Raw genomic sequence first — 57671 nt, 5'->3', positions numbered from 1 at the left:
TCGTCTACTTAAAAAGGAGGGCTCCTAGATGAAAGTAACAGCTAAAGAATGGTGCGCCATGTCAGACCACAACAAGCAACTACTTTTGAATGCAGTAGCTAAATAAAGGACGAGGTGGACTTCATGAAGTAATTAACAGACAAGGCTCACAAACAAATAACAAAAGCTATGTTAAAAGGGTATATGTGCTACTTACACGGCCCATTAAATAATGGTTGAAAGTGAGGAATATGGTAATGGCAACGAAAAAACCTAACTACTTTATTCGTAGCAAATACGCAGACGGACATTTACTACTGGAAGCGGTGCACGTTGAAACTGATATAGTTTTTCATAACTATCAAATTATTGCCGAAAATGAGCAAGATGCGAATCTCACAATAGAAGCCTACAAGCGTTTTATGTCTAAAAATGACAATGCTTTACGCTTTATGGCGTTGCATTTGGCGGATACTTTAGAAGTGGATTATAAAGGAAAATCTGCTAATGAAATAGCATTTTTAATAGTTGCTAAAATAAAAGAATCTGATATACGAGGGGAGCAATGATAATGAAATTACGGCAGTTCGTGGTAGAAAATTATCGTGTTTCGTTACATTACAAAGCTGGTATAGCAAAGGTGGCTTTAGAAAGTACGGATAACCACTTTGCGATGCATTGCTATTGTACACAAGTAGAAGATATGCGTGAAGCGTGTATTTTGTATCAGGCATATAGTCGATTCATAGAAAGTCATTATGTTTATGTTTTACTAAATTTTGCGATACGTGAGCATTATGCGGCGGAAATAGTTGGGTGTTATTTGGATGAACTAACTTCTGAAATCCAGACAGTAGTACAACAAATGAAAGAGGTGCAAGCGGATGAGGAACATTAAAAATATTGATTTTATCGAAGGTTCAAACATAGCCATTTTAGAGGAATATTGTACGGATCGTTGGAATGCACTAGCTGAACGTACTAACACAAAGTCATTCATTCGTATGACCGGTAGACAACCAGTGAACTATGAAGAAGTGCAAATGTGGGTGAAAGGATTGTCAGAAAGAAAAGAAGAAGCCGCAGCGTTGGCAGACGCTACAGCAAAATTGATTCATGCCCATTGATGAGCAGAAACAGTTTATCATACAGCTATGGTATATGACAATTAGAGGAGCCTTGCAGCACAATGTAAGGCTTTTTCTTTTGCTTTGAAAACTGCATCAAACAGCCAAAACAATATAAGGTGAGAATGGCGAGTTTGGTGTGGTTTTGAGAGCAAAAAGTTATTACATATATTTCATCTTCTAGGTTAGAATCAGGTGGGAGGCTTAGAAATGAAAGAAAAAACTTTGAATAATATTTTATTTATTAGTTTAGTGATAACATCTTTAGCAGCTTTATTAGTTGCGGTAGTTGTTTTCTTTAAAGCTGGGTTATGGGAGCCAACGATAGCTGCGGGATTCATAGGTTTTACTGGAGCAATTATCGGAGGATTTATAACTTGGCTAGGCGTGAAGGTAACAATAGAAAATTCTAATAGAATCCGTGAACTAGATGCTATTCCAAGTAAAATAGAAAAGATTAATAAATTTCACACTTCAATAAATGGTTTATTAAAAATAATGTTTGTGAATTCAAATGGTGCGAGTAGAGCTTTTTTGTCTGCTAATAATGTATTGAAATACATAGAGGAGCATGCATTGATTACCGAAACGATAACGATTAATGAAACTGTATACACAGAATTCATTGGGTTGGTGAGTTACGCACAAGTCGTCATGTACGAAAATACAGGTTCCAAAGATAGCTACGATACATATAGTAATTTTCAAGAAAGATTGAAATCAATGATAGATGATTTAAACAAAACATTAGAAAGAGAGGCAATAACTTTTACTCAATTTTATTTTAATTTCAAAAAGTAAACATCCTAGATAGGGTGTTTTTTAATTTTACAAAGCAACTAGCATAATGGGGTGATGCCATTGATAGTATGTAAATTAAAAACAGATTATAAAAAAATAATGAGTTGCAACAACAAAAATTATGGCCACTTCTTATTTTTTCATATTTGTCAGTAGCTAGTTCATAAAATAATTTAAAAGGGATATTGAATTTTTAATTGAAAAGTTAACTATATGACGTATTGTGTTAATATATTACGGGATAACTGAAAGGTGATATTAATATGATAAAGCTAAAAGATAATGATATAAGAGACGTTTTATTAAACGATTTATATACAAAACACTCCAATGATACTAATACTAAGATTGTTAACGAAATGGGCGTGTTACATGGTCAGTCAAGGGTCGATGTGGCAGTTATAAATGGAGTATTACATGGGTATGAAATTAAAAGTGAAAGTGACAACTTATTAAGACTACCAAGTCAAATCAAAGATTATAATTTGGTTTTTGAAAGAATGACTATCGTTGTTCAAAGGAAATATTTGGAGGAAGTTAGAAGTATGATTCCAAGATGGTGGGGCATTATCTTAGTCACTAGCCAAAATAATAACATTAATTTAAGAGTTTTAAGGAAAGGAAAGAAAAATCCAACCTTAGATCCTTTTGCTTTAAGTAGCTTATTGTGGAAGGATGAGGCGTTGGAGATTTTAAAAAAGCGAGACTTACAAAAAGGTTATTTAAGTAAGCCTCGAAAGGTTATATATCAAAAAATGTCAGAATCATTAAGCGTTGCAGAAATAAAATATTTTGTCAATGAGCAGTTAAAATCTAGGGAAGACTGGCGATATCTCGAGTAACAAGGGATAGGTGATGGTTAATCCCAGCAGTTACCCAAGTTTCTAAATTACCATTAGTGGCACGAGTTTGATGTGCACAATTTTCAATTTCCTTGTCACCGAATGAGAAAGTACTTCCACGATAACATTGATGCTGAATAATGTCCTGGCAAATAGAAGTCATTTGTAAAAAGCCATTATTTTTTACACCAACACCTCGGAAAATATAAAACTTATCAGAATAAGTATATCTAATTCCTGCAGCAACATTAATTAATCGAGGGTCTAAATCAACAAAATCAGGATGAGTGATATTGTAATCACTAAATGAAGGAAAACGGCCTAATGAAAGTGTTAATAATTTTTCATAAACACGCCATTCAGTTCTTGGTATACTCCCATTTTTCCCTGTTGGTATTTGTTGCAGCGTTTTAGGGTAAGCAGTACTAGCGAGTGTTAGTGTTCGCCATTCTGAGATTAATGGGAATTGAGCTAATAAAAGAATTAGATTACCAACATGAGCTTTTTCTTGTGTTGGTAATATTTGTTTGTAATCTAAAATGAGATCAACATCTTTTGGACTGATTTTATAGGTAGCCAATAAATCATTAATAGTTTTAGGTAAGGATGTTAAATCTGATAATTCTTCTTCTTGTAAACGTATACAGATACCCCTTTTATATTTAGCACTTACTCTGAGAATCGCATCATAAAATGATTGATATCGGTATAAACCTGTTACAGGAATCACAGGTACTCCATTTGACTCAATACTATCTATTACGAACTCCACTGGATGTTGACCTGATTGTACAGTTTCTTCAGAAGAATCAAGATTTTCATAAATTGTATCAACGTCTACAAATACGGGGCTATCTTGGTTCCATGTAGATTTTACTTGGCTACCTACATTTTGAAGATGCTGATCTAATGTTTTACTAAGTACCCCTTTTTTATGATCAAATGGTATAGGCTGAATTTCTAACAATGGTGTCATATACTTTTTTAATGTTGGGTCAAGCTTTTCTAATGCAGTTCTTTCGCCTCTTTTCCATTTTAGTATAGGTACATAATGTTTGTGATTGAACATATTAACAATCCTCCTAGATAATTGATTTGTATCTAAGAAGCTAATCTAAGGTGATTAGATAGTAATACGACTATAATCCTTAAAGGTTTCAAATTTTTGTAGATTATGTAGAAATATGTCCTGATCTGTTATCTTTGTCTCATAAATGAATTAGAAGATACATAGGTTTATCTTATGCTCCGATTGAATTTATGAAGCTAAATAAAAAGATTGAAGCAGTTAGCCCCAATCTTAATAACTCACACATTCCTATACACACGCTCGCCAAGTTTTAATTAGCCCCACTCAGCCCCAAAACAAAGCAATACTATGCAGTAATTTGCATTATACAAAGCGGAGTTAGTTTCTAAAAACATTGTTAAATCAATGGTTAATCAGTTTATCATGATTACCTTGCAACCATACCATAATAGGCTGGGTAAAATAAATAAGATTGGTTGAATGGGGTTTAGCTATGAGCTAGCCCCATTTTATATTTTTGAAATGAAGAATGAACCTTAGCATAAAATTGAAACTTATTTTACTTTGAAGCGTAAATAAGTTAGGTAAAATGTATGTTTCTTCAATTTTAATAAAGGGAGGAGGGGTATTATGATTTGGTCACTTCTCATGAATGATTTATTTATTTTTGTCAGTACAATGGAATACTTTTGGCTATTAGCATCTTTGGTTTTAACTGTATTAAGTGTTCATTTGCATCTGTATCTCGTCAATAAAATAACCGTTCAAGATGTGAAGGACGAGGAGTTTGAAGTTGACTATACTATCACGAATACTTGGACTCCACCTATGCTAACGTGGTTTGTACTGTGTATTAGAATGTCCGAAGACAATGAGGAAGAAAGTGTATCTCCTAGTTTGATTTAAACTTTAAAACTAGGAGGACAACCATTGTTAACATTTTTAGCACAACCTATTATTAACCTCATTCATTTCATCCATTCTTTTACAGGTAGCTACGCACTTAGTGTCATTGGCATTACGATTGCAGTCAGATTAATTCTTATGCCGTTATTTATTCGTTCAGCTAAGCACCAAAAGCACTCAAAAGAATTAATGACGACCATTAAGCCTGAATTAGATGTGCTTACAGACAAATATAAGAAAAGTCAAAGCGAATCTGAAAAAAGAATGGTACAGCAACAAATCCAAGAGCTAACTTCAGATTCATTGAAAAGCTCTTTACTAGGTTGTTTACCAATCATTATTCAATTACCGATATTATTTTCACTGTACTACGCAATTAAGCTAGATTCAGTGATTGCCAGTGAAAATTTCCTTTGGATGAATTTAGGGACGATGGATATTGGGATTTCGATGATTGCTTGTTTGATTTATTTCATTCAAAGTTGTATAGCCCTAGAGAAAAGTCAACCTTTAAATATGAAGATAATGGTATTTATTAATCCAATCATGATCCTCATTTTTAGTCTGTTCAATCCAGCGATTATCCCGATCTATTGGACTGTCAGTGCTTTATTGTTAATAGTTCAACAATTCATTATAAAAAAATGGTATAGATAAAATAAAAACCTTTCTTTCCGTTATTGGGAGGAGAGGGTTTTTATTTTCTCGAATAAACTTGTTGAGGCGCTTTACATCACTTCTATCTTGAAAAACCATAAGTATTCATCCTATAATAAAAAGGTTATAGTAAAAGACTAAAAAGGGGCATCCGTTATGGCGAACGAAGTAAGATCGCAAGTGAACATAAAGCTCATTTCTACTATTCGTCCAAGTGATGGGGAGTCCGAAAGTTATGAAATGTGGCTCAAAGGGCAGCTACTTGAAAAGGCAGGAAGCTTGTATTTGAAATATGATGAGGTGCAGGAGGATAAAACCGTCCGCACAACGATGAAGTTAGGTCATGAGAAGGCACTAATTATGCGTGCTGGAGCGGTTAATATGCGATTACCGCTGAACATAATCGAACAACAAAAAGGGCATTATGAAAGTGAGTTCGGTTCTATGCCCCTCGTGATTGATACGAAAAATATGACGTTTACAAAACTGGCAACAAGCGGAGATTTCCATGTACAGTACGATTTACTAATGGGTGGGCAATCCGTTGGCAACTATACATTAGATATTACATTTACGGAGGTACAATGATGAACGCAGTAGAACAAGTACAACAGGCTATTAAAGCAGCGATCGTGCAGGCTGTTGAAAAAGCTGGTCTCGTTGAGGCTGGCACAGAATTATCGATTCACCTAGAAACACCAAAGGATAAAGCAAATGGTGACTATGCAACAAACATTGCGATGCAATTAACGAAGTTAGCTAAAAAGCCACCACGTGCTATCGCCGAAGCTATTTTAGAAAATCTTGATACAACAGGCACAGATATTGAAAAGATTGATATTGCTGGCCCAGGCTTCATGAATATCACAGTGCGTAAAGATTTCCTAACAGAGGTAGTGACACAGGTGCTTGAGCAAGGTAAGGACTATGGCCGCTCAAATGCTGGCGCTGGGGAAAAGATTCAAGTAGAGTTCGTTTCAGCAAATCCTACTGGAGATCTTCACCTAGGACATGCTCGTGGCGCTTCTGTTGGTGATTCCTTATGTAATGTGTTGGATATGGCTGGTTACAGTGTCTCTCGTGAATATTATATTAATGATGCAGGTAATCAAATTAATAACTTAGCTTATTCATTAGAAGCGCGTTATAAACAAGCATTAGGAATGGAAGCTGAAATGCCAGAAGACGGCTATCATGGGCAAGATATTATTGATATTGCAGGTAAATTAGCAAAAGAGCATGGTGATGCAATTTTAGCAAAATCAGATGATGAGCGTTTTGCCTTCTTCCGTCAGCACGGTTTAGCTTTAGAATTAGATAAATTAAAAACAGACCTAGCAAACTTCCGTGTAAATTTTGATGTCTGGTATTCTGAAACGTCACTATATGAAAACGGGAAAATCGAAGTAGCTTTAGATAAATTAAAAGCTAATGGACATGTGTTTGAAGAGGATGGTGCTACTTGGTTCCGCTCTACAACATTTGGTGATGATAAAGATCGTGTGCTAATTAAAAATGATGGGTCATTCACATATTTAACACCAGATATTGCTTACCACGAAGACAAAATTGTCCGTGGCTTCGATAAATTAATCAATATTTGGGGAGCTGATCATCACGGATATATTCCACGTATGAAAGCAGCGATTCAAGCACTTGGTTATGATCGAGATACGTTAGAAGTGGAAGTTATTCAAATGGTTCAGCTTTACAAAAACGGTGAAAAATTTAAAATGTCTAAGCGTACAGGGAATGCAGTAACAATGCGTGAGCTTGTAGAAGAGGTTGGCCTTGACGCAGTTCGTTACTTCTTTGTAAAAACAGCTGGCGATTCTCATATGGACTTTGATCTTGACCTTGCAGTATCACAATCTAATGAAAACCCTGTGTACTATGCACAATATGCACATGCACGTATTTCATCTATTTTACGTTCAGCAAATGAACAAGGCTTTGCTGCTACAACAGAACATCTCAATTTGTTAACAGCAGAAAAGGAAATTGATTTACTGAAAAAGATTGGTGATTTTCCGAAAGTGGTAGCGGAAGCAGCGAAACACCGCACACCGCACCGTATTGCAAACTATATTCAAGAAACAGCAGCTGCATTCCACAGCTTCTACAATGCAGAAAAAGTATTAGATGCTTCAAACAAAGAGTTAACAGAGGCTCGTTTAGCATTAATTACGGCTGTCCGCACAACAATTGCGAACGCACTACGCTTAATCGGCGTATCTGCACCTGAAAAAATGTAATTAAACTTTAGGCTCCTAACATGAAAAGTGTTAGGGGCTTTTTTTAATGGATAGAAGGCTGAAGATGAGAGATAAAGTTCCGAATGTGTTGGATAGAAGGTCAAAAGAAACGAATAAACCGTGGGAAATTAGCTGTCCCAAACTTTATTTTTCTGTTAATTCCGAAAATTTTGTTGAAGTTTACGTTAACGTCAATGGTATACTGTTGCCAATTAGGAAAGGGGAGATGGTTTTGAAGACGATTCAGGAGGTAGCAAAGGAGTTTAATGTGTCTACGCGGACAATTCGTTATTATGAGGAACTTGGACTTCTTTGCCCCCATCGTTCATCTACCAACCAACGAACCTTTTCAAAAAAAGAATTAGCGAAACTCAAGCTTATTTTCAGAGGCAAGCGGTACGGATTTTCGTTGGAGGAAATCAAAGAGATGGTTTTACTATTTGATTTTGATCGCTCAGGAATTCAGCAATTAGAGCGAACGGTTGAATACGGGGAACAAAAAATTCAAGAGATTGACAGTAAAATAGCTGAGCTGACGCAGATGAAGCGTGAGTTACAACAAATGCATGGCATGTTTAGCGAAAAATTAGCGACTTTAAAGGGAGAGATGCAAGATGAATAGTTCCAATTTATTAGCACGTAATGCCCGTAAGTATTCGAAAAATGAAGCCGTTATTTGTCATGGCAGAAGAGTAACCTACCAAGATTTAGATAGGCAGGTGACACGTTTTAGTCATGCTTTACTAGAGCAGGGAGTAAAGCAGGGGGATAAGGTTTTAATTTTTATGCCAAACGTTTTAGAGTTTGTTGTCAGTTACTTTGCTATTCAGCGTATTGGAGCGATCGTTGTGCCAGTCAATGCAAAGTTTACATTGCAAGAAGTAGAGTACGTGGCGCAGCATGCAGAGGCGAAGGCAATTGTCGTACATGAGGTTATTTTTGCAGTAGTTGAACAGCTAGCTGGTATTCCGTTGAAAATTAAAACAGGTCAAGAAAAAGTGGGATGGTATCAGTATGAATCAATGCTTCAAAATGCAAGTACACAAACGATTGATTGTCAGTTACAAGAGGATGACCCTTCCACGATTTTATATACATCTGGCACGACAGGAAAACCAAAGGGTGTGTTATTTAGCTACCGTAATATTTTAACAGTGGCGCAAATGATAGCTGTTGAAATGGAGGTAAAGCCTGAGAGCCGTATTTTGCTTATGATGCCATTAACACACTCTGCACCATTACATTTATTTTTAATGGCGGGTGTATTGGTAGGCTCAACAAATGTATAAACACCAACTTTTACACCCGATTTATTCATTGATTCCATTGAAAAGGAGAAAACAACACATTTCTTTGGAGCACCTGTTGCTTATTTATTAACGGCACAGCTGCCAAGGCTACATTCGGCAGATTTGTCTTCTATGAAATGGTGGGTCTATGGTGGAGCACCGTTATCTCAAAGTGAGGTTCGATTCATTCAGCAGGCATTCCGCACAAATAATTTGACTTGTGTATATGGATTAACAGAGGCAGGTCCAAGTGGTTCATTATTATTTGGCAAGGAGCATGAAGCAAAGGCAGGAAGTATTGGCCAGCGGGCGCCACTTGGTACAGAGTTGCGTATTGTGAATGACAGTGGAGAAGATGTAAATGTAGGCGAAGTGGGGGAAATTGTCTTATTAGGTGAGGGTAACATGCTTGGCTACTATAAGGATGAAGTAGCAACTAATGAAGCCTTTATTGACGGTTGGTTAAAAACAGGGGATCTAGCTCGCAAGGATAAAGATGGTTTTATTTGGATTGTAGATCGTAAAAAGGATGTCATTATTTCGGGTGGTGTCAATATTTATCCGAAAGAAATTGAAGATTGTTTATTGAGTTTTGAAGGGATATTCGAGGTTGCAGTAATTGGTGTACCACATCCGCAATGGGGGGAAACTGTAAAGGCTGTGTATTGTGCTAAACAAGATATTGATGAGGAAGCTTTGAAAGCTTATTTAGAGGAACATCTTGCAAAGTTTAAAATACCACGTATTTTTGAAAAAGTGGAAGCGCTCCCACGCAATGCATCAGGCAAAATATTAAAACAAAATTTGAAGGGGCAAGAGGTGAGATAGCATGAAAGTATTACAACAAGAAGCAATGCGTACTACGAACTTTTTTACGGAAGATGACACGCTTCAAAAAATAGTAGAAATGATGTTAGATAAAGAGTTTTTATCCTATGCCCAACGAGAGTTAGCAGATTTTGGTGAGCTATGTGCAGGTGATATTGATGCGAGGGCAAAACATACAGATCGACAGGGTGAGCCTCGCCTTCAAAGATATGATGCCTATGGTGAAGAGATATCGGAGGTTTGGGTTAATGATGGCTATAAAAAAACGATTGAAGAGACATATAATACTGGGATTGTAGGCTATGTACACAAGCATATTCCGCAGCTAGGCCACAAGGGGAATTATGTTTATAGCTTTGCACAAGGTTATTTGCTATCCCATGCAGAACCTGGTTTTTATTGTCCCGTAACATTGACGATGGCTACTGCCTATCTATTAGATCATTATGCAGATGAAGAGGTAAAGCAGCGTTTTTTACCACATGTTTGTGCAACAGGTGACACAGATTTATATGAAGGTGCGACCTTTTTAACAGAACGTCAAGGAGGCTCTGACGTTGGTGCAAATGTGGTGGAGGCGAGAAAGGATGGCACTGCGTATCGTCTATATGGTGAAAAATACTTTGCATCCAATGCGGGCATGTGTGGTGTAGCGATGGTATTGGCACGACTAGAAAGTGCACCAGCAGGTTCCAAAGGCTTAACGTTGTTTGCAGTTCCTTGGCGTAAAGAAGATGGAACAACAAATCATCTACGTATTCGCCGACTGAAAGATAAGCTAGGCGTTCGGGCAGTTCCCTCTGGTGAGGTAGAATTTGATGGTGCTCTTGCCTACGTTGTAGGGGAGCAAAATAAAGGGATTTATTATATGCTAGAAGCACTAAATCTCTCCAGAATTTGTAATGCAGTCGCTTCAATTGGTATTATGCGTCGCGGCTTCTTAGAGGCGAAACATTATGTAAGCAATCGACATGCATTTGGCAAGCCCTTAACACAATACCCTATGATTCAGGATACTTTAGGGAAATTTGCAGCTAAGTTGCACGTGGAAGTAGCGACAGTTTTTGATCTTATTCAATTATACGATAAAGTGACAAGTGGACAGGGCACACAGCAAGATCTTATTATGAATCGTTTATATATTGCCATTATGAAAAAGGAAACGGCAGAGCAAGCTGTTCACTATGCTAGTGAGGCAATTGAATTACATGGAGGTAATGGCTATATAGAAGACTTTGTAACGCCTCGCTTATTAAGAGATGCGCAAGTATTGACGGTGTGGGAGGGGACGGCTAATATTTTGGCCTTGGAACTCATTCGTTTAGTAGATAAGTTTCATGCCCATGAACTGTTTGTACAGGAGATGGAGGAACGATTAGACAAATTAGCTAACAGTTCATTAGTACAAATTGTTAAAGAACAATTGGCGAATATGTCTGTGAAACTTCAAATTTTTAGCGCTTTAGACGAAGCAACGAAAACTTTTGAAGCAAAAGGTGTGGCGGAAAAAATGGCGCACCTTTATGAAAGTGTCATAGCGGTTGAGTGGGCACATAAATTTGGTGGGAAATATGAAAAACTAGCGGACATTTATTTAGAGCAGACATGGTCATTAAGAGAAATGGGTGCACAAATGAAAACAGTTCAATACTTTTCTGAAATTGTATAATGGCCGGGGAGTCGTCTTGAATGGAGGCGACTTCTTTCATTTTCATGTATAATGAAATCAACTGAATATTATAAAGGTTCTTTACTTAAGTAAAGTGAAAAGGGAAATCGGTGTAATTCCGATGCGGTCCCGCCACTGTAAGTGTGAGTTTTTTCAAATGATGCCACTGAAGATTTCGGGAAGGCTTGAAAAATCGCAAGTAGCACTAGCCAGGAGACCTGCCTTTATAACGACATGACAACCTACGAGGATAGGGTGGTGGATTTTGTATCAGTTTTTTTGGTGCGATTTTGCCCCCTCATCGATCAAAGATGAGGGGTTTTATTTTGATGTAGAATAAAGCGAAATGTCGCACGGATCAACGAAGGAGGATTCACATGAAGAAATTTTGGAAAATAGGATTATCAGCATTTTTAGCAGTAGGCTTGCTAGCTGCTTGTGGGCAGGAAGCAAAAGATAACAAGCCATCTAACGAGCAGCAAACACAGCAAGAAACAGCCCAGGTGGATGAAGCAACATTCCCAATGACGATAACAGATGCCCTTGGTAAGGACATTACACTTGAAGCACCTCCTGAGAAAATTGTTTCACTTATTCCGAGTAATACGGAAATCCTTTTTGGACTAGGTTTAAATGATGAAATAGTTGGTGTTACGGACAACGACGATTATCCGCCAGAGGCAGCTGAGAAGGATAAGGTTGGCGGTATGGAATACGATATTGAAAAAATTATTGCCTTAAAACCAGATATCGTTTTTTCACACGAATCTAGCATGTCTCTTTCAGAAGAGGCTATTGCACAGCTTGAATCAGCAGGTTTGAAAGTATTTGTTGTAAAAAATGCACAAGACTTTAATGAAACATATACAACAATTGAGCAACTGGGACGTGCTACAGGGAAATTACCAGAGGCAGAAAAAATTGTCGCGAATATGAAGGCAAAAGTAGAAGAAGTTTTGTCTAAAGTCAAGGATGTTGAACCCAAAAAAGTGTTAGTTGAAGCATCAGATGAGCCAGATATTTATACAGCTGGCAATGGTACATTTATGAACGCGATGCTTGAAATGATTAATGCAGAGAATGTAGCTGTAGATGGCGATAATTGGTATAAAATTGATGCAGAACAAATTATCGCAAAAAATCCAGATGTCATCGTGGTGACATATCATTATGTACCAGATATTTTAACGAAAATACCAAAACGTGCGGGCTTTGATACGATTAATGCCGTAAAAAATAATGCGATTGTGCAGGTAGATGAAAGTACGACAAGTCGTCAAGGGCCACGTTTAGCTGAAGGTCTAGAAGAATTAGCAAAAGCAATCTATCCTGAGGTATTTAAGTGAAAAAAATAGCACTAGCCTATACATTAACATGTACGCTTCTTCTTATTAGCATCTGGTGTGGCGTAGCGATAGGCTCGGTTCATATTCCATTAGAAGTATTGTGGAATAAGGCGGTTGATGAAACAGCCGCCAATATCTTTTGGAAAATTCGTTTGCCTCGCGTGTTATTAGCGGGACTAGTAGGCGCATCTCTAGCTATTGCTGGAGCAGCTTTCCAAGGTTTATTAAAAAATCCATTAGCTGATCCATATACACTAGGGGTTTCATCAGGGGCTTCTGTTGGTGCTGTTTTAACGATCTTTTTTAGTATTTCTATACCTGTTGTCGGTTTGTATGCGCTGCCAACCTTTAGTATGATTGGTGCTATCATTACGATGGTAGTTGTTATGAGCTTTGCTAGACTCGTAGACCGCTCATTAAAAATGGAAACGTTGATATTAACAGGTGTTATTTTTAGTTCATTTTTAGGTTCCCTCATTTCATTAATGATTGCCTTATCTGGTGAAGAATTACGTCAGGTAATAGGCTGGCTACTTGGTTCTGTTTCGATGCGTGGTTGGCCATATGTCCAAATGATCATTCCATTTGTGATTGTAGGTTCAATAATGTTATGGACACAAAGACGAGAATTAAATGTCTTGTTGTATGGTGAAGAGCGAGCAAAACATTTAGGTGTTAATGTAAAGCGCAGTAAATATTTGATATTAGCAGGTGGCTCCATGCTAACTGGAGCAGCTGTAGCAGTTTCTGGCACAATTGGCTTTGTAGGGTTAGTGGTGCCGCATATGACAAGGATGATTTGGGGTTCTGATCATCGCCACTTATTACCATTATCTTTTTTCAATGGTGCAACATTACTCATTATTTGTGACTTAGTAGCACGAACAATCATTGTGCCAAGAGAGCTACCAATTGGTGTCATTACGGCATTTATTGGAGCACCTGTTTTCTCCTATATTTTTTATAAGCAGCGAAGAAGCAAGGGGGTACGGGCATGATTGTTGTTGAACATCTATCAGGTGGCTATGAAGATGTACCAATCGTCAGGGACATTAGTTTTACTGTTGAAAAAGGAAAAATTCTTGGCATTCTAGGGCCGAATGGTAGCGGGAAATCCACATTATTAAAAGTAATGAGTGGTATTTTACCAGCTACTGCTGGAACCGTTTCGATTGATGGACAAAATATTCTTTCTTATCATGCTCGTGCTTTGGCAAAAAAAATGGCTGTATTACCACAGCTTCATGCAAATGCTTTCTCGAACAGTGTGAGAGAGGCAGTTTCACTGGGGCGCTACCCGCATCAAACAGGCTTTTTCTCGAGTTGGTCTGCACAAGATGAGAAGGCAGTTCAACATGCAATGCTTCAAACAGGTGTAAAGCGATATGAGCATACACCGATGGAATTTTTATCTGGCGGTGAACAACAAAGAGTTTTTGTTGCACAGGCATTAGCTCAAACAGCTGAAATCTTACTGCTGGATGAACCAACGAACCATCTTGATATTGCCCACCAACGTCAAATTTTAGATATGGTTCGGAAGGAAGCCATGGAGTGTGGTTTAACAGTCGTTATGGTACTACACGATATGAATTTAGCCTCTCTTTATTGTGATGAATTATTGCTGATGGAAAGCGGACAAATGAGAGCACTTGGTGCACCACATGAAGTATTAATTGCCTCCCAAATTGAAGAAGTTTATCAAGCACGGGTGACTACATATGCTCACCCTGAAATACCAAAACCTCAAATTACAATGATGCCCGCAGCTACAGACTATCAGCAGCGAGCTGTCATCAAAAAAGAGCACTTTACGATAACTGAACAATATATCCAACTTCAATCAGAGCTTCCTCTGAAGACCGTATCTTCTGCAGTTCATAACCCAGGCATTGGCTGGCATAATTGCTTATTAAATCGCTCAGTTCCTGGTGATTATGTCATTAGCGATGTGAAACGAGAAGTTAAAGAATTTTTGAAAAGGGAAAATTTTTCATCTACAAATACTGTTGTTATGCTAACAGCAGTACCAACAGCTCTAGTGGCCATCAATGAATTTTCAGCACCTTTTGGCAGTATAATCGTAGCTGTAACAGCTGGCGTAGGCAATGCAGTTGATGTATCTCGAGTACACGAAAGACAAGATGATCCATATATTGGTACTATTAATACATGGGTTATCGTTAATGGTTGTTTATCGGAAGAGGCATTTTTTCAGGCATTGATGACAGCAACTGAGGCAAAAACAAAGGCGTTGCAATCAGAAAATATTCGTGATGAGCGGAGTGGAACAATTGCAACAGGTACTGCTACAGATAGTCTGTTAATTGCTGCAACTCAAAAAGGAGTAGAAATGCTGTATGGTGGCCCAATTACGGAAGTTGGTAAAATGATTGCAAAGGGTGTCTATGAAACAACAGTTCAGGCGATTAGGAATTATAAAAACCATTTTTAGGAGATGAGAGAAATGAAGCTTTACACGAAAACAGGCGATACGGGGAAAACAAGTCTAATTGGAGGACGGGTTGATAAAGATAGTTTACGTGTGGAAACATATGGGGCAATTGATGAATTAAATTCCTTTATTGGAAAGGCTGTAAGTGAATTAGATCAAGCGCTTTTCAAGGATATTTTAACAGACCTAGAGACAATTCAGCATGAGCTGTTCGATGCTGGTGGGGACCTTGCTAATGTGATGAAAGAGCGTCATTATAAATTAACAGAGCAACCGATTGAAGTACTTGAAGCCCGTATAGATGCTTTATCAGATGAAGCGCCACCTTTACAACGTTTTATTTTACCAGGAGGTGCACCAGCAGCGGCGACTTTACACATTGCACGCACGGTTGCACGTCGAGCGGAGCGTGAAATGGTGACACTTATGAAAGAAGTTGAAGATGTACCCAAGGTTGTTCAAAAATATTTAAATCGCTTATCGGATTATTTATTTGCAGCTGCACGTGTTGTAAATGCTCGCTTAAACGTAGCAGATGTTGAATATATTCGCAGTGGGAATGTTTTTAAAAAATAAAGTTTGATGTAAAAAATGTTTTTGTACAAAAAGTAAATTGCCAGGTATTAAGCTACGGGGTGGTATAGTTTGTGTGCAATTTTAGCAGATGTTCAAATGTCTACTGAATATGCGACATCCTACTAAGTAAAATAGTTAAGGAAAGTAAAAAAATGCTACTTTGAAAAAATTCAGGGTGGCTTTTTTTCTTGTAAAATGTAAGAATATAAAATTATCAGAAATATTTCCGTTTTATGTTGACTGAATGCTCACTCATTTATTAGAATAGGAATATAATGATAAAGTGAAGTACATTTCTGTATGAACTAGCAAATTCGTCACAAAGAGAGAAAATTACGACAAACTAAAGGGGGGACCAACCATGAGTCCATTATTAATTGCTAACATTGTCTTAACAGTCGTGGTTGTGCTTTATGCAGTAGGATTGTTCTTCTACCTGTTGAAAACACGCTATAAGTATGTGCAATTGGGGAAAAAGGTTGAGTTTGATGAAAGTGTTAAAGAACGACTTCGTTATATTATGGTCAATGTATTTGGTCAAAATAAGCTATTAAAGGATCCAAAGAGTGGTTTAATACATGTTATGTTTTTCTATGGATTTTTGATGGTACAGTTAGGGGCCATTGATTTAATTTGGAAAGGACTAGCACCTGAGTCACATCTGCCACTAGGCATTTTCTATGGTGTCTTTACATTCTTCCAAGAGCTAGTAGTTTTAATGATTTTAATCGCGGTAGTGTGGGCATTTTACCGCCGCTATGTTGAAAAGCTAGTACGTCTAAAACGAGGATGGAAAAACGGCCTTGTATTAATTTTCATTGGTGGCTTAATGGTATCTACATTAATCGCTAATGGTATGGGATTAATTTGGCATGGTGAGGGATTAACTTATACGGAGCCAGTTGCTTCAAGTATAGCTGCCATTTTTGGCTTCCTACCTACATCTGTGGCCGCTGGTGTGTTTTATGTAATGTGGTGGGCACATCTTTTAATTCTATTAACATTCCTGGTATACGTACCGCAGTCTAAACATTTCCACTTAATTGTCAGTCCACTTAATGTTTACATGAATCGTTTAGATCGTACGGGTACATTAACACCAATTGATTTTGAGGCCTTAGAAGAAGCTGGAGAAAATGCTGAAAGCGAAGAGGATATGCCTTCTATTGGGGTAGGACGCATACAGGACTTCACACAAAAGCAAATGCTTGATCTCTATTCTTGTGTAGAATGTGGACGTTGTACAAACATGTGTCCAGCAACAGGAACAGGAAAAATGCTGTCTCCTATGGATTTAATCGTAAAATTGCGTGACCATTTAACATTTACGGGCGCAGTCGTAACAAAACAAAAACCATGGGTGCCTTATCAATTCTTTGCCAATACAAAGGGTAACCAGCTTGCAATGGCAGCTGGTGCTGAAGGTGCTGTAATTGAGGATATCTACAGCCCATCTTTAATTGGCGATGTCATTACAGAAGAGGAAATTTGGGCTTGTACGACATGTCGTAACTGTGAGGATCAATGCCCTGTAATGAATGAGCATGTTGATAAAATTATTGATCTACGTCGTTATCTAACAATGACTGAAGGGAAAGTAAATCCCGATGCTCAACGTGCAATGACGAATATCGAACGACAAGGTAATCCTTGGGGCTTGAACCGCAAGGAAAAAGAAAATTGGCGTGATCTAGATCCAACAATCCAAATCCCAACTGTAAAAGAGCTGAAAAAATCTGGCGAGGAAATGGAGTATTTATTCTGGGTTGGTTCGATGGGAGCTTTCGACAATCGCTCTCAAAAAATCGCTTTAGCATTCTGTCGTCTATTAAACGAAGCTGGTGTGAAGTTTGCAATCTTAGGTAATAAAGAGAAAAACTCTGGGGATACACCTCGCCGTTTAGGGAATGAATTCTTATTCCAAGAGCTAGCTACAGCCAATATTGATGAGTTTGAGAAAAATGACGTGAAGAAAATTGTAACAATCGATCCTCACGCCTACAATATCTTTAAAAATGAATATCAAGACTTTGGCTGGAAAGGTGAAGTGTATCATCACACTGAGTTATTAAATCAGTTGATTGAGGAAAATCGTCTAGCGCTAAACTATGAGGTTCATGAAACAATTGTTTTCCATGATTCCTGTTATTTAGGCCGCTACAATGATGTGTACGATGCCCCACGTGAAATTCTTCGAGGAATCCCTGGCGTGAAGCTTGTTGAAATGGAACGTAACCGTGAAACAGCGATGTGCTGTGGAGCTGGTGGTGGATTAATGTGGATGGAAGAACATGTAGGAAATCGCATTAACGTAGCGCGAACAGAACAGGCTCTTGCAACAAATGCATCAGTTATTTCATCAGGCTGTCCTTACTGCCTAACAATGCTAGAGGATGGTACAAAGGCTAAAGAGGTTGAAGACTCTATTGGAACATTTGATGTTGCAGAATTACTAGAACGTTCGGTGTTTGGTGAAAAAGTAAAGGCAGTTAATCCTTCTTCCGAAGAAACAGAAGAAACATACGAGGAAGTGGTGGCGTCTATAGAAAATGTTCAACAAGACAAGAATACGGAAGCGAACGCAGAAAAATGATTGCTATTGCAGAAATATTTTAGTTATCTGAAAAATATAAATTGCACAATAAAAAATTGTTTTGTAGAATAAGATTAAATGGGAATGGGAGTTGAGATAGTAAACTCCCATTTTTCCTCGATAGAAGTCGAGCGAGCGTTCAGTCAATAATGCTTTGCAGCTTCATCGAGAACGTAAAACAAAAGGGGTGTTTTACTTGAATAGAGCTGTAATTTTAGCAGGAGCAAGAACAGCGTTTGGTAAATTTGGCGGTTCATTATCAGCATTACATGCAAGTGATTTAGGTGCGATTGCCATTAAAGGGGCATTAGAGAAGGCAAATCTTGCTCCTGAGCAAGTGGATGAGGTAATTTTAGGTTCTGTTTTACAAGGGGGACAGGGGCAAATTCCTTCTCGACAGGCTGCGCTGAAGGCAAATTTACCAACAGCAGTAAAAACAGAAACAATCAATAAAGTTTGTGCTTCAGGGATGCGTGCGGTGACATTAGCAGATCAATTGATTCGTTTAGGGGACGAAGAAGTGATTATTGCGGGTGGCATGGAATCTATGTCCAATGCACCATATTATCTTCTGAATGGTCGAAATGGGTTGCGTATGGGAGATTCTACAATGGTAGATGGCATGCTATATGACGGCTTAACATGTGCTTTCGATAAAGCAAGACCACATATGGGTAGCTATGGTAATGCAACAGCTAAAGAGTTCTCGCTAAGCCGAGAAGAACAGGACACTTGGTCAGTACGCAGTCATGAACGCGCGTTAGCCGCAATTGAAAAAGGTTACTTCGCTGAAGAAATCGTACCAGTGGAGATTCCTCAACGAAAAGGTGCACCACTTATTGTTGATACAGATGAGGCACCAAGAGCAGGGACGTCTTTGGAAGTACTGGCGAAGCTAAAACCAGCCTTTGACAAGGATGGCACGATTACAGCAGGTAATGCACCTGGGGTTAACGACGGTGCATGTGCACTTGTCGTTATGAGTGAAGAACGTGCAAAACGTGAAGGTAGAGAACCATTGGCAGTAATCATTGGTCACGAAGAACTTGCGCTTGAGCCAGAAAACTTCCCGCAAACACCAGGTCTTGTTATTAATAAATTACTGAAAAAGACTAACAAATCATTAGCAGATATTGATTTAATTGAAATCAATGAAGCCTTTGCAGCGGTAGCTTTAGTCAGCAAGCAGTTGGCAGATTTAGATGCAGAAAAAGTGAATGTTAATGGCGGTGCAGTTGCTTTAGGTCATCCGATTGGGGCATCTGGTGCACGTATAATATTAACACTTGCACAGGAATTGAAGCGTCGTGGCGGTGGCATTGGCATTGCCGCAATTTGTTCAGGCGGCGGCCAAGGTGATGCAATTATGATTGAAGTACCAAAAACAGGGGGACTGAACTAATGGGAATTCAAAAGGTAATGGTCATTGGTGCAGGGCAAATGGGCTCTGGTATTGCCCAAGTTTGTGCACAAGCAGGCTTTGATGTGAAATTGAACGATATCAAACAAGAATTTTTCGAGCGTGGATTAGGGGTTATTACGAAAAATTTATCACGTGATGTAGAAAAGGGTCGTAAAACTGAAGATGAGAAGGCTGCTGTTCTAAGTCGAATTAGTATGTCGCTAGATTTACAAGATGCTAGTGATGTAGATATTATCATTGAAGCCGCTGTGGAAAATATGGAAATTAAGCAATCCATCTTTAAGCAACTTGATGGCATTGCGCCAGCACATGCTATTTTAGCTACGAATACATCTTCACTGCCTATTACAGAAATTGCAGCAGTAACAAAGCGTCCAGAGCAAGTAATTGGTATGCATTTTATGAACCCTGTACCAGTTATGAAACTTGTTGAAATCATTCGAGGTTTAGCAACAACAGATGAAGTGTACAAAGCTGTCGAAGAGATGACGGTTAAATTATCGAAAACACCAGTAGAAGTGAATGATTTCCCAGGATTTATTTCAAACCGAATCCTACTACCGATGATTAATGAAGCGATTTATGCACTTTACGAAGGTGTGGCGACAAAAGAAGCAATTGATGATGTGATGAAGCTTGGTATGAATCATCCGATGGGGCCATTAACATTGGCAGACTTCATTGGTTTAGATACTTGTCTTTACATCATGGAAATTTTACATGAGGGTCTTGGAGACAGTAAATATCGCCCTTGCCCACTGCTACGTAAATACGTTGCAGCTGGCTGGCTAGGTAAGAAATCAGGAAGAGGTTTTTACGTTTACGAATAATCCTATGGGGATGGGGTTATTTAGATGTTTCGGGACAACTTAGAGGGGTGACATTATAGATGCATTTGCAATTTACAGATGAGCAAATTATGATGCGCGATATGGTTCGTCAATTTGCTCAGGAAAAAATTCAACCATGGGTGGAGCGAATGGAAGCGGGAGAATTTCCACGTGAGCTTCTACAGCAAATGGGTGAACTTGGCTTAATGGGGATTACGACTCCAGAAGACTTAGGTGGCTCTGGCATGGATTTTACATCTTATATTATTGCGATTAATGAACTATCAAAAGTAAGCGCTGTAATGGGTGTTATTTTATCCGTCCATACTTCAGTTGGAACGAATCCAATTATTTACTTTGGAAATGACGAACAAAAGAAACGTTATGTACCAAAGCTTGCAACAGGCGAATATTTAGGCGCATTTTGTTTAACAGAACCAAGTGCAGGCTCAGACGCTGGCTCTTTACAGTCAAAGGCAGTGCGTGATGGCGATGAATATGTGATTAACGGCTCCAAAGTATTTATTACAAATGGTGGAGAAGCTGATGTGTATATTGTATTCGCATCTACTAACCCAGCTGAAAAAACAAAGGGTATCTCAGCATTTATTGTTGAAAAGGGAACATCTGGTTTAATCATCGGAAAAGATGAGCATAAGATGGGCTTGCACGGCTCACGTACAGTTCAGCTGACATTCGATAATTGTCGCATTCCAGCCGACAACCTACTTGGGGAAGAGGGAGAAGGCTTTAAAATTGCGATGGCCAATTTAGATGTTGGACGAATCGGCATTGCTGCACAGGCGTTAGGAATTGCTGAGGCGGCACTAGAGGCGTCTGCTGCTTATGCTAAAGAACGCATTCAATTTGGCAAGCCGATTGCCGCACAACAAGGTATTGGCTTTAAGCTTGCGGATATGGCAACGGCTGTTGAATCTGCAAAACTGTTAGTCTATCGTGCAGCTGATTTACGTGCAAAAGGTTTACCATGTGGAGCAGAAGCTTCAATGGCTAAACTTTTCTCATCACGAACAGCGGTACAAACGGCAATAGAGGCTGTTCAAATATTTGGCGGCTACGGCTATACGGAGGATTATCCAGTAGAGCGCTATTTCCGCGATGCAAAGGTGACAGAAATCTATGAAGGTACAAGTGAAATTCAACGACTAGTCATTAGTAAACATTTACTGAAATAAAGCCTGAAATAAAGCGATGGGAACCGTTCCAGAGTGAGGGGAAAACGTTTCTAGAGGGTGTAGAACTGCTCTGAAATAAGGCAAATCTTCCTAATCCAAACTAACAATAATCAGGTAACACAAAACAGAGTCTAACTAAAAAGGGGAAATGGACAATGAACTTTCAGTTAACAGAAGAGCATGAACAATTACGTGAAATGATTCGTGATTTTGCTATAAATGAAGTGGCGCCAACAGCTGCTGAACGTGACGAAAATGAAGAATTTGACCGTGCGATTTTCGACAAAATGGCGGAGCTTGGGCTTACTGGTATTCCATGGCCTGAGGAATATGGTGGTGCAGGATTTGATTACCTTGCATATGTCATAGCTGTTGAGGAACTTTCACGTGTTTGTGCTTCGACTGGGGTAACTTTATCTGCACATACTTCACTGGCAGGTTGGCCACTCTACAAGTTCGGTACAGAAGAGCAAAAACAAAAATACCTTCGTCCAATGGCTGAAGGCAAACATATTGGTGCATATGGTTTAACAGAACCAGGCTCTGGCTCTGATGCGGGTGGCATGAAAACTTATGCAAAACGTGATGGCGATGATTATATTTTAAATGGCTCAAAAATCTTTATTACGAACGGTGGAGTAGCAGATACATATATTGTATTTGCAGTAACAGATCCAGAAGCAAAACATGGCACATCCGCATTTATCGTGGAAGCTGGATTTGAAGGTTTCTCTGTAGGGAAGAAAGAAAAGAAATTAGGAATTCGTTCATCTCCAACAACAGAGATTATTTTTGATAACTGTCGTGTTCCAAAGGAAAATCTATTAGGGGCTGAAGGAGAAGGCTTTAAGATTGCTATGACGACACTAGATGGTGGACGTAATGGTATTGCGGCTCAAGCAGTAGGAATTGCACAAGGAGCACTCGATGCAGCAGTTGACTATGCCAAAGAACGTGTGCAATTTGGTAAACCGATCACTGCAAATCAAGGCATCTCCTTTAAATTAGCCGATATGGCAACTCAAATTGAGGCTTCTCGACTACTTACATACCAAGCGGCATGGTTAGAATCTAATAACCTACCATATGGTAAGGCATCTGCAATGGCGAAATTAATGGCTGGCGATACAGCGATGAGTGTGACGACAGAGGCGGTTCAAGTATTTGGTGGCTATGGTTATACAAAAGATTACCCTGTAGAGCGCTTTATGCGTGATGCTAAAATTACACAAATTTACGAAGGTACGCAGGAGATTCAACGTCTTGTTATCTCGCGTATGCTAACGAAATAATTGATGACTGATAAAGATAAAAGGCCCCAAGTACAGTCAACCGTAAAAGATGAAAATCTAATCGCCATTCGTCGTGAACAAATGATCCAAGGAGCTATTAAGCTATTTAAAGAAAAGGGCTTTCACCGTGCCACGACGAGAGAGATTGCAAAAGCTGCTGGCTTTAGTATCGGTACTTTGTATGAATACATCCGAACGAAAGAAGATGTTTTATACCTTGTTTGTGACAGTATCTATCACCATGCAATGGAGCGTCTTTCAAGTTATGAGGTTAAAGCAGGAACAATTGATGAGTTAAAAGAAATGATTCGGGAATACTTCCTGCAAATCGATAGTATGGTTGATGAGCTAACAATCATGTATCAAGAAACAAAATCATTGTCAAAAGAAGCACAACGCTATGTTTTTAGTAAAGAGTTTGAAATGGTTGCCACATTTGAACGCTTGTTACAGCGATGTGTGCAGTCTGGCGAACTAACTATGACAGATAAGCAAATCCATTTAGCAGCCAATAACTTAGTTGTTTCAGGACAAAGCTGGGCGTTTCGCAAATGGGCTTTACATCGTCAGCATTCTATTGACGAATTCATTGACATGCAAATCACCTTGTTCATTTCAGGCATAAAGGGGTTTTAATATTTTGTAAGGGGTTTGTCGGCAATTGCATATAGCGATATTGCAATTGCTGGCTTTTTTTATTCAAAAAGGGGAGAAAGTGGGGATTTCATATGACAAAGGTAGAAGTATATCGTCCAAAAAATCACGTACGTTTTGTGACAGCATCGAGTCTTTTTGATGGACATGATGCTTCAGTCAATATTATGCGACGCATTTTACAATCGAGCGGTGTAGAAGTAATACATCTAGGTCATAACCGCTCTGTTGAAGAAGTCGTGAATGCTGCGATACAAGAAGATGCTCAAGGGATTGCTGTTTCTTCCTATCAAGGCGGACATATGGAATACTTTAAATATATGTATGATTTACTGCGTGAAAAAGGAGCACCACATATTAAAATTTATGGCGGTGGTGGAGGAGTTATTTTACCTCGTGAAATTAAAGAGCTTCATACGTATGGCATTGCAGGGATATTCTCACCAGAGGATGGCCGTGTTTTAGGGCTACAGGGAATGATTAATGAGCAAATTAAAGGAACAGATTTCCCGACTGCAACAGGTAATTATTTAGAGAAATTAAAGGCTTTAACGACAGAGACACCTGAAATTTTAGCCAATCTAATAACAGCAGCTGAGTCAAATGACGATGAAGCTACGAAAGAAATGCTAGCAGAGGCAAGAAAGCTTTCAAAAGGTACGCCTGTAATGGGGATTACGGGAACAGGTGGTGCAGGGAAATCATCCTTAACGGATGAACTGATTCGCCGCTTCCTAAAAGAATTCCCAGATAAACGTGTAGCCATTCTATCAGTCGATCCAACAAAGCAAAAAACGGGTGGAGCATTGCTTGGGGATCGTATTCGCATGAACGCTATTTTTAATAACCGTGTTTATATGCGTAGTTTAGCAACACGTGGCTCACGTACAGAATTATCTGCATCAATTGGTGATGTGCTAGATGTAGTACGTGTAGCAGGTTATGACTTAATCATCGTAGAAACAAGTGGAATCGGTCAAGGTGATGCCGAAATTACAAAATACACGGATCTATCTATGTATGTCATGACAAGCGAATTCGGTGCACCTACACAACTTGAGAAAATTGATATGATTGACTTTGCAGATGTTATTGCGATCAATAAATTTGAGCGAAAAGGCTCAGAGGACGCCCTTCGACAAGTACAAAAACAATATCAACGTTCCCGCGAGCTTTGGGATGAATCACTTGATAACATGCCAGTCTACGGTACAATAGCTAGCCAATTTAATGACAAAGGCACAAATGCGTTATTCGCCGCCCTCGTTAAAATAATTAACGAAAAAACAGGTTTTAATTGGGAAACAAGCTATGAGCAATTTGCGAAAACGCAAAAGCAAGATGTTATCATTCCAAACGATCGCCGTTATTATTTACGTGAGATTACGGACACTGTCCGTGGCTATCATAAAAAAACTGAGCAGCAGGTGGCATTTGCGCGTCGACTATTCCAATTAGAAGGTGCTATTGCAGCTGTCCAAGAAAAAGCGCCAGATGATGTGCTTGTGGCATCGCTTACTTCTTTAGCAGAAGGTGTTAGAGATGAATTAACAGCAGAATCCAAGCGTATATTGGATAATTGGCAGGCATTAAAAGAAGCGTATGCTGGCGATGAGTTTGTGACTAAAGTTCGCGATAAAGAAATTCGTACCATCTTAAAAACAACTAGTCTTTCTGGCACGAAAATTCCAAAAGTAGCATTACCGAAGTTTGAAGACTATGGGGAAATCTTGCGTTGGGTTTATAAAGAAAATGTTCCTGGCGAATTCCCATATACGGCGGGTGTATTCCAATTCAAACGTGAGGGTGAAGATCCGAAGCGTCAATTTGCTGGCGAAGGCACACCAGAACGTACAAATAAACGCTTCCATTATTTATCCAAAGATGATGATGCAAAACGTTTATCTACAGCATTTGATTCTGTAACCTTGTATGGGGAAGACCCAGATTACCGTCCAGATATTTACGGTAAGGTTGGAGAATCAGGTGTATCGATCTGTACACTAGAAGATATGAAAAAACTTTACGCAGGCTTTGATTTATGTGCACCGTCTACATCTGTATCAATGACTATTAATGGACCAGCACCTATTATTTTAGCAATGTTTATGAATACAGCAATCGATCAACAAGTCCAATTACGTGAGCAAGAGCTAGGACGAACTTTGACAGTTGAAGAGTTTACCGAGACACGTGAAAAAACATTGCAAGTCGTACGTGGAACAGTACAAGCTGATATTTTAAAAGAAGATCAGGGCCAGAATACATGCATTTTCTCAACAGAGTTTGCTTTGCGTATGATGGGCGATATTCAGCAATACTTTATAGACCATAAAGTACGTAACTATTATTCTGTTTCCATTTCTGGTTATCATATTGCGGAAGCTGGAGCAAACCCTATTTCCCAATTAGCCTTCACCTTAGCTAATGGCTTTACGTATGTAGAGTATTATTTAAGTCGTGGCATGAATATTAATGACTTTGCACCAAATTTATCATTCTTCTTCTCAAATGGACTAGATCCAGAGTATACAGTAATCGGCCGTGTGGCACGACGTATTTGGGCTATTGTAATGCGTGATAAATACGGTGCTAATGAGCGCGCTCAAAAGCTAAAGTATCATATTCAAACGTCTGGGCGTAGTTTACATGCACAAGAGATTGATTTTAATGATATTCGTACAACATTACAGGCTTTAATGGCATTACAAGATAACTGTAACTCATTGCATACAAATGCCTACGATGAGGCCATTACTACACCTACGGAGGAATCTGTAAGACGTGCTATGGCAATTCAAATGATTATTACAAAAGAGCATGGTCTAGCAAAAAATGAAAACCCACTACAAGGTGCGTTTATTGTTGAAGAATTAACAGATCTTGTGGAAGAAGCGGTTCTTGAAGAGTTTGATCGTATCAATGATCGTGGCGGTGTGTTAGGTGCTATGGAAACACAATACCAACGTGGTAAAATTCAAGAAGAATCTATGTACTACGAAATGTTAAAACATTCAGGAGAGTTACCAATCATTGGTGTTAATACTTACTTGAACCCAAATCCACCTTCAGATGCTGATATAGATAATATGGAAATTGCACGTGCATCTACAGAAGAAAAAGAGACGCAAATTCAAAATTTACAAGCTTTTTGGAAAGCACATGAAGAGGAAAGTGAAGCTGCAATTGCACGTCTACAAGAAGTGGCTGTCAATAATGGTAATATTTTTGCTGAGCTGATGGAGTCAGTAAAAGTAGCAAGTTTAGGGCAAATTACAAAAGCTTTATATGAAGTTGGCGGACAATATCGACGTAATATGTAAGCAAGGTTGATCAAAACTTCTTGTTTTCTATTTCAAGTATCCTGCTTCTCTAATTTCTAGTGTCTAGTCTTAAGATTAGGCACTTCTTTTTATTTTCGTTATAATAGAAATGTAAAAAAAGGGGAGGCGCAGTAGAGGATGAAATCAGCTATTCACTACATAATTATATTAGCTTTAGTATTGGGAGCCTTTTTCCTGTATAATAAGCAAATTGGCGCTATTCCTTTACTACTATTATCTGTCTATTTGTTTTATCTTGGAATAAAAAAAATGCGTAATATAAAAAACAGTAATTGAAGCTAGCAAAGGGGCTAAAACTTTGTATATAATGGGTATTATGCTTATTGTATGGAAAGAACCTTTTGCGTGGCCTTTTTTGCTGCGCTTGGAGAATAAAGCACCATGTAATTTTAAAACGTCCATTGTGATGAGGGAAAGGAAGTGCACGAATTGAATTTTCGTGAAATGACAAAGGAACAATTAACAGAAGAATCGTTAATTAACTTAGCTTATGCAATTTTAAATGAAAAACGTGCCTCAGTGTCTTTTAATGATTTATTAAAATTAATTCAAGAGCTTGTGGGCTATAGTGATGCAGAAATGAAATCCCGTCTGTTACAATTTTATACAGATATCAATATTGATGGTCGCTTCTTATATAATCAAGAAGCAGGCTGGGGCTTACGTGAATGGTTTAAAGTAGAGCAAATCGAAGAAGAAACAGCTCCTTCTGTTAAGACTCAAAAGAAAAAATCTAAAGCTGCCTTTGATGATGAAGATCTTGATGAAGAGGTAGACTTAGATGAAGAAGATATCGACTTTGATGAAGACTTTGAAGAGTTCATTGATGAAGAAGAACTTGATGAAGAAGAAGATGATAAAGAAGATATTGACTTTGACGATGAAGATTTAGAAGAAATTGATGAAGAAATCGATGAAGAGTTTATTGATGAAGAGGAAGAAGAATTTGAAGAAGAAGAGGAAGAGATTTAATACAGTACTCTTAGAATTTTCTTTCTTTTAAGCTAGAAGCAAAAAATCTTGACTTCTATCACGGTTACGTTTAATCTTTTACTTGGGCTCCTTAAAAGAAGGAGAAAGACCGTGTATATAATACGCTCCCCCTGCAAACCTATGCAGGAGGAGCGTTTTTTTGTTTTTAACTTTAATCATTTTAGTTCTCCCATACTTTTAATATCGATATGAATATAAATGTTTTTAATTATTCATGATGTATAGTAAAAGGTGACTGAATAGTTATTAGAGTTTTATGGTTTAAAGGAAAGTGGAAAAGAGATAGAACCGATTACAGCTTCGAATCGACTACATTGTGTAGACATTCTCGGCTTTTCTTTTTTTAGGGTATTAGAATGTAAATGGTTCTGATCCCCCCTAAACGCACTAATATTTTAGAACATCATAAGGAGGAATTTATTCATGACGAAGTATATTTTTGTAACAGGTGGGGTTGTATCATCACTTGGAAAAGGGATTGTTGCAGCATCTTTAGGCCGTTTATTAAAAAATCGTGGGTTAGAAGTGACGATTCAAAAATTTGACCCATATATCAATATTGACCCAGGTACGATGAGTCCTTATCAACATGGTGAGGTTTTTGTAACAGATGATGGTGCTGAGGCTGATTTAGACTTAGGACACTATGAACGTTTTATTGATATTAACCTAGGGAAACATTCTACAGTAACTTCAGGTCGTGTTTACCAATCTGTATTACAGAAAGAACGTCGTGGAGATTATAATGGTGGAACAGTCCAAGTAATTCCTCATATTACAAACGAAATCAAAGATCGTATCCAACGTGCTGGTCGTGAAACAAATGCAGACGTTGTGATCACAGAAGTTGGTGGAACAGTAGGTGATATTGAATCATTACCATTCCTAGAAGCCATTCGCCAAATGAAAACAAATTTAGGGCATAACAATGTAATGTATATTCACTGTACACTTATTCCCTATATTAAAGCAGCTGGTGAACTTAAAACAAAACCTACACAGCATTCTGTTAAAGAATTACGCTCTTTAGGTATTCAGCCAAATATTATCGTAGTTCGTACTGAACAAGAAGTACCACAAGAGATGAAAGAGAAATTAGCATTATTCTGTGATGTTCAACCACATGAAATTATTGAATCTCGTGATGCTGAGCATTTATATGAAGTACCATTAAACCTACATGCGCAAGATATCGATGATATCGTTTTGGATCATTTTGGTATGGAAGCTCCAGAAGCAGATATGGAAGAATGGCGTGACCTTGTAGAAAAAGTGAAGAACTTACCAAATAAAAGAAAGGTAGCATTAGTAGGGAAATACGTAGAACTACAAGATGCGTACATTTCTGTAGTTGAGGCATTAAAGCATGCTGGATATGCATTTAATTCTGATATTGAAATTGACTGGATTAATGCAGAACACGTTGATGCTAACAATGTGGCCTCTCTATTAAAAGGTGCTGACGCTATTTTAGTACCAGGCGGCTTTGGTGATCGTGGTGTTGAAGGTAAAATCTTAGCAACACAATATGCACGTGAAAATAATGTTCCTTTCCTAGGCATTTGTTTAGGTATGCAATTAGCAACAGTAGAATTTGCACGTAATGTACTTGGCCTAAAAGGTGCTCATTCTACAGAGCTTGATGCAAATACGGAGTATCCAATTATCGACTTCCTACCAGATCAAAATGATACTGTAGATATCGGTGGTACTTTACGTTTAGGTTTATACCCATGTAAATTAAAGGATGGTTCAAAAGCTAGCCAAGCCTATGGTAAAGAGCTTGTTTATGAGCGTCATCGTCACCGCTATGAATTTAACAATGAATATCGTGAGGCAATGGAAGCAGCTGGCCTTGTCTTCTCAGGTACAAGTCCTGATGGCAAATTGGTTGAAATTATTGAGCTACCAGAAAACAATTTCTTTGTAGCATGTCAATTCCACCCAGAGCTAGTGTCACGTCCAAATCGTCCACAACCATTGTTCCGCGATTTTATCGGCTCAACATTTAAATAATTAAAAAGAGTTGTCTCGTTATATACGAGACAACTCTTTTTAATTTGATGACTACAATTCTTCTTCATCCAACCCAAGCATTTCATCATAAGCAATTTTGACAGCTTCATATACAAAGAGTCCTGCAAGTGCATGTGGTACAACAATACGTTGACCTAGATCATTTGGTATTAAACCGCCTTTAATGCGTGTAGAAACATACGTATAGGCTAAATCTGCAAGAGGGTTCTCTACATTAGCTGCTTCACTAGCTATAGCAGCAAAGGGAATAAATTGAGTATTTAATTTTTGTGCTAAGACGAGTGCTTCCTCATCATATGCACTACGAGTAAAAATGCAAACCCGATCAGCTTCTGTTAAGCTTGTGTCTGTAGTCCAAGGTGCTAACTTGCTAAAGGGTTCGACTGCTTGAAGTGCATTTAATGCCACAACCTGCATTTCTCCAAAGCAAGCAAAATAGACATTTCCTTCGCCGATTGCGGCTTGTGCTAATAACCTTGCTGTTTCCTCGATAGCATCTTCTTCATTTTGTATAATTCTTTGTAATAATCCACTTAATTGTGTTGTTAGAATTTTTGACATGTTCCCACCTCTATTCATATTATAGGGGGTAAAAGGCAGAAAGCAAAAGCAGATAATTTATAATACTAGAAGGTATTAAGCTGAAAAAGGAGAATTATACATAATAAAGAAAGTTTTTGTGTAAGAATAAAACAAAAAAGGGCGGAATGCGATGTGAAACGATTACTAATTGTCGATGATCAGCAGGGAATTCGTTTACTTTTAAATGAAGTGCTGAAAAAGGAAGGATATATTACATATTTAGCAGCGAATGGTTCAGAAGCATTAAAGTATGCAGACGAACAAGAGATGGATTGTGTTTTACTGGACATGAAAATTCCAGGAATGGATGGTATTGAAATTTTGAGACGTTTAAAAAAGAAGTTTCCGAAGCTGCCTGTTTTTATGATGACAGCATACGGAGAATTGGATGTTGTGCAAGAAGCGTTAGAATTAGGAGCCATTCGTTACTTTACAAAACCGTTTGATATTTTCGAAGTGCGTGATGAAGTAAATAAAGCTTTACAAGTTTAAAAAGCAGGCAGTGGACACACGGCCTGTTTTTTTATGTAGATCAATTTTCAAGTGAGAGGACTTCGTTGCGTTCCACTTCACTTCGTCAGCCCCTGCCGCTACGTTCCACTCCGCTTTCGGGTAGAAAATAATAGCCCCTGCTTTTCAGGAGAGAGGACTTCGTTGCGTTCCACTTCACTTCGTCACCCCTGCCGCTACGTTACACTTCGCTTTCGGGTAGAAAATAATAGCCCCTGCTTTTCAGGGGAGAGGACTTCGTTGCGTTCCACTTCACTTCGTCAGCCCCTGCCGCTACGTTCCACTCCGCTTTCGGGTAGAAAATAATAGCCCCTGCTTTTCAGGGGAGAGGACTTCGTTGCGTTCCACTTCACTTCGTCAGCCCCTGCCGCTACGTTCCACTCCGCTTTCGGGTAGAAAATAATAGCCCCTGCTTTTCAGGGGCTATGACTTCGTTACGTTACACTCCACTTCGTCACCCCTGCCGCTACGTTCCACTCCGCTTTCGGGTAGAAAATAATAGCCCCTGCTTTTCAGGAGAGAGGACTTCGTTGCGTTATACTTCACTTCGTCAGCCCCTGCCGCTACGTTCCACTCCGCTTTTGGGTAGAAAATAATAGCCCCTGCTTTTCAGGGGAGAGGACTTCGTTGCGTTCCACTTCACTTCGTCAGCCCCTGCCGCTACGTTCCACTCCGCTTTCGGGTAGAAAATAATAGCCCCTGCTTTTCAGGGGCTATTATTTTTGCTATGATTGAGGAGCATGTTTATGTAGAAAGAATAGTCCTATGAGGAGGATTTTTAGTATGGCATTAGTATCTATGAAAGAGATGTTAATTAAAGCAAAAGCAGAAGGTTATGCTGTTGGTCAATTCAACATTAATAACCTTGAATGGACTCAAGCAATTTTACAAGCAGCTGAAGAAGAAAAGTCTCCAGTGATTCTTGGTGTTTCTGAAGGTGCAGGTAAATATATGGGCGGATTTATTTCTGTTGTTCATATGGTAAAAGGTTTAATGGAATCTTACGGTACGACAGTTCCTGTAGCAATTCACCTTGACCATGGTTCTAGCTTTGCAAAATGTAAAGAAGCAATTGATGCAGGCTTTACTTCCGTGATGATTGATGCATCACATCACCCATTTGAGGAAAATGTGAAAATTACTTCAGAAGTAGTAGAATACGCACATGCTAAAGGCGTTTCTGTGGAAGCAGAATTAGGAACTGTTGGTGGAGATGAAGATGGCGTAATCGGTGGTATTATTTACGCTGATCCAGAAGAGTGTCGCAAAATGGTTGAACTAACTGACATTGACTGCTTAGCGCCAGCACTTGGCTCTGTACACGGTCCTTACAAAGGAGAGCCAAACTTAGGCTTTAAAGAAATGGAGGAAATCTCTAAATTGGCAGACCTTCCACTTGTTTTACATGGTGGTACTGGTATCCCAACAAAAGATATCCAACGTTCTATTTCATTAGGTACGGCTAAAATCAACGTCAATACTGAAAATCAAATTGAAGCAACAAAAGTAATTCGTGAAATTCTGGACAACGATAAAGTTGTTTACGACCCACGTAAATTCCTTGGTCCAGCACGTGAAGCCATCAAAGCTACGGTTATTGGTAAAATTCGTGAATTTGGAAGTGCACAAAAAGCATAATTTTTGCATTTAATATGTTACAAAAGCATAGATAAATACACATAATAAGAGAAGTGTTGATGCTTTCAATCGACCTTCTCTTGTTTTTGACATAAAGAAATTTTGGAAAATATTTAATAATATAAGAAAAATGATCAGGAGGAAATAATATGAAATTTTTCATTGATACAGCAAACTTTGAAGAGATTAAAGAGGCACATGCATGGGGTATTTTATCAGGAGTGACAACAAACCCATCGTTAGTGGCTAAAGAAGAGAATGTTTCTTTCCATGATCGTCTTCGCGAAATCGCTGAGCTTGTTGATGGCTCTGTAAGTGGGGAAGTTATTGCACTTGATGCAGAAGGTATGATTAAAGAAGGTTTGGAATTAGCTGCGATTGCACCAAACATCACCGTAAAGCTTCCTATGACACCAGCTGGATTAGAGGCATGTCGTTTCTTTGCAAACAAAGGTATTAAAACAAACGTGACATTAATTTTTAGTGCTAACCAAGCATTAATGGCTGCGCGTGCAGGTGCTACATACGTATCACCATTTATCGGCCGTTTAGATGACATTGGTCAAAATGGTGTTGAGTTAATTGAAACAATTGCAGATATTTTTACAATCCATAATATCGATACTCAAATTATTGCTGCCTCTGTCCGTCACCCGCAACACGTTACAGCAGCAGCTTTAGCAGGTGCACATATCTCAACTACTCCGTTTAAAGTATTAAAGCAGCTTTTCCACCATCCATTAACTGAAAAAGGAATTGAAGGATTTTTAGCGGATTGGAATAAGAGAAAAGGCGAATAATAAGATTATAAAGTGTGCAAATTGCAAAAATACTACTTTCCAATCATGAGGGAGAACGCAAAATGGATGTTTATAAAATTACTGGCGAAAATCGTCTACAAGGTACAATTAAAGTTAGTGGTGCAAAAAATAGTGCAGTCGCCTTAATTCCTGCATCAATTTTGGCGAACTCTCCAGTGACTATTGGAGGGATACCCGAAATTTCAGATGCTTGGACGTTAAAGGCTCTACTAGAGGAAATTGGTGGGGAAGTTTCATTTGAGAATGGGAAAATGACAATCGATCCAACAGAGATGATTGCATTGCCCTTACCAAACGGCAACGTTAAAAAGTTACGCGCTTCCTATTATTTAATGGGTGCTATGCTTGGACGTTTCAAAAAAGCAGTTATTGGTTTACCTGGAGGCTGTTTTTTAGGACCTCGACCTATTGATCAACATATAAAGGGCTTTGAGGCTTTAGGAGCCAAAATTACTAATGAACATGGAGCCATTTATTTACGTGCAGATGAGTTGATTGGGGCAAAAATTTATTTAGATGTGGCAAGTGTTGGGGCTACTATTAATATCATGCTTGCTGCTGTCCTTGCTAAGGGACGTACTGTCATTGAAAATGCTGCAAAAGAACCTGAGATTATTGATGTGGCGACACTTCTAACAAATATGGGTGCCAATATTAAAGGTGCAGGTACAAGTGTTATTCGTATCGAAGGAGTAGAAGAGCTACATGGTACTGAACATACGATTATACCTGATCGCATTGAGGCTTCCACATTTTTGATTATGGCTGCAGCAGTCGGTGATGGTATAACAATTGATAACGTTATTCCACTGCATTTAGAAGCAGTTATTGCCAAGCTTCGTGAAATGGGTGTGAAAATTGAGATTGGTGAAGAAAGTATTTATGTACCAAAAACAGACCTCTCAACATTACAGGCAGTGGATGTCAAAACATTGGTATACCCTGGATTCCCAACGGATATTCAACAACCACTTGCTGTGTTAATGTCACAAGCATTCGGTTCCTCAAAAGTAACAGATACTATTTACACAGCTCGTTTCAAGCATATTGATGAGCTTCGTCGTATGAATGCAGATGCTCGTGTAGAAGGAAACACAGCAATTATTAAAGGGCCGAGTAGATTACATGGCTCAACTGTAACAGCTACAGATCTTCGTGCTGGAGCAGCTTTAGTGTTAGCTGGACTCTTAGCAGAAGGAGAAACTGAGATTCAGGATATCTATCATATCGAACGTGGCTATAGCTCACTTATTGAGAAATTACGTGATTTAGGCGCTGATATTCGACGTGAAACAATTGTGGCACGTGTAGCTGAGACAAAGGAATAATGAGAGCTAAAAGTTTTCAACCAATTATGTTACAATAGAGGTAATTTGAATGTTTTGGCACGAAAAGGTGCCGATAACGGGAGGCAAAGCAACAATGGAACGTAGTTTATCGATGGAAGTAGTACGAGTAACAGAAGCAGCAGCAATCGCATCCGGGAAATGGATGGGGCGCGGTTTGAAAATTGAGGCAGATGATGCAGCAACAACAGCGATGCGCAAAATGTTCGATACAATTCCAATGCATGCTACAGTAGTAATTGGTGAAGGCGAAATGGATGAAGCACCAATGCTTTATATTGGTGAAGAACTTGGTTTACGAAATGGTGGTCCTAAAGTAGATATTGCAGTGGATCCTTTAGAAGGTACAAATATTGTAGCCAAAGGTACAAATGGTGCTATGACAGTTCTTGCTATTGCAGATAAAGGGAATCTGTTAAATGCACCAGATATGTACATGGAGAAAATTGCTGTAGGACCGGAAGCGGCGGGCAAAGTGGATATCAATGCTTCCGTCACTTATAACTTATTACAAGTAGCAAAAGCTAAAAATAAAGATATTTCTGATGTTGTAGCTACTCTTTTAGATCGACCACGTCACCAAGCGATTGTTGATGAAATTCGTGAGGCTGGTGCACGTATTAAGTTTATCCAAGATGGCGATGTTGGTGCAGCAATCAATACGGCCTTTGATGAAACAGGCATTGATATTATGTTTGGAACAGGCGGTGCACCTGAGGGTGTTATTGCAGCAGTAGCTTTAAAATGCCTTGGTGGTGACTTCCAAGCAAAACTAGTACCAGAAGATGAAGAGCAATTAGAACGCTGCACAAAAATGGGTGTGGATGTTGAAAAAGTTCTTTATTTAGATGACCTAGTAAAAGGTGACGATGCTATTTTTGCAGCGACAGCTGTAACAGATTGTGAGCTTTTAAAGGGTGTTCAATATAAAGGTGCTTATGCCTTAACTCATTCAGTAGTTATGCGTGCTAAATCTGGTACGGTTCGCTTTGTTGAAGGCCGTCACGCTCTTGAGAAAAAACCTAGATATTAATGTTATTTTCTTCTAAAATATACCTAGTACATCTATTGTGCTAGGTACCTTCTTCTTTAAATAACCATCCCATATTTTTAAGGCAATGTTTAGTTATATGGTGGAAGTATTTCAATAGATATTATTAAAGGCAACCATATAAGCGTTAGCAGAGCCAAGCGTAAACTTCAATGATAACCCCTTTAAATTGAATTATATTTTGAAAAAGACTGGAGTTGTGCATATGTCTGCATTGACAATCGCTCAATTAGAAAACATGACGTTAAAAGAGCTTTACGCCCTTGCACGCCAATATAAAATTTCTTATTATAGCAAGCTAACGAAAAAAGAATTGATATTTGCTATTTTGAAAACGCGTTCAGAGCAAGAGGGCTATTTCTTTATGGAAGGCGTACTAGAAATTGTTTCGCAAGAGGGCTTCGGCTTCCTTCGACCAATCAACTACTCACCAAGTAAAGAAGATATTTATATTTCTGCATCCCAAATCCGTCGCTTTGATTTGCGTAACGGGGACAAGGTGTCAGGAAAGGTGCGTCCACCGAAGGAAAATGAGCGCTATTATGGCCTATTACAAGTAGATGCTGTCAATGGCGAAGATCCTGAAGTAGCGAAAGAACGAGTTCATTTCCCAGCACTAACACCTTTATATCCAAATAGACAAATTAAACTAGAAACAACACAACGCAATTTATCTACACGTATAATGGATTTAGTGGCACCAGTAGGCTTTGGACAACGTGGATTAATTGTAGCTCCGCCAAAGGCAGGGAAAACGTCTTTATTAAAAGAGATTGCGAACGCTATTACAACCAATCATCCGCAAGCGGAGTTAATTGTCCTACTGATTGATGAACGACCTGAGGAAGTGACAGATATTGAACGTTCTGTCAATGCAGATGTTGTCAGCTCCACATTTGATGAAGTACCTGAAAACCACGTAAAAGTGGCTGAAATAGTATTAGAACGCGCACGACGTTTAGTTGAACATAAGCGTGATGTAATTATTTTAATGGACTCTATTACACGTTTAGCTCGTGCTTATAACTTAGTAATTCCACCAAGTGGACGTACACTATCAGGTGGTATTGATCCTGCTGCATTCCATAGACCGAAACGTTTCTTTGGTTCGGCTCGTAATATTGAAGAAGGCGGTAGTTTAACAATTTTAGCGACGGCTTTAGTAGATACAGGTTCTCGTATGGATGAAGTTATCTATGAAGAATTTAAGGGAACAGGGAATCTAGAGCTTCATCTTGATCGTCAGTTAGCAGAACGCCGTATATTCCCTGCGCTTGACATTCGACGTTCGGGTACACGTAAAGAAGAGCTTCTTTTGGAGCCAGAACAACTTGAAAAGCTATGGGCAATTCGTAAAACGTTTTCTGATGCACCGGATTTTGCAGAGCGCTTCCTGAAAAAAATACGTACAACAAAATCAAATGAAGAATTTTTTGAAAAGCTAAACGAAGATATGAAAAAAGCAACAAAGGGTAAGGGGCTTTTATAAATGGCATCACCATTGACAAACAAATTGTCAGTGGTGATTTTTTTTGTATATGTTTATTTTATAAATGTGTATTGAAATTGATAATCATTATCAATATAATGGTAAGTAAATATGTTCTGAAGGAGACGAAGATGAATTATGATGCCTATATGCTTCTTTGGCAAAATGCATTTATCCAGTTGAAGCAAATCGATTACATAAATAAATCAGACATTCATGTGTCAAAGGTTTTAACATATAGCTCGTTACTTATTGTCACAGCAGGCGGTGCACAGATTGTCATTGACGATCAATCTTATCATGTGCAGCGCTTCAGTATTTTTCATATAGGTAAATCTCAATGTCTTCACATTAGGGCACAGCAGAGTGTAAGCTATTTTCTTATTAGCTATAAGGGAGATGTCATATACAAAGACGCCTTTATGCAGCATTTGCACATGCACTATCAACCATTCCAAACACATTTCTCTTGTGTACCCGCAAATCCGATAGTCATTCACAACATCCTTCAAGATATGTTTGGCAAATGGCAATCTGGCTCTATACAAGAGCATTTATCTGTAAGGGCATCCTTCTATGAGCTTATCTATCATGTCTTTCGAGAATTAGCAGAAGGACAAGGGAAACCACATGAAATGGATAAGGCAGAAGCCGCACGATTATTTATAAAGCAACACATTCATCAACCATTATCTATCCAGACATTAGCAGATATGCTTCAGATTAGTACACGACATTTATTACGCATCTTTAAAGCTCGCTATGAAATAGGTCCACAAATATATTTACAACAATTGAGAATAGAGCAGGCTAAGCAGTATTTATTAACCAATCAATATGGCATAAAAGAAATTGCCATATCTCTTGGATTTGAAGATGAATATTATTTTAGTCGTGCTTTTAAAAAAGCAACAAAACTGGCTCCAAGTATCTTTAGGCTGAAATATGCATCTAATATGTCCGAAATTGCCATTAAAAATGAGAATCATTTTCAATACAATAATAATCAGCTCGCGCAAGCAAAACGATTTGAGAATGGAGAAAATGAAATCATGATGAAGAAGAGGATTCACCATATAAAGCTACCTTTTTTATTAAGCCTGTTCGTTTTACTGGCAGCGTGTAATGAAGAGACAAGCCAATCTAAGGTTGATGAACCAACTTCGCCCGAGAAGGCAGAGACTAGAACCGTAACAGATGATAGTGGACGCGAAGTAGAAATTCCAATGCAGGCAGAGAGAGTCGTAACTGATTGGTATCTGGGGCAAATTTTAGCGTTAGATGTTGTACCAGTTGGAGGCGTAACGGCTAACCTTGATTATGCTGCTTTCTTAAAGCAACACTATAAGGATGGTGAAATTACGAATATTGGTACAGATGGTAAGGTGTCATTAGAAAAAGTTTTAGAGTTAAAGCCAGACTTGATTATTACTTGGAATATTGAGGATGTAGCGAAATATGAAAAAATTGCCCCGACAATTGTCTTCGCTGAAGATGCACATCAATCAGCGATTGAGGAGATTAAGGCAATGGGGAATTACTTAGGAAGACAAGAAGAGGCTAAGGCCTTTACAAAAGAATTTGAAGATCGGATCGCAAAAGCTAAAGAAAAAATCATGGATGTGATTCCAGAGGGAGCCACATTTACTATTTATGAAATGTTTGAAAAAAATGCAACGATTGTAGGGCAATCAAGTGTATCGGGCGGTAGAGCGCTCTATCAAATTTTGGGCATGAAACCTCAAGAAAAGGTGCAGGAGATTTTTGATACAAAGGAAGCAAGTAATGGACGCTATGAGATTTCCTATGAGGTAGTAGGTAACTATGTAGGTGACTATAACTTCATGATTAATTTCTTTAACAAAGATGGCCAGTTGCCAGCAACATGGACAAACTTAGATGTCGTTAAAAGTAATCAAGTATTAGTGCTTCCATCTGAATATTATTTTGCTTCTGATCCGCTCTCTGGCTTACACCAAGCTGAAGAACTAGCTGACAAAATAGTTGAATTTACAAAGGCTCATCAACAATAACTGAGATAACAGGAGAGCTATTGTAGATAGCTCATTTATAGATACGTAAAACGAGTTCACGATAGGAGGCTACACCATGTTATTACGGCGATTTTTTTCATATTATAAGCCCTATAAAGGCTTATTTATTTTAGATTTTAGCTGTGCCATATTAGTGGCACTAATAGAGCTTGCGTTTCCGATTGTTTTAAATAAAGTAATTGATGATATTCTGCCAGATGGGGAATTGAAGTGGATTATTATGGCGAGTTTATTGCTGTTTGGATTATATATTTTTAACTCCATTCTTCATTTTATTGTTTCGTATTGGGGACATATGCTGGGCATTAATATTGAGACGGATATGAGAAAAGAATCCTTCAGCCATGTACAAAAGCTATCCTTTAGATATTTTGATAACAACAAAACAGGGCATCTTGTTTCTCGTTTAACAAATGATTTGATGGATATTGGTGAACTTGCTCACCATGGTCCAGAGGATATCTTTATTGCAGCGATGACGATTATTGGATCATTTGGTGTTATGTACTATATTGATCCAACCTTTACGATTCTTATTTTCTTGCTTGTACCGATTATCTTATTCTTAACTATTATTTTCGGGAAATTAATGTCCAAGGCATTCCGTCAAATGTTTGGAGATATTGCAGATTTCAATGCACGTGTTGAAAACAATGTAAGTGGTATTCGTGTTGTACAAGCTTTTACAAATGAAGATCATGAGATTAAACGCTTTAAAGTAAATAATGAAAGATTCCGTATGACAAAGCTGTTTTCCTATAAAGTAATGGCTTGGAATGAAGCTATTTCAGGCATACTCACGAAGGTATTATCACTCTTTACTTTATTTGTTGGGGCTTATTTTGTATTAAATGGGCATTTAACAAATGGCGATTTTATCGCATTTATTTTACTTTCAGGTATTCTCTTAGGTCCAATTAACAAAATCAATATGTTTATAGAAAGCTATCCAAAGGGCATGGCAGGTTTTAGACGCTATATCGAATTCCTCGAAACAGAGCCCGAAATTGCGGACCGTCCAGAAGCGAAAACAATCGATGAAATTGATGGTGAAATTACTTTTTCTAATGTATCGTTTGGCTACGCTGCCAATAATCGTGCCTTACACCAAATTAATTTAAAGGTACGTCCTGGTGAAACGGTTGCCTTAGTAGGACCTTCTGGTGCAGGGAAATCTACGATCTGTAGCCTATTGCCACGTTTTTATGAGGTGAATGAGGGTTCCATTAAGATTGATGGTGTTGATATACGAGACTTTAAACTGCAATCTTTACGTTCGCATATCGGGATTGTCCAGCAAGATGTCTTTTTATTCGATGGTTCCATTCGTGAAAACATTGCCTATGGTGATTTAAATGCCAGTGAAGAAGATATTTGGTATGCCGCACAACGAGCACAACTGACGGATGTAATCAATGCTTTACCAGAAGGCATGGATACTCTCATAGGTGAACGTGGTGTCAAATTATCAGGTGGACAAAAACAAAGATTATCAATTGCGCGTATTTTCTTGAAAAATCCAAAAATCTTAATACTAGATGAAGCAACATCTGCATTGGATACAGAAACAGAACAAGCTATCCAGCAAGCCTTAAACGAGCTTTCTATCGGTCGTACTACATTAGTGATTGCCCACCGTTTAGCAACGATTAAGGATGCAGACAGAATTGTTGTGGTTTCGAAAAAGGGCATTATTGAAGAAGGCACACATGAGCAATTAATGGAACGCCAAAATGCTTACTATGGCTTGTATACAGCCCAATTTGGTTTACAAATTTAAAAGTAAAAGCATTCTCAAAAGTGAAAGGAAGTTAAAGATGTCAGTACTTGAAATAGATCATGTTGCGATTGGTTACTCTTCTGCGCTCATCGTCAATGATTTAAGTGTGGAGATTCCGAAAGGGGAGATCTCCACGATTATTGGTCCAAATGGTTGTGGCAAGTCTACTTTATTAAAGGCTGTAGCACGTGTATTACGCACACAAAATGGAGCTGTCTATTTAGATGGCAAAGCTATACATCAATTGAAAACAAAAGAAGTGGCCAAAAGAATGGCTATTTTACCTCAAACAGCAACAGCACCAGGAGGATTAACGGTTTTTGAACTGGTATCCTATGGTCGTTTTCCTCATCAAGTAGGGTTTGGTACATTGCAAAAGGAAGACTATGAATATATCCATTGGGCTATTGATGTTACGGGACTAAGAGAATTTAGTGATCGACCAATCGAAGCATTATCAGGTGGTCAGCGTCAGAGAGTATGGATTGCTATGGCATTGGCGCAAGGCACGGATATTTTAGTACTGGATGAACCAACAACTTATTTAGATTTAGCACATCAGCTCGATATTTTATTGTTGCTACAAAAACTAAATAAGGAAGAAGGACGAACAATTATCATGGTTTTACATGATTTAAATCATGCATCACGGTTCTCTCATTTTATGATGGCCATGAGAGACGGCAATTTAATGGTGAATGGCAGTCCAAAAGAAGTGATGACAAAAGAAAATTTACAAAGGGTATTTAATATTGATGCAGAAATGGCTGTATGTCCCTATAGTGAAAATCCAATCTGCCTATCTTATCAGTTGTACGATATGAAAAAATAAAAGCTAGTTGGAAGTTATGAGGAGGAAATAAAATGACTACGTCGACAGGAGTAGGAGAGCTCCACGATTTAGAAGAGCTACAGAAGCGATCTCATCCGATCCGTGGAGTAGTGGCTTTAATCGTAGGAGTAATTGGATTAATAGTTGCCATTGGCTTATCAATTTCTTTTGGTGCAGCAGATATTTCATTGGGTACTGTTTGGACAGCTGTTACCCATTTTTCACCAGAATTAACAACACATCAAATTATCCATGATATTCGCTTACCACGGATACTTGGAGCAGCATTAGTCGGTGCAAGCTTTGCGGTAGCGGGTGCGATTATGCAGGGGATGACACGTAACCCTTTAGCAGACTCAGGGTTATTAGGCTTGAACTCAGGAGCTGCCTTTATGTTAGCCGTATGTTTTGCCTTCTTCCCTGGGTTGCCTTATATGTATTTAATTTTATGGTCCTTTGTAGGTGCAGGTCTTGGTGTGGCCATCGTTTATGGTATTGGCTCGCTTTCTAAAGGTGGCTTAACACCTATGCGACTAGTTTTAGCAGGAGCTGCTGTTAGTGCGTTACTTGGGGCGCTCGGAGAAGGAATTGCTCTTTATTTTCGTATCGGACAAGACCTCGCATTTTGGTATGCGGGAGGGGTTTCAGGCACAAAATGGAGCCATCTACAAATCTTATCTCCATGGATACTTGTTGCGATGATAGGAGCTCTTATCCTATCGCGTTCCATCACCGTACTAAGCTTAGGTGAAGAAATTGCAGTTGGGCTAGGGCAACGTACTGCTGTGGTAAAAGTATGGGGAATGATCATTGTTTTAGTTCTAGCGGGTGCAGCAGTTTCTGTTGTCGGTGCGGTTGGTTTTGTAGGGTTAATTATCCCTCATTTAACCAGATACATAGTTGGTCATGATTATCGCTGGATCATCGCTTGTTCCTTGGTATATGGAGCATTGCTTGTTGTGTTAGCTGATTTAGTAGCACGTGTTATTAATCCACCTTATGAAACACCCATTGGTGCGCTCATAGCCTTTATTGGAGTACCATTCTTCCTTTATTTAGCGCGAAAAGGAGGGAAAGAACTATGAGTAACAGCTATTTAACACCAAGTCAGCTAAAGGCGAAAAGGAAACATTTTTCCATTCTTGCTACGCTCATTGTGTTAATCGTTATTACCTTTGTCATAAGTATGAATACAGGTGTCATTAAACTGACACCAATGGAGGTTCTTCGGACTCTTTTTGGTCAAGGTGATGCACAACAGCAGCTTATCTTATATGAATTCAGACTTCCAAGAATTGTGATTGCTGTATTAGTAGGTATGGGGTTAGCTATATCAGGCGCTATTTTACAGGGCATTTCTAAAAATGCCTTAGCAGACCCAGGAATCTTAGGGATTAATGCGGGAGCAGGACTAGCGGTTATGCTCTATGTGTCATTTTTTCCAACTACGAAAGCAGCACCTGTTTATTTACTGCCTATACTGGCTTTTGTAGGAGCAGGTTTGACAGCTGTACTGATTTATTCACTTTCTTATCGACGCCATGAGGGGATTACACCAATGCGTTTAATCTTAACTGGGGTAGCTGTGGCAGCAGGGATTAGCTCGGCTATGATTGTGCTAACACTACGTCTATCGCCAGAGAATTATCAATTTGTAGCAACATGGCTAGCAGGTAGCATTTGGGGCTCAAATTGGAGATTTGTTCTGTCGTTATTACCATGGTTAGTTATCTTATTGCCATTCGTCTATTCAAAATCACGTGTATTAAACATATTGAATTTAGGTGAATTAACAGCAGTAGGACTAGGTGCCTCGATAGAAAAAGAGCGACGCTGGTTGTTGGCTGCTGCTGTTGGATTGGCTGGAGCTAGTGTTTCAGTAAGTGGTGGAATTGGTTTCGTTGGCCTTGTTGCGCCACACTTAGCTCGACAGCTTGTTGGGGCTAAACACCAGTTTTTATTGCCAACCGCAGCATTATTAGGAGGTTTTTTAGTGTTAATGGCTGATACAATCGGTCGTTCCATTTTAGAACCTTCAGAAATTCCAGCAGGGATTGTGGTAGCAGTTTTAGGAGCACCTTATTTCTTGTATTTACTAGCACGATTAAAAGAGTAAATGGCACTTTTTCCTTTGTGTGTGAATAGTATTGCCATGAGAGGAAAGAATAGACGGTTATTAGATTAATTCTTGTCAAACAATTTACGTTTGAATAGATTAGAAGGGGATGGAGAAGAGGAAATGTCAGAGGAACTATATGATGTAACAATTGTTGGTGGTGGTCCAGCAGGGCTTTATACTGCCTTTTATAGTGGAATGCGAGATTTAAAAACGAAAATTATCGAGTATAGCTCACAGCTAGGTGGTCGTATGCTAATATATCCTGAAAAAATGATATGGGATGTAGGTGGAGTAACACCTATTTTAGGTGGTCAGCTTATTAAACAACTTGTGGAGCAAGCTGAAACCTTTGATCCAACGATTGTCTTAAATCAAAAAGTGGAAAAATTAGATAAGCAACAGGATGGAACATTTATTTTAACATCCTCTACAGGAGAAAAACATTATTCCAAAACGGTTATTTTAGCAGTAGGCTATGGCGTCCTTTCTATGCAAAAGCTTGAAATTGAAGGAGCGGATCGCTACGAAGTAACGAATTTACATTATACAGTTCAGGAATTAGAAATCTTCCGAGACAAGCATGTGTTGATTTCAGGTGGTGGTAATTCTGCGGTTGATTGGGCAAACGAGCTAGAGGCAATTGCCGCAAGTGTCACGATTGTTCATCGTCGAGATGATTTTGGTGGACATGAAAAAAATGTCTTACGTATGAAAGAATCCTCAGTTCATGTAAAAACACCCTATGAAGTCGTTCAATTGCATGGGGACGGAGATTTAATTCAATATGTATCTATTGTCAATAAAGATACCGATGAAATGGAACGAGTGAAGGTAGATGCTGTCATTGTAAATCATGGTTTAAAATGTGATTACGGTGCGCTTGAAGAATGGGGATTAAACATTCAGAATGGCGTAGCGATTGTTAATGAGAATCGGGAAACGAACGTAGCAGGTATCTATGGAGCTGGTGATTTTATTGATCATCCTAGTAAAGTTAGATTAATAGCTGGTGCATTTACCGATGGAATACTAGCATTAAATAGTGCAAAACTATACTTGGAGCCAGATGCACCGAAAGTAGCCTATGTATCTTCACATAATATTCGCTTTAAAGAGCGAAATGAGAAAATTGGGTTAGTAGACAATGATTATCGTGAAGTTCGCGGTTAGGTATTAGGGATGGTTTACTTTTAATATTTTTTACTTGAAAATGATAAAATATCTATGCTATACTTCAAAAGTATGCAACGTGTACATATGTAGCTGACGTTCCACTTCGACACAAATTTTGTAGTCGACATATTCGGGCTATGTAAGGTACAGTTCGATAATACTCTGTTCCAGATGGTTCAGGGCGAGAGGAGAAAACGAATATGAAACAAGGAATTCATCCAGACTACAAAGAAGCAACAGTAACTTGCTCTTGTGGGAACACTTTCAAAACTGGTTCAGTAAAAGAAAACATCGTTGTCGAGTTCTGCAACGAATGTCACCCATTCTACACTGGCCGTCAAAAATTCGCGTCTGCTGATGGTCGCGTGGATCGTTTCAACAAAAAATACGGTCTTAAAAACTAATGTTAGTTTAATACCTGCCAAGCATGCGCTTGGCAGGTATTTTTTTCAGTAAATAATACACGTTGATGCAAGTCTTTTCAAAATCCAGATTGACACAAAGAAAGGGAGAAGACAAAATGGCACAGCTATATTTTAAACATGGTGCAATGAATAGTGGGAAGTCAATAGAAATTCTAAAAGTTGCCCATAATTATGAAGAACAACAAAAACCTGTAATGATGTTTACTTCAGGTCTAGATACGCGTGATGAGGTGGGCTTTGTTTCCAGTCGAGTAGGTTTACGACAACAAGCCATTCCTGTTTATGAAGATACAAATATTTTTGAAATAGTGAAAACTAATGCTGTCAAACCTTATTGTGTGCTTGTGGATGAAGTTCAATTTTTAAAAAAAGCACATGTTTTACAGCTAGCTAACATTGTGGATAAATTGGACATTCCCGTAATGGGCTTTGGTTTAAAAAATGATTTTCAAAATGAGCTATTTGAAGGTAGCCAGTACATGCTTACATATGCAGATAAAATTGAGGAAATGAAAACAATTTGCTGGTTCTGTCATAAAAAAGCAACCATGAATTTGCGCGTAGATGAAAGTGGAAAGCCAGTTTACACAGGAGATCAAATTCAAATCGGTGGCAATGATTCGTATTATCCTGTTTGCCGAAAATGTCATGCAAATCCACCGCTATAAAGCTAAGTAGCTTTGTTACAGCGCTAAGAAAAAGTAGCATACATGTGAAAATTTCCTTATACTAAGTAGTGGAATAAGAAATGAAAAAACCATTACGCCTTAGCGTAATTTTGATGAAAGCGGCTTCTCTGTAAAAAAGGAGCAATTTAAAAAACTAAATAGAGGTGAAATCCATGTTTGATCGATTACAGGCAGTGGAAGATCGTTATGAAAGGCTTACTGAGCTTTTGAGCGATCCGGATATTGTTAATGATAGTAAGAAATTACGCGAATATTCTAAGGAACAATCAGATATCCAAGAGACAGTAGATACTTATCGTGAATATAAAAGTGTGAAAGAACAGCTAGTAGATACACGAGAAATGTTAGATAGCGAAAAAGACCCTGATATGCACGAAATGGTAAAGGAAGAATTTAACCTTTTAAAAGCACAGCAGGAAGAGCTAGAAGAGCGATTACGTATTTTATTAATTCCAAAAGATCCGAATGATAATAAAAACGTTATTATGGAAATCCGTGGGGCAGCTGGTGGTGACGAGGCTAATATTTTTGCAGGTGACTTGTTCCGTATGTATTCTCGCTATGCAGAAACGCAAGGCTGGAAAATTGATATTATGGAAGCTACACCAAACCCAATGGGCGGCTATAAAGAGGTAATCTTTATGATTAATGGACAAGGAGCCTATTCAAAATTCAAATTTGAAAATGGCGCACACCGTGTACAACGTGTCCCTGCTACAGAATCACAAGGTCGAATTCATACATCAACAGCAACAGTTGCTTGCTTACCTGAGGTTGAGGAAGTAGATGTTGAAATCCATGAAAAAGATATCCGTGTAGATACATTTGCATCATCTGGTGCAGGTGGTCAATCTGTAAATACAACGATGTCTGCTGTTCGTATGACCCATTTACCGACAGGTGTTGTGGTTTCGATGCAGGATGAACGTTCACAAATTAAAAACCGTGAAAAAGCAATGAAAATTCTTCGTGCTCGTGTTGCAGATATGTATATGCAGGAAGCACAAAAGGAGATTGATGCTACGCGTAAATCAGCTGTTGGATCTGGTGATCGCTCTGAGCGAATTCGTACTTACAATTATCCACAAAACCGCGTAACCGACCACCGTATCGGCTTAACGATTCAAAAGCTAGATCAAATCGTTGAAGGCAGACTAGACGAGATTATCGATGCTCTTATTTTAGAAGAACAAGCATCGAAGTTAGAGCGTTTAAATGATGACTTATAAAAATGTGATGGAGGCCCTTGAGTGGGCTTCTTCTTTTTTAGTGGATAATGGTTGTGAACAAACAGCAGCGCGGATTGTTATGCAACATGTGCTTGGTACTAGTTATGGAGAAGTTATGTTGCATTTGCAAGATGAATTAACAGCAGCGCAGCAAATGAAATTTAATGAGCTCATAGAAGAACATGCCAATGGTCGACCTGTCCAATATTGTGTTGGGTATGAGGAGTTTTATGGACGTTCATTCTTAGTCGATGAATCTGTCTTAATTCCACGAACTGAAACAGAGGAATTGGTGCTTGGAACAATTAATCGACTACCTAAAATATTTACAAAGCAAACATTGAAGCTGGCTGATATCGGTACAGGTAGTGGAGCCATTGCTATTTCAATGAAGCTGGAATGTCCAGCATTAACGGTCATAGCTACCGATTTATCAGAAGCTGCACTAGCAACTGCTCAAAAAAATGCAAAGCAATTAGAAGCAGATATTGATTTTAGATTGGGAGATTTAGCTGCTCCACTTGCAGGAGAAAAATTTGATATTGTTTTATCGAACCCGCCGTATATTGCATTTGATGAGGCACAAGCAATGTCAAGCGTTGTGCTAGAGCATGAGCCGCATAGTGCCCTCTTTGCCGAGGAGGATGGTCTTATTTTATATAGAAAATTAGCTGAACAATTACCAGCTTATATGAATAGGCCAGCGTTGATTGGATTAGAAATCGGTTATACACAGGGGGAGAAAGTAGCTAAATTCTTCCAAGATAGTTTTCCACAGGCAACAGTTTCAGTAGAAAAAGATATTAATGGTAAACCTCGAATGATTTTTTGTGAGCTACATGTATAAAGTTTCTTGATCTTGCCAACAATGTTGAGCAAGGAGGGATTTTTATGTTAAACGAATACAAGATTATTAGATTACCTAAACAAAATATCTTTCTAGCTTTTGCTAGACTAGTATTAATTGCGATTGTTTTACAGTTATGTGTTTTATATATTCCAACATTAGTAGGTTTGGCGAAGGAATCTTCCAATGATGTGCAAGAAAAAGATTTTCGTATACGTGTTATTGCAAACAGTAATACAGCACAAGATCAGCTAGAGAAACAGCAGCTTGTTCAAGATTTGAAGCCATACTTTTTACAAGTTGGTACCGCTGGATTTGCTGGGAATGAGCAAATTCTTTTGTTAAAACAACAAATTGAAGCTGAACTGAGCGAAAATTATCCACAATTGGATACACAGGTTGTTGTTGGGGATAATTTATTCCCACCAAAAAGACAAGATGCTGTACTTTATCCACAAAATGTCTATCAATCAATTGTTGTAAAAATTGGTGATGCACGCGGAGATAACTGGTGGTGCAGTATCTTCCCATCGATCTGTGAACCTGATAAAGAAGAGGTAAAAGAAGAAGTAGAAGTAGAAGAAAAAGAACAAGTTACATTCTTTATATGGGAATGGATTAAAGGACTTTTTGAATGAATTGTGCACAAATTCAGACAACTTATACACATTTTTTAATAAGTTATAAACAATATGTGGATAATTCAGTGAAAACGAATAATTGAAGGTAGGTATTAATCATGAAAACTGTTTGTAAGGTTGTGGACAGTAATGTGAATAGTCAGATTAATTATACACAAGCTGTGGATATCTTAAATGCAGGAGAGGTAGTGGCATTTCCCACAGAGACGGTTTATGGCTTAGGAGCGATTGCCACAAATGATCTGGCTGTTAAAAAGATATTTGAAGCAAAAGGTCGACCTTCAGATAATCCTTTAATTGTCCACGTTGGTACAAAAGAGGAAGTAGCGATCTATATCGACCATATTTCTGACATAGCTAAACAATGCATGGATTTATTTTGGCCAGGACCATTAACACTGGTGATGCCAGCGAAGCCAAATGTATTAGCTAAAAGTGTCACAGCTGGGTTATCAACAGTAGGCATTCGAATGCCTGATCATCCAGTAGCGCTTGCCTTACTACAACAGCTCCAAAAACCGCTTGCTGCACCGAGCGCTAATCGTAGTGGAAAGCCCAGTCCTACAGAAGCCGTTCATGTTTTAGATGATTTAGAAGGGTACATACCTTATATTTTAGATGGAGGTTCTACAGGCATAGGGCTTGAGTCTACTGTACTAGATGTGACACATGAACCTCCAGTAATTTTACGTCCAGGTGGTATTACGAAGGAAATGCTTGAGGCTAAGATTGGTCCAGTGATTCAACCAACTAAAATAGAACAGAAGCTAGACGCAACGCCTAAGGCACCGGGAATGAAATATACGCATTATGCACCAAATGCTCCCGTGTATTTAATAGACTGTGATGTTGAGAAAGTCAACGAAGCTGTTCTACATTTACAGAGACAAGGACATAGTGTAGCACTACTTGCACCTGAGAACTTTGAAGAAATTAAAGTGGATTTTTACTTCTCTATTGGTGAAGCAGGAAGTAAAGAAGAAATGGGTGCGGCCTTATATAATGCACTTAGAGCATGTGATAAAACTACCGCTACCGTAATATTAGCAACAACTACTTCAATAGAAGGAGTAGGTGCAGCTATTATGAATAGACTTGAAAAAGCCTCTGGAGGTAAATGGTATTCATTATAATAGAATAATTATAGGCAAAAGACATTGAAGAACCACATGTTTTTTGTCTTTTTTTGTCTAATTATTATATGTTAAAAACGAAAAACAAATAGTAAACAGTTATGATAATAATGTATTTTCGAGCATAAAATGATAAAATATTAGGGAGTGAAGGAGTGCGTTCTTGCAGGGAATTCTTGCAGGTATATTAACGTCTGTTGATGTGATTGGTCTATATGTTTTGCTGCCAAATGTTAGATATCGATTATTTTTATCATTATGGACGGCTGCATTACATATGCTTTTTCCTTTATTAGGGTTTGAATTAGGAAGCTATTTAGTTCGATTTCTATTAGAATGGGGACAATGGATTTCAAGTATTTTATTATTTTGTATCGGTATGCATTTATTATTATTTTCTCACAGAGATGAAAAAGTAACGATTTCACCTGTACTTTTAGCAGTGACTGCAAGCCTAGACACCTTTTCAGTTAGTGTTTCTTTTGGTATGCTTAACTTAGAAAAAACGATTTTTATTATGAGTGCAGGCTTAAGTGCATTAATTTGTGCTTATGGGTCATTAGTTATAGCACGTAGGAGCCAAGTCTTTTTTGGCAATAAAATTCAAATCGTTGCCGGCATTATATTTATAATCATGAGTATTCTAGCTATTCAACAATAGATAAAATTGGAGAGTGATAAGTGTGAAAATATTATTTGTTTGTACAGGCAATACTTGTCGCAGTCCGATGGCAGAAGCTATTTTAAAACATAAACAAATAAACAATGTAGAAGTGCGTTCAGCTGGTATTTATGCGATGCCTAATGCACAAATGTCAGCACTTGCACAACAAGTGTTGAATGAAGCCCAAATGTCCCATCAACATTTAGCGACGCAATTATCCCAAGCTGAAATGGCATGGGCAGACTTAATTTTAACAATGACGACTGCTCACAAAGATACCGTCATTTCCAATTATCCAGAAGCTGAGCATAAGGTATTTACCTTGAAAGAGTATACAAATGAGGGCAGTTTAGAAAATGTAGTGGATCCTTATGGTGGTAATAGAGCAATTTATGAAGCAACATTTGCAGAATTAAAAGAACTGGTCAATCAATTAATACAAAAACTCGAAAAGAATTGAGGGGTCCTATGAAAAAACAATTTGGTTTACGCCTAAAGTTGGTGTTATTTGTTAGTGTTCTTGCACTAATCACCTACAGTGTCAGTTTTATATTCATTGAGTTTTTACAACCTACCTTCTTCCCTGACACAAATCGAAAAGTTTTTGAAGTGATTACGTATGCGTTAGGGATAACTTGGTCAGGGATATTAGCTGCCTTTTTAAGTGTAATCCTCATCAAGCCTTTACAGCAGCTTGAGCATTCAGCAACACTTGTGGCGGAAGGAAAAATAGGACAGGATGTACAAATGCCTAATACAAATGATGAGATTCGATCTGTGGCAGAGGCATTCCAACAAATGGTGTTAAATTTACGTCAAATGGTGGAAAGTATTGATCACAACTTCCAACAAACAAATCAATCGATTATCCAGCTTTCAGATGAAGCAGGAGTGGCAACAAGAAAGGCAGAAGGCATTGCGTCTACTGTAAAGCATATTTCTACAGGAGCAGAAGCATCTGCAACAGCTGTACAAGATACTGCTGAAGCGATTGAAGATGTAAGAACGCTTGCAACAGAGGTAAATAGTAGGGCAGAGGCATCAGCATCACAAACTAAAGAGATTCTACATAATTTATCGACAACAACAAAAGCCATTGAAACATTAGTGAATAGTATTCAACAAATTGCGACAGGTAATAATGAGGCATTAAAAAGCATTCATGCGCTAGAAGAGAATGCTGGACAGGTAGAAAGAATAATTAGCTTAGTTGGTGACATTGCAGCACAAACCAATCTGTTGGCACTAAACGCCTCTATAGAAGCTGCTCGTGCTGGAGAACATGGAAAGGGCTTTGCAGTAGTAGCTGAAGAAGTTCGTGGTTTGGCTGATGAAAGTGCAAAAGCAGTGCAAGGAATTACTGCTTTAATTCAAACTATGCAGCAAAACGTAGAAGTAGTTGTGAAACAAATGAACGAACAAGTTGCCTTTGCAACAAAGGAGGCCGATCGAGTTTCTGAAACAACGACAGCAGTAGAAAATATGGCTTCTAATGTACATGAAATGGCAACATCAATTGTTGAGATTTCTTCTTTAATCGAACAGCAAATGCATAATATTGAAACGACAGCTCGACAGTCACAGGAAGTTGCTGCCATTGCGGAACAAACGTCAGCAGGTGCACAGGAAGTTCGTAGTGCAGCTGAAGAGCAAGCCTATGCAATTGAACAAGTCGAGCATCTAGCTCAAAGTTTGAAAAAGCAATCGGAAGCATTGCATAAAATGATCCAACAATTTGATAGACAAGCATAGTCCTGAAGGTTATACATAAATCCCATGAAAAATCGGATTTATGTATAACCTTTTTTATTAAAGGACAATTTATGTCCACTGTAAGTAAAAAGCTAAAAAAACTTCAGTAGATGGAATATTACAACAAAAGACCATTATCCGAACTTATTAACATGATATTCACATTATCCACAAAAAAATAAGTTTAAAAGTGAATAATTTTGTGTTAACATACAATTAATGTTCGTCTTTCAGGAAAAATCAACGTAAAAACATAAGAAAAATCGTGTTATTCTTCAGAAAGAAGTGGTACACTAAGGTTGACTATAATTCGAAAAGAGGGAACCCAGTGAGAATAGCAATTTCTTCTGATCACGGAGGCAATAACTTACGTCGTGAGATTATGCAGCTATTAGATGAACTTCAAATTAGCTACGAAGATTTTGGTCCACAATCTGCGGATTCAGTAGACTATCCAGACTATGCAAAACCTGTATCTGAGGGTGTTGCTAACGGAGAATTTGATAAAGGCATTTTAATTTGTGGCACAGGAATTGGTATGTCCATTGCCGCTAATAAGGTCAAGGGCATACGTTGTGCATTAGTACATGATGTATTTAGTGCCAAGGCAACGCGTTGCCATAATGATTCAAATATTTTAGCAATGGGCGAACGTGTAATTGGCCCTGGCCTTGCACGTGAAATCGTACAAGCATGGCTAGAAACCGATTTTGAAGGTGGCCGCCATGTACGCCGTATTGAAAAAATTACTGAACTAGAGCAATAATAGTTTTGTTATTCCATATATGGCATTCGTATAGGATGTCATATATGGCATGATTTTAATGGATATAGATGAAGGAGCTGAGCTTAATGGTTGTAAAACAAATACGAACACATTTGACTCAGTTACTCAGTGAATTTGAAGAGCAGGTATCATTACGACCTCATACAATTTTTGTAGTAGGGTGCTCTACATCTGAAGTGATTGGTCAGAAAATTGGCACAGCGGGAGCATTGGAGATAGCAGAAGCCATTTTTGAGCCGTTACAAGAATTTGCAGCAAAGCATCATTTGCTTTTAGCATTCCAAGGTTGTGAGCATATAAATCGCGCCATTACTATGGAAGCATCAACAGCTGAAAAATTTGGCTATGATCCAGTAGCGGTTGTCCCAGTACGTACGGCAGGCGGCTCAATGTCAGCATATGCCTATACGCAATTTGATAATCCAGTGATTGTTGAAACAATACAGGCACATGCAGGTATTGATATTGGACAAACATTAATCGGTATGCATTTGAAAGCAGTAGCTGTACCTGTTCGAACATCGGTAAAAATGGTAGGAGAAGCTGTTGTGACGATTGCAACAACACGTCCTAAGCTAATTGGCGGAGAACGTGCAGTATATAAATAATTACCACCCTATTTAGTGGTAGAGATGAATAACGATACTTTAGGAGGCTTTTTCAAACATGGCATATGAAAAATTAGCAGTACAAGACAAAGCAGTACTAGATGGAATTCTTGCAGAAAAAACACGTCAGCAAGCAAATATTGAATTGATTGCATCAGAAAACTTTGTATCCGAAGCAGTGATGGAAGCGCAAGGATCAGTACTGACAAATAAATACGCTGAAGGTTATCCTGGTAAACGCTATTATGGTGGCTGTGAGCATGTAGACGTAGTAGAGGATATTGCACGTGATCGTGTAAAAGAACTCTTCGGAGCAGAATATGCAAATGTGCAACCACACTCAGGTGCACAAGCAAACATGGCTGTTTACCATACGATTCTAGAACCAGGTGACACAGTTCTGGGTATGAACCTTTCACATGGTGGTCACTTAACACATGGTTCTCCAGTAAACTTCTCTGGTATTCTATATAATTTTGTAGAGTATGGTGTAACACAAGATACACAAGTGATTGATTATGAAGATGTACGACAAAAGGCTTTAGAGCATAAACCGAAACTGATTGTTGCTGGTGCATCTGCTTATCCACGTGAAATTGACTTCTCTAAATTCCGTGAAATTGCAGACGAAGTCGGAGCCTATTTCATGGTGGATATGGCACACATTGCTGGACTTGTAGCTGCTGGCGAACATCAATCACCAGTGCCATATGCTGATTTTGTTACATCAACTACACATAAAACATTACGTGGACCACGTGGTGGATTAATTCTTGCTTCAAAAGAATGGGAGCAAAAACTAAATAAATCTGTATTCCCAGGCATTCAAGGTGGCCCATTAATGCATGTTATCGCTGCAAAAGCTGTAGCATTTGGAGAAGCTTTACAACCAGAATTTAAAGACTATGCAAAACAAATTAAAGCCAATGCAAAGGCTTTAGCAGAAGTATTAATTGCTGAGGGAGTTGAAATTGTTTCTGGTGGTACAGATAATCATTTATTACTGCTAAATGTTAAATCTCTTGGTTTAACTGGTAAAGTAGCAGAGCACGCACTAGATGAAGTGGGTATTACAACAAATAAAAATACAATCCCTTACGATACTGAATCTCCATTTGTCACTTCTGGAATTCGTATTGGTACTCCAGCGGTCACTTCTCGTGGCTTTAAGGAGGAAGATATGAAAGAAGTAGGAGCAATTATAGCAGCTGTTCTTAAAAACCCTGAAGATGAAACAGTTAAAGCAGATGCAAAAGATCGTGTGAAGGCATTAACTGATAAGCATCCACTATATGTATAATCAATAGAATAATAGCTGTGTTTAAAGTACAAAATTTACTTTAAATACAGCTTTTTATTTTGGAAATCGAGGATTAAACTGTAAAAAACATCTTTTTTCTAACAAAGTAGAATAATCCTCTTATTTTTGAATAAATTTACATAAAAACGGTATAAAGGGATATATTATAGAAGGCAGAGGACAGATAGTGTCCTAGAAAAGAAGTTTTTTTAATAAAAGTGAAAATTTAATTAAATTTTATGTACAATGGAAATGAGATGAAGTGATAGAAAAGGAGGGGTTGGATGGTCACTAAATCGTTAAACACAGATTATGATGTATTATTAAACAGCATTCGCAAATTAGGGAATAATTCGAAAGAAAGCTACGTTATTTTTGATGCAACGAAGCATCATTACATAGTAGAGTGTAATGATTCATTTTGTATGCTTACTAATGCTGCACGTTCACAAATCTTAAATACTGAGTATTTTTCATGGCTATCAATGGACGAAAAAAAGACAACCATTGAAATGATGAAAGAAAAAATACATAACGGCATAATGGTGCAGGCGAAGCTATATCATAATGGCATCGATAAACCTCCCTTTTGGGCAGAAATACAAGCATTACCTTTTTGCAATGAGGCAAATATAACGCAATTTGTTTTAGTATTTGTGAAGGATGTTACATATTATCATACGGAAGACTTCTTAATGCGTTTAGAAAATGATATGTATAGGGCGATTGAGAAGGAGTTTTCTTTTGAGCAAAAGATGAAGCTTATTTGTCAAGGACTCGATGAATTTTTTATGCCAAATATTGCAAGTATGGTGCTCATAAAAACAGAAGTAAACCAATTACAAGTTTTCATAGGAGGTAATCAAACAGAGAGCGTACCAAGATGTTGTGCAAACAATGATTTCTTTAAGAAGGTCATGGAATCAGAAACGTCTACTTTCATAGAGAATTTAGATGAAGTGAATATTCCGAAAGAACATAAGCAATATGCTTCGCTAGCTAAAAAGTCACATGGATGGTTTATCCCTATACGTAATCAACAGCGGCAAGTAATAGGTGTTTTTTCGATATTTAGCCAAAAAACACAAAGTGACCAAATGCTTAAAAATATGTTTCGAAAAATGGGTGCTCTTGTTGCATTGGCTTATTCATATGCAAGGACGCAGAAAAAAATTTGGGATTTAGCCTATACAGACATTACAACAGGTCTGCCTAATCGTCACAGCTTTGTTAATACGATTGAAAGGGAAGTCCAGCAGGGGCAAAGCGGCTTTATTAAAATATTAAAACCTAGTGAATTTCATCAAGTAGTTGAATTGTACGGTCGTGAAATTGGTGATGAACTTTTAAGACAACTTGCCAAACGTCTTGAGCAAGACAAGTCAGAAAGTAATGAATATGTTGCTAGATTTACTAGCTCTAGTTTGATTATGACTACAATGTCACTTCATGAAGATTTGAATGATTATGAGATGAGAATAAAAGAAACGATTCGCCAGCCTTTTATCATAGGAGGAAAGCAAATCTATATTACATTAAAAACAGGAATTGCTTCATATAATGAAGACATAAATATTAATGATGCGATTCGTTTTGCAGATAATGCGTTATCCTTTGCAATCGATAGGCCAGGCACACATACAGAAATATTTACAACAGAGAAAAACGATGTGCTGGTACAGAAGATGACGATCTTAAATCATTTGTCAGAAGCCATCAAAAATAAAGAAATAACAGTCCACTTACAGCCTAAAGTAGATTTACGCAATGGGGAAATTCAAAGTATTGAAGCACTTGCAAGGTGGATTTCTCCAAAATTGGGCTTTGTTTCACCAGCACTCTTTATTCCAGTAGCAGAGAGTGCTGGTAAGGTGCGAGAAATTGATGTGCTTATTTTAGAGACGGTACTCTCGTGGCTTTCAGAACGACAACGCCTGGGAAAGAAATTAGTGAAAATTGCTGTCAATATTTCGCCTGATCATTTTTACTACATGCATTTTGTTCAAGATACACTGAAACTTGTGCGGAAGTATAATATTGACCCTAGCTATATTATCTTAGAGGTGACAGAAAATATTG

Annotated in this window: 51 protein-coding genes, 1 pseudogene and 1 riboswitch (1 of these 53 running past the window's edge); of the genes and pseudogenes, 50 read left to right on the top strand and 2 right to left on the bottom strand. The window is 38.3% G+C overall.

The window, feature by feature from the left end; genetic code table 11:
* Nucleotides 1-236: 236 nt before the first annotated feature.
* The 5 genes from QH639_RS25200 (at nucleotide 237) to QH639_RS25180 (ending at nucleotide 2749) form a co-directional block, all read left to right on the top strand.
* Nucleotides 237-548 carry a hypothetical protein gene (locus QH639_RS25200; protein WP_281115419.1) on the top strand — a complete coding sequence of 104 codons (312 nt, stop codon included), beginning with the start codon at nucleotides 237-239 and terminating at the stop codon, nucleotides 546-548.
* A gap of 2 nt (nucleotides 549-550) precedes the next feature.
* Nucleotides 551-877, top strand: coding sequence for a hypothetical protein (locus tag QH639_RS25195; protein ID WP_281115418.1), 327 nt, complete (start codon nucleotides 551-553; stop codon nucleotides 875-877).
* The gene (locus QH639_RS25190; RefSeq protein WP_281115417.1) at nucleotides 864-1106 is read left to right on the top strand and encodes a hypothetical protein; all 243 of its coding nucleotides are present in this window, start codon (nucleotides 864-866) and stop codon (nucleotides 1104-1106) included. Before QH639_RS25195 ends, QH639_RS25190 begins: the two co-directional genes overlap by 14 nt.
* Nucleotides 1107-1316: 210 nt before the next feature.
* Nucleotides 1317-1907 (top strand): hypothetical protein, encoded by a 591-nt coding sequence (locus tag QH639_RS25185; protein WP_281115416.1) that lies wholly within the window; start codon nucleotides 1317-1319, stop codon nucleotides 1905-1907.
* 263 nt (nucleotides 1908-2170) lie between these two features.
* On the top strand, nucleotides 2171-2749 hold the full coding sequence (locus tag QH639_RS25180; RefSeq protein ID WP_281115415.1) for a sce7726 family protein: 579 nt from the start codon (nucleotides 2171-2173) through the stop codon (nucleotides 2747-2749).
* Here the strand turns inward: QH639_RS25180 and QH639_RS25175 are convergent.
* Nucleotides 2721-3818 carry a beta family protein gene (locus QH639_RS25175; protein WP_281115414.1) on the bottom strand — a complete coding sequence of 366 codons (1098 nt, stop codon included), beginning with the start codon at nucleotides 3816-3818 and terminating at the stop codon, nucleotides 2721-2723. The genes QH639_RS25180 and QH639_RS25175 overlap by 29 nt on opposite strands.
* A 591-nt stretch (nucleotides 3819-4409) precedes the next feature.
* Between QH639_RS25175 and QH639_RS25170 the strand changes: the two genes are divergently transcribed.
* From QH639_RS25170 to QH639_RS25075, 20 genes and pseudogenes are all read left to right on the top strand, one after another.
* Nucleotides 4410-4685 (top strand): hypothetical protein, encoded by a 276-nt coding sequence (locus tag QH639_RS25170; protein WP_004231520.1) that lies wholly within the window; start codon nucleotides 4410-4412, stop codon nucleotides 4683-4685.
* A gap of 24 nt (nucleotides 4686-4709) precedes the next feature.
* Entirely contained in the window at nucleotides 4710-5342 is a 633-nt protein-coding gene (gene yidC / locus QH639_RS25165; RefSeq protein ID WP_281115413.1) for a membrane protein insertase YidC, read from the top strand.
* A 156-nt stretch (nucleotides 5343-5498) separates the two neighbouring features.
* The gene (locus QH639_RS25160) at nucleotides 5499-5930 is read left to right on the top strand and encodes a YwiB family protein (protein ID WP_131520770.1); all 432 of its coding nucleotides are present in this window, start codon (nucleotides 5499-5501) and stop codon (nucleotides 5928-5930) included.
* Nucleotides 5930-7597 (top strand): arginine--tRNA ligase, encoded by a 1668-nt coding sequence (argS, locus tag QH639_RS25155; RefSeq protein WP_259419819.1) that lies wholly within the window; start codon nucleotides 5930-5932, stop codon nucleotides 7595-7597. The genes QH639_RS25160 and argS overlap by 1 nt, the downstream gene beginning before the upstream one ends.
* A 232-nt stretch (nucleotides 7598-7829) precedes the next feature.
* On the top strand, nucleotides 7830-8219 hold the full coding sequence (locus tag QH639_RS25150; RefSeq protein WP_054548583.1) for a MerR family transcriptional regulator: 390 nt from the start codon (nucleotides 7830-7832) through the stop codon (nucleotides 8217-8219).
* Nucleotides 8212-9714: pseudogene (locus QH639_RS25145) on the top strand (class I adenylate-forming enzyme family protein). Before QH639_RS25150 ends, QH639_RS25145 begins: the two are co-directional and overlap by 8 nt.
* A gap of 1 nt (nucleotide 9715) precedes the next feature.
* Nucleotides 9716-11383 (top strand): acyl-CoA dehydrogenase family protein, encoded by a 1668-nt coding sequence (locus tag QH639_RS25140; RefSeq protein ID WP_281115412.1) that lies wholly within the window; start codon nucleotides 9716-9718, stop codon nucleotides 11381-11383.
* 57 nt (nucleotides 11384-11440) lie between these two features.
* A riboswitch (cobalamin riboswitch) is annotated at nucleotides 11441-11623 on the top strand.
* A 137-nt stretch (nucleotides 11624-11760) separates the two neighbouring features.
* Nucleotides 11761-12729: an ABC transporter substrate-binding protein gene (locus QH639_RS25135; RefSeq protein WP_066036949.1), complete on the top strand. Its 969-nt coding sequence runs from the start codon at nucleotides 11761-11763 to the stop codon at nucleotides 12727-12729.
* A complete protein-coding gene (locus QH639_RS25130; RefSeq protein ID WP_004231533.1) occupies nucleotides 12726-13727 on the top strand; it encodes a FecCD family ABC transporter permease in 1002 nt (333 codons plus the stop codon). The genes QH639_RS25135 and QH639_RS25130 overlap by 4 nt, the downstream gene beginning before the upstream one ends.
* On the top strand, nucleotides 13724-15184 hold the full coding sequence (locus tag QH639_RS25125) for an adenosylcobinamide amidohydrolase (protein WP_131520775.1): 1461 nt from the start codon (nucleotides 13724-13726) through the stop codon (nucleotides 15182-15184). The genes QH639_RS25130 and QH639_RS25125 overlap by 4 nt, the downstream gene beginning before the upstream one ends.
* Before the next feature lie 12 nt (nucleotides 15185-15196).
* Nucleotides 15197-15760 carry a cob(I)yrinic acid a,c-diamide adenosyltransferase gene (locus tag QH639_RS25120; RefSeq protein WP_004231536.1) on the top strand — a complete coding sequence of 188 codons (564 nt, stop codon included), beginning with the start codon at nucleotides 15197-15199 and terminating at the stop codon, nucleotides 15758-15760.
* A gap of 361 nt (nucleotides 15761-16121) precedes the next feature.
* Nucleotides 16122-18353 carry a heterodisulfide reductase-related iron-sulfur binding cluster gene (locus QH639_RS25115; RefSeq protein WP_281115411.1) on the top strand — a complete coding sequence of 744 codons (2232 nt, stop codon included), beginning with the start codon at nucleotides 16122-16124 and terminating at the stop codon, nucleotides 18351-18353.
* A gap of 196 nt (nucleotides 18354-18549) precedes the next feature.
* Entirely contained in the window at nucleotides 18550-19755 is a 1206-nt protein-coding gene (locus tag QH639_RS25110) for an acetyl-CoA C-acetyltransferase (RefSeq protein WP_281115410.1), read from the top strand.
* Nucleotides 19755-20606, top strand: coding sequence for a 3-hydroxybutyryl-CoA dehydrogenase (locus QH639_RS25105; RefSeq protein WP_004269435.1), 852 nt, complete (start codon nucleotides 19755-19757; stop codon nucleotides 20604-20606). Before QH639_RS25110 ends, QH639_RS25105 begins: the two co-directional genes overlap by 1 nt.
* Before the next feature lie 59 nt (nucleotides 20607-20665).
* Nucleotides 20666-21802 carry an acyl-CoA dehydrogenase gene (locus tag QH639_RS25100; protein WP_131520778.1) on the top strand — a complete coding sequence of 379 codons (1137 nt, stop codon included), beginning with the start codon at nucleotides 20666-20668 and terminating at the stop codon, nucleotides 21800-21802.
* Nucleotides 21803-21957: 155 nt separating this feature from the next.
* Nucleotides 21958-23094, top strand: coding sequence for an acyl-CoA dehydrogenase (locus tag QH639_RS25095; protein WP_016993589.1), 1137 nt, complete (start codon nucleotides 21958-21960; stop codon nucleotides 23092-23094).
* Between the two features lie 3 nt (nucleotides 23095-23097).
* On the top strand, nucleotides 23098-23730 hold the full coding sequence (locus QH639_RS25090; protein WP_131520779.1) for a TetR/AcrR family transcriptional regulator: 633 nt from the start codon (nucleotides 23098-23100) through the stop codon (nucleotides 23728-23730).
* 92 nt (nucleotides 23731-23822) lie between these two features.
* Entirely contained in the window at nucleotides 23823-27071 is a 3249-nt protein-coding gene (gene icmF / locus QH639_RS25085) for a fused isobutyryl-CoA mutase/GTPase IcmF (protein WP_131520780.1), read from the top strand.
* A 450-nt stretch (nucleotides 27072-27521) separates the two neighbouring features.
* Nucleotides 27522-28064 carry a DNA-directed RNA polymerase subunit delta gene (gene rpoE / locus QH639_RS25080; protein ID WP_131520781.1) on the top strand — a complete coding sequence of 181 codons (543 nt, stop codon included), beginning with the start codon at nucleotides 27522-27524 and terminating at the stop codon, nucleotides 28062-28064.
* 444 nt (nucleotides 28065-28508) lie between these two features.
* Nucleotides 28509-30101 carry a CTP synthase gene (locus tag QH639_RS25075; RefSeq protein WP_048393729.1) on the top strand — a complete coding sequence of 531 codons (1593 nt, stop codon included), beginning with the start codon at nucleotides 28509-28511 and terminating at the stop codon, nucleotides 30099-30101.
* A gap of 51 nt (nucleotides 30102-30152) precedes the next feature.
* Here QH639_RS25075 and QH639_RS25070 read toward each other — a convergent pair whose 3' ends face one another.
* Nucleotides 30153-30683 (bottom strand): DUF2529 family protein, encoded by a 531-nt coding sequence (locus QH639_RS25070; protein ID WP_131520782.1) that lies wholly within the window; start codon nucleotides 30681-30683, stop codon nucleotides 30153-30155.
* Between the two features lie 153 nt (nucleotides 30684-30836).
* Here QH639_RS25070 and QH639_RS25065 point away from each other — a divergent pair, with 153 nt between their 5' ends.
* The 25 genes from QH639_RS25065 to QH639_RS24945 form a co-directional block, all read left to right on the top strand.
* A complete protein-coding gene (locus tag QH639_RS25065; protein ID WP_004269444.1) occupies nucleotides 30837-31196 on the top strand; it encodes a response regulator in 360 nt (119 codons plus the stop codon).
* An 801-nt stretch (nucleotides 31197-31997) separates the two neighbouring features.
* On the top strand, nucleotides 31998-32852 hold the full coding sequence (locus QH639_RS25060; protein WP_004269446.1) for a class II fructose-bisphosphate aldolase: 855 nt from the start codon (nucleotides 31998-32000) through the stop codon (nucleotides 32850-32852).
* Nucleotides 32853-33001: 149 nt separating this feature from the next.
* Nucleotides 33002-33652, top strand: a complete 651-nt coding sequence (gene fsa, locus QH639_RS25055) for a fructose-6-phosphate aldolase (protein WP_004269447.1) — start codon at nucleotides 33002-33004, stop codon at nucleotides 33650-33652.
* A 62-nt stretch (nucleotides 33653-33714) separates the two neighbouring features.
* Nucleotides 33715-35001: a UDP-N-acetylglucosamine 1-carboxyvinyltransferase gene (locus QH639_RS25050; RefSeq protein ID WP_131520783.1), complete on the top strand. Its 1287-nt coding sequence runs from the start codon at nucleotides 33715-33717 to the stop codon at nucleotides 34999-35001.
* Between the two features lie 94 nt (nucleotides 35002-35095).
* Entirely contained in the window at nucleotides 35096-36052 is a 957-nt protein-coding gene (gene glpX / locus QH639_RS25045; protein WP_004269449.1) for a class II fructose-bisphosphatase, read from the top strand.
* Between the two features lie 223 nt (nucleotides 36053-36275).
* Entirely contained in the window at nucleotides 36276-37559 is a 1284-nt protein-coding gene (gene rho / locus QH639_RS25040; protein WP_016992739.1) for a transcription termination factor Rho, read from the top strand.
* A gap of 131 nt (nucleotides 37560-37690) precedes the next feature.
* Nucleotides 37691-39592, top strand: coding sequence for an AraC family transcriptional regulator (locus QH639_RS25035; protein WP_281115409.1), 1902 nt, complete (start codon nucleotides 37691-37693; stop codon nucleotides 39590-39592).
* Between the two features lie 76 nt (nucleotides 39593-39668).
* Complete coding sequence (locus QH639_RS25030) at nucleotides 39669-41393, top strand: ABC transporter ATP-binding protein (RefSeq protein ID WP_281115408.1); 1725 nt, start codon at nucleotides 39669-39671, stop codon at nucleotides 41391-41393.
* 37 nt (nucleotides 41394-41430) lie between these two features.
* Entirely contained in the window at nucleotides 41431-42225 is a 795-nt protein-coding gene (locus tag QH639_RS25025) for an ABC transporter ATP-binding protein (protein ID WP_048395606.1), read from the top strand.
* Nucleotides 42226-42257: 32 nt separating this feature from the next.
* The gene (locus QH639_RS25020) at nucleotides 42258-43310 is read left to right on the top strand and encodes a FecCD family ABC transporter permease (protein WP_131520786.1); all 1053 of its coding nucleotides are present in this window, start codon (nucleotides 42258-42260) and stop codon (nucleotides 43308-43310) included.
* A complete protein-coding gene (locus QH639_RS25015; RefSeq protein WP_009371943.1) occupies nucleotides 43307-44341 on the top strand; it encodes a FecCD family ABC transporter permease in 1035 nt (344 codons plus the stop codon). The genes QH639_RS25020 and QH639_RS25015 overlap by 4 nt, the downstream gene beginning before the upstream one ends.
* Before the next feature lie 123 nt (nucleotides 44342-44464).
* Nucleotides 44465-45514 carry an NAD(P)/FAD-dependent oxidoreductase gene (locus tag QH639_RS25010; RefSeq protein ID WP_131520787.1) on the top strand — a complete coding sequence of 350 codons (1050 nt, stop codon included), beginning with the start codon at nucleotides 44465-44467 and terminating at the stop codon, nucleotides 45512-45514.
* Between the two features lie 203 nt (nucleotides 45515-45717).
* Nucleotides 45718-45921 carry a 50S ribosomal protein L31 gene (gene rpmE / locus QH639_RS25005; RefSeq protein WP_004269457.1) on the top strand — a complete coding sequence of 68 codons (204 nt, stop codon included), beginning with the start codon at nucleotides 45718-45720 and terminating at the stop codon, nucleotides 45919-45921.
* A gap of 116 nt (nucleotides 45922-46037) precedes the next feature.
* The gene (locus tag QH639_RS25000) at nucleotides 46038-46610 is read left to right on the top strand and encodes a thymidine kinase (protein ID WP_048395608.1); all 573 of its coding nucleotides are present in this window, start codon (nucleotides 46038-46040) and stop codon (nucleotides 46608-46610) included.
* A 173-nt stretch (nucleotides 46611-46783) separates the two neighbouring features.
* A complete protein-coding gene (gene prfA, locus QH639_RS24995) occupies nucleotides 46784-47860 on the top strand; it encodes a peptide chain release factor 1 (protein WP_004269459.1) in 1077 nt (358 codons plus the stop codon).
* A complete protein-coding gene (prmC, locus tag QH639_RS24990; RefSeq protein ID WP_281115407.1) occupies nucleotides 47847-48707 on the top strand; it encodes a peptide chain release factor N(5)-glutamine methyltransferase in 861 nt (286 codons plus the stop codon). Before prfA ends, prmC begins: the two co-directional genes overlap by 14 nt.
* Nucleotides 48708-48751: 44 nt before the next feature.
* Nucleotides 48752-49345, top strand: coding sequence for a stage II sporulation protein R (locus QH639_RS24985; RefSeq protein ID WP_237899252.1), 594 nt, complete (start codon nucleotides 48752-48754; stop codon nucleotides 49343-49345).
* Nucleotides 49346-49446: 101 nt separating this feature from the next.
* A complete protein-coding gene (locus QH639_RS24980) occupies nucleotides 49447-50481 on the top strand; it encodes an L-threonylcarbamoyladenylate synthase (RefSeq protein WP_281115406.1) in 1035 nt (344 codons plus the stop codon).
* A gap of 163 nt (nucleotides 50482-50644) precedes the next feature.
* Nucleotides 50645-51142, top strand: a complete 498-nt coding sequence (locus QH639_RS24975) for a manganese efflux pump MntP (protein ID WP_131520791.1) — start codon at nucleotides 50645-50647, stop codon at nucleotides 51140-51142.
* A 22-nt stretch (nucleotides 51143-51164) separates the two neighbouring features.
* Nucleotides 51165-51605 carry a low molecular weight protein arginine phosphatase gene (locus QH639_RS24970; protein ID WP_281115405.1) on the top strand — a complete coding sequence of 147 codons (441 nt, stop codon included), beginning with the start codon at nucleotides 51165-51167 and terminating at the stop codon, nucleotides 51603-51605.
* Between the two features lie 8 nt (nucleotides 51606-51613).
* Complete coding sequence (locus QH639_RS24965) at nucleotides 51614-52897, top strand: methyl-accepting chemotaxis protein (RefSeq protein ID WP_004269465.1); 1284 nt, start codon at nucleotides 51614-51616, stop codon at nucleotides 52895-52897.
* Nucleotides 52898-53225: 328 nt separating this feature from the next.
* Nucleotides 53226-53663, top strand: coding sequence for a ribose 5-phosphate isomerase B (rpiB, locus tag QH639_RS24960; protein WP_004269466.1), 438 nt, complete (start codon nucleotides 53226-53228; stop codon nucleotides 53661-53663).
* Between the two features lie 86 nt (nucleotides 53664-53749).
* The gene (locus QH639_RS24955; RefSeq protein ID WP_131520793.1) at nucleotides 53750-54292 is read left to right on the top strand and encodes a TIGR01440 family protein; all 543 of its coding nucleotides are present in this window, start codon (nucleotides 53750-53752) and stop codon (nucleotides 54290-54292) included.
* Between the two features lie 58 nt (nucleotides 54293-54350).
* Entirely contained in the window at nucleotides 54351-55592 is a 1242-nt protein-coding gene (gene glyA / locus QH639_RS24950) for a serine hydroxymethyltransferase (RefSeq protein ID WP_237899257.1), read from the top strand.
* Nucleotides 55593-55876: 284 nt separating this feature from the next.
* A protein-coding gene (locus QH639_RS24945; RefSeq protein ID WP_281115402.1) for an EAL domain-containing protein crosses the window boundary here: on the top strand, nucleotides 55877-57671 show its 5' portion. Its footprint extends 362 nt past the window's final position; 1795 of the gene's 2157 nt are visible here — the first part of the coding sequence; its start codon is at nucleotides 55877-55879; its stop codon lies off the right edge, out of view.

Source organism: Lysinibacillus sp. 1 U-2021 (assembly GCF_029916965.1).
Taxonomy (GTDB): Bacteria; Bacillota; Bacilli; order Bacillales_A; family Planococcaceae; genus Lysinibacillus; species Lysinibacillus capsici.
This window is presented reverse-complemented; position numbering and strand designations above follow the sequence as displayed.

Coding starts and splice junctions, on each gene's coding strand:
- rpmE (WP_004269457.1), top strand. CDS start 45,718: ATGAAACAAGGAATTCATCCAGACTACAAAGAAGCAACAGTAACTTGC.
- QH639_RS25025 (WP_048395606.1), top strand. CDS start 41,431: ATGTCAGTACTTGAAATAGATCATGTTGCGATTGGTTACTCTTCTGCG.
- QH639_RS25195 (WP_281115418.1), top strand. CDS start 551: ATGAAATTACGGCAGTTCGTGGTAGAAAATTATCGTGTTTCGTTACAT.
- QH639_RS25050 (WP_131520783.1), top strand. CDS start 33,715: ATGGATGTTTATAAAATTACTGGCGAAAATCGTCTACAAGGTACAATT.
- QH639_RS25010 (WP_131520787.1), top strand. CDS start 44,465: ATGTCAGAGGAACTATATGATGTAACAATTGTTGGTGGTGGTCCAGCA.
- QH639_RS25060 (WP_004269446.1), top strand. CDS start 31,998: ATGGCATTAGTATCTATGAAAGAGATGTTAATTAAAGCAAAAGCAGAA.
- prfA (WP_004269459.1), top strand. CDS start 46,784: ATGTTTGATCGATTACAGGCAGTGGAAGATCGTTATGAAAGGCTTACT.
- QH639_RS24980 (WP_281115406.1), top strand. CDS start 49,447: ATGAAAACTGTTTGTAAGGTTGTGGACAGTAATGTGAATAGTCAGATT.
- QH639_RS24955 (WP_131520793.1), top strand. CDS start 53,750: ATGGTTGTAAAACAAATACGAACACATTTGACTCAGTTACTCAGTGAA.
- QH639_RS25035 (WP_281115409.1), top strand. CDS start 37,691: ATGAATTATGATGCCTATATGCTTCTTTGGCAAAATGCATTTATCCAG.
- QH639_RS25180 (WP_281115415.1), top strand. CDS start 2,171: ATGATAAAGCTAAAAGATAATGATATAAGAGACGTTTTATTAAACGAT.
- QH639_RS25190 (WP_281115417.1), top strand. CDS start 864: ATGAGGAACATTAAAAATATTGATTTTATCGAAGGTTCAAACATAGCC.
- QH639_RS25090 (WP_131520779.1), top strand. CDS start 23,098: ATGACTGATAAAGATAAAAGGCCCCAAGTACAGTCAACCGTAAAAGAT.
- QH639_RS25120 (WP_004231536.1), top strand. CDS start 15,197: ATGAAGCTTTACACGAAAACAGGCGATACGGGGAAAACAAGTCTAATT.
- QH639_RS25030 (WP_281115408.1), top strand. CDS start 39,669: ATGTTATTACGGCGATTTTTTTCATATTATAAGCCCTATAAAGGCTTA.
- QH639_RS25015 (WP_009371943.1), top strand. CDS start 43,307: ATGAGTAACAGCTATTTAACACCAAGTCAGCTAAAGGCGAAAAGGAAA.
- QH639_RS25095 (WP_016993589.1), top strand. CDS start 21,958: ATGAACTTTCAGTTAACAGAAGAGCATGAACAATTACGTGAAATGATT.
- fsa (WP_004269447.1), top strand. CDS start 33,002: ATGAAATTTTTCATTGATACAGCAAACTTTGAAGAGATTAAAGAGGCA.
- icmF (WP_131520780.1), top strand. CDS start 23,823: ATGACAAAGGTAGAAGTATATCGTCCAAAAAATCACGTACGTTTTGTG.
- QH639_RS25075 (WP_048393729.1), top strand. CDS start 28,509: ATGACGAAGTATATTTTTGTAACAGGTGGGGTTGTATCATCACTTGGA.
- QH639_RS25175 (WP_281115414.1), bottom strand. CDS start 3,818: ATGTTCAATCACAAACATTATGTACCTATACTAAAATGGAAAAGAGGC.
- QH639_RS25160 (WP_131520770.1), top strand. CDS start 5,499: ATGGCGAACGAAGTAAGATCGCAAGTGAACATAAAGCTCATTTCTACT.
- QH639_RS25020 (WP_131520786.1), top strand. CDS start 42,258: ATGACTACGTCGACAGGAGTAGGAGAGCTCCACGATTTAGAAGAGCTA.
- QH639_RS25105 (WP_004269435.1), top strand. CDS start 19,755: ATGGGAATTCAAAAGGTAATGGTCATTGGTGCAGGGCAAATGGGCTCT.
- QH639_RS25185 (WP_281115416.1), top strand. CDS start 1,317: ATGAAAGAAAAAACTTTGAATAATATTTTATTTATTAGTTTAGTGATA.
- argS (WP_259419819.1), top strand. CDS start 5,930: ATGAACGCAGTAGAACAAGTACAACAGGCTATTAAAGCAGCGATCGTG.
- QH639_RS25115 (WP_281115411.1), top strand. CDS start 16,122: ATGAGTCCATTATTAATTGCTAACATTGTCTTAACAGTCGTGGTTGTG.
- QH639_RS25125 (WP_131520775.1), top strand. CDS start 13,724: ATGATTGTTGTTGAACATCTATCAGGTGGCTATGAAGATGTACCAATC.
- QH639_RS25170 (WP_004231520.1), top strand. CDS start 4,410: ATGATTTGGTCACTTCTCATGAATGATTTATTTATTTTTGTCAGTACA.
- rho (WP_016992739.1), top strand. CDS start 36,276: ATGTCTGCATTGACAATCGCTCAATTAGAAAACATGACGTTAAAAGAG.
- QH639_RS25070 (WP_131520782.1), bottom strand. CDS start 30,683: ATGTCAAAAATTCTAACAACACAATTAAGTGGATTATTACAAAGAATT.
- QH639_RS25200 (WP_281115419.1), top strand. CDS start 237: ATGGCAACGAAAAAACCTAACTACTTTATTCGTAGCAAATACGCAGAC.
- QH639_RS24965 (WP_004269465.1), top strand. CDS start 51,614: ATGAAAAAACAATTTGGTTTACGCCTAAAGTTGGTGTTATTTGTTAGT.
- glyA (WP_237899257.1), top strand. CDS start 54,351: ATGGCATATGAAAAATTAGCAGTACAAGACAAAGCAGTACTAGATGGA.
- QH639_RS25000 (WP_048395608.1), top strand. CDS start 46,038: ATGGCACAGCTATATTTTAAACATGGTGCAATGAATAGTGGGAAGTCA.
- QH639_RS25100 (WP_131520778.1), top strand. CDS start 20,666: ATGCATTTGCAATTTACAGATGAGCAAATTATGATGCGCGATATGGTT.
- prmC (WP_281115407.1), top strand. CDS start 47,847: ATGATGACTTATAAAAATGTGATGGAGGCCCTTGAGTGGGCTTCTTCT.
- QH639_RS24985 (WP_237899252.1), top strand. CDS start 48,752: ATGTTAAACGAATACAAGATTATTAGATTACCTAAACAAAATATCTTT.
- QH639_RS25135 (WP_066036949.1), top strand. CDS start 11,761: ATGAAGAAATTTTGGAAAATAGGATTATCAGCATTTTTAGCAGTAGGC.
- glpX (WP_004269449.1), top strand. CDS start 35,096: ATGGAACGTAGTTTATCGATGGAAGTAGTACGAGTAACAGAAGCAGCA.
- QH639_RS25140 (WP_281115412.1), top strand. CDS start 9,716: ATGAAAGTATTACAACAAGAAGCAATGCGTACTACGAACTTTTTTACG.